This is a genomic window from Paenibacillus septentrionalis (genome assembly GCF_042659865.1).
Taxonomy (GTDB): domain Bacteria; phylum Bacillota; class Bacilli; order Paenibacillales; family Paenibacillaceae; genus Pristimantibacillus; species Pristimantibacillus septentrionalis.
In genome coordinates this window covers 160,732-218,402 of the sequence record NZ_JBHSTE010000005.1, presented here as the reverse complement: position 1 = coordinate 218,402, position 57,671 = coordinate 160,732, and the positions used below count along the sequence as shown (strand labels likewise).

Genomic DNA, 57,671 nt, shown 5'->3' with positions numbered 1-57,671 from the left:
ATCTAAAATGATTGCAGAAGGTGTACGCGCTAATCCGAAGGCAGAGCTTGTCCTGATGGAAAAGCATGGCCTTGTTACTTGGGGCGATACGTCAGAAGCTTGCTATGCGCAAACGATCAACATTATTAATGAAGCAGAGCAATATATTGAAGCAAAAGTAAATGAGGCAGCCTTATTTGGCGGGCAAAAGCATGCTCCACTTGGTGCAGAAGCTCGCAAGCAAATTGCTGCACTTGTTATGCCGCTTATTCGTGGTTCGGTGAGCGATGAGAAGAAAATGATCGTAACATTTGACGATGAGGACGATGTGCTTACATTTGTAGGTGGCAGCAACTCTGCAGCGCTATCGCAAATAGGCGCAGCTTGTCCTGACCATCTTGTGCATACGAAGGTGACTCCGCTATTTATTGATTGGGTGCCAAATGAACAGGATATTGACGGCTTGAAGCAGAAGCTCGCTGAAGGTCTTGCGAGCTATAAGGAAGGGTATAAGGCATATTTTGAACGCAACAGCAAGCTTGGCGAAGTGATGTTCGAGGCAGCGCCGCGTGTTATTCTTGTGCCAGGTATCGGGATGTTCAACACAGGCAAGAGCTGGTCGATGTCCAAGGTAAGCGGTGCTCTATATCATCGCGCGATTGCGGTTATGCGAGGTGCGACATCACTAGGAAACTTCGTGTCACTTAGTGAGAATGAATCCTTCCATGTAGAATATTGGCCGCTTGAGCTTTACAAGCTAACGCTTGCCCCAGCAGAGATGGAGTTTTCACGTCAGATTGCCTTTATTACAGGCGGCGCGGGCGGTATCGGCAGTGTAACGGCGAAGCGATTAGTATCCGAGGGCGCACATGTTGTGCTGGCAGATTTGAATCATGAAGGTGCACAGAAGGTGGCCGATGAGCTGAATGCACAGTATGGAGAAAGCCGAGCGATTGCGGTCAAGATGGATGTAACAAAGGAAGAAGAAGTGCAGGCAGCTTATGAGCAAACCGCACTAACCTACGGCGGGGTCGACATTATCGTCAACAACGCTGGGCTGGCAACTTCAAGTCCATTTGACGAAACCTCACTGAAGGAATGGAATCTGAATATTAACGTACTCGGCACTGGTTATTTCCTGGTAGCTAGAGAGGCATTCAAGGTTATGAAACAGCAAGCAATCGGTGGCAGCATGGTGTTTGTCGGCTCGAAAAACTCTGTGTATGCGGGTAAAAACGCTTCTGCTTACAGCTCTGCTAAAGCACTTGAAGCGCATTTGGCACGCTGCATTGCAGCAGAGGGCGGGGAGTTTGGCATTCGCGTCAACACCGTATTGCCAGATGCGATTCTTCAGGGCTCGGCTATCTGGAACTCGAACTGGCGCAATGAGCGCGCAGCAGCATACGGCATCGAGCCAGATCAGCTCGAAGAATACTATCGCAAGCGCACAACGCTGCTTGTCAACATTTATCCGCAGGATATCGCCGAAGGCATTGCCTTTTTTGCTTCGTCAAAAGCAAGCAAGACAACAGGCTGCATGCTGACAATTGACGGTGGTGTACCAGCCGCATTTACGAGATAAACAGCTCGATCAGACCATCACGATTGACTTGAAGCAGAGCAATTCAGCATCATTCCTTTGCCGGTCTGGCCTTATACGTTATAATTTGTTCTAGATGAAACGAGCGGACGTTTCAATAAAAACGTGTGAAAAGAGGATGCGAATGCTGGTTGTAGAACGTTATGAAAAAATAGTTCAGCTTGTCAATGAAAGAGGTAGCATTCGAGTTTCAGAATTAAGCGAGCTATGCGAGGTAACAGAGGAAACGATTCGAAGAGATCTCGATAAGCTCGAGCAGGCGGGGCGACTGAAGCGCTCGCACGGAGGTGCGGTTAGTGTCAAGGATGCTCAGCAGGAGGTGCCTTATAGTGAACGAGAGGTTACGCGTTCGCAGGAGAAAAGGCGTATTGCGGAGCAAGCCGTAAAGCTGATTGAGCCTCATGATCGAATTTTGCTTGATGCAAGCACCTCAGCATGGTATATGGCGAAAATTATGCCTGATTTGCCTATGACCGTATTGACCAACTCGGTCAAGGTTGTAACGGAGCTAAGCTCCAAAGAGAAGATAGAGGTTATTTCGTTAGGCGGGCGCTTATCGCCGCGTTCGCTTTCCTTTGTTGGGCCGATTGCAGAACAGGCGCTGGAAGCCTTTCACGTCAATAAGCTGTTTTTCTCAAGCAAGGGCGTGCATTTTGAGCGCGGCATCAGTGAATCCGGTGAGCTGCAGGCACGCTTGAAGCAGCAGATGATCGGAGCAGCCGATCAAGCGATTCTACTTGCAGATTCTAGCAAATTTGGCATTCAAGCCTTTACGCATGTGGCTGAGCTGTCAGCGGTCAACAAAGTGATAAGCGATAGCGATCTTGGCAGCGAGCTGCGAGCAGCGCTTGAGGCAGAAGGAATAACCGTCACAATCGCATAAGCGATTAACTGCGATGGCATCGATAGGCTGAATAGACCGTATATATGTTTGTTTGGCTTATCGTGCATACGTCGTTCAATTCGAGGTGAAAGATGGTGTAACCGATGAAAGTATCATTGTTCATTACTTGTTTGAGTGATGCTGTCTATCCCAGGGTTGGAGAAACAATGATGCGACTACTGGCGAGATACGGGATTTTACTGGAGTTTCCGAATGTGCAAACCTGCTGCGGACAGCCCGCCTACAATAGTGGTTATTGGAATGAAGCGAGAGCTGCAGCCAAGACGATCATCTCTGCGTTTGAGGACAGTGATTTCGTGGTGACGCCGTCGGGCTCATGCGCTCATATGGTGCATCATTATCCTGAATTGTTCAAGGATGTGCCAGAGTGGCATGAAAAGGCGAAGCAGCTGCAGAACAAAGTGTTTGAATTTTCTAATTTTTTAGTAAAGGTGCTTGGCATTACTGACCTGGGAGCGCGCTTCCCGCATAAGGTCACGTATCATCCGTCCTGTCACGGCAGCAGGCTGTTAGGGGTAAAGGATGAGCCGATGGAGCTGCTGAAGCATATTGAAGGCTTGCAGTTTGTGCCGTTGCCATTTGCAGAGGACTGCTGCGGCTTTGGCGGAACCTTTGCGATAAAAATGTCTGATATATCGGGTGCAATGGTAGCAGAGAAGGCTAGTCATGTGATGGAGACGGAGGCTGAGGTGCTGGTTGGTCTTGATATGGGCTGCATGATGAATATTTCGGGTCATTTGCGGTATCGTAATCAGCCTGTTCGAGTGATGCATTTGGCGGAGCTTCTGTACGAGGGGGTGCAAAACCGCGATGAGCAGCAAGCAGCAAACGGTTAAGGAACGTGAGAAGCGGAATGTAGCAGGTTCGGCCGCACATTATCATGCTGCTGGCGGAGAGCATGAGTCAGGTCATGAAAAGACGGTAAAGGCTAGAGCGCAGCTCGCGCTCAATAATGATTTCTTGCGGCAGGCCGTGCGCTTCACAACAGAGAGATTGCGCAGCGGCAGATTGAAGGCTGCAGGTGAGCAGGGCAATTGGGAGGAATGGAGAGAGCGGGGACGAAATATTAGGCTTCATACGATCGCGCATCTCGACTATTATTTGCATCAGTTTGCAGAGCAAGCACGCAAGAGTGGTGCTTATATTCATTTTGCTGATACAGCGCAGGAGGCCGTTGAGCTGTCGCTCCAGATCGCAAAATCGAAGAATGCAAGCTCGGCAGTTAAGTCCAAATCAATGGTCAGCGAGGAAATTCATCTTAATGCCGCTTTCGAATCAATCGGCGTCGAAGCGATTGAAACGGATTTGGGAGAGTACATTATTCAAAAGGCGAATGAGACGCCTTCGCATATTATTATTCCTGCTATTCATAAAAATCGTTATCAAATTGCTGAGCTATTATCGGAGGACGCAGGAGAAGAGCTTCCTCCTGAAACCTCAATACTTGCGGGTTATGTAAGGAAAAAGCTCCGCGAGAAATTTCTTCATGCCGACATCGGGGTTACTGGCTGTAATTTTGCGATTGCTGAAACAGGCTCGATGGTGCTGTTCGAGAATGAAGGCAATGCGCGTATGGTATCCACACTTCCCAAGACGCAGATTACCTTTATGGGGATGGAGCGGATTATCCCATCATGGACTGATCTGGAAGTAATGGCAACATTGCTGCCACGTTCGGCAACAGGTCAAAAGCTGACGGTCTATATGTCGGGCATCTCAGGTCCGAAGCGTGACGAGGATGGCGATGGACCAGAGGAAATGCATATTATCATCATTGATAATGGGCGTTCGCTGCAGCTTGGCGACCCCGAATTTCAAGAGCTGCTGAATTGCATTCGCTGTGGAGCATGTCTGAATGCATGTCCAGTGTATCGTCATATTGGTGGTCATGCGTATGGCGGCACGTACAGTGGTCCAATTGGAGCAGTCCTGACACCTGCCCTTAAGAAAAATGTTGCGGAGTGGGATGATATTGCGGGTGCATCAAGTCTATGTGGAGCGTGCTATGAGGCTTGTCCCGTGAAAATACCGCTGCATGACATGCTGGTCTCCCTGCGCAGACGCAAGGTGGAAGCGGGCTATGGCGATGGACTGGAGTCAGTTGGCATGAAGGGCTTCGGCAGCGTCATGTCCAGCGCCAAAATCTATCACGGCGCACTAAAGCTAGGTAAGCTTGGACAGAAGCTTGTTGTGAAGGACGGCGGCATTCGCGCTAAAATCGGACCACTCAAGGGCTGGAACTCACATCGCGTTGCGCCAAGCATCGCGAACGAGCTGTTTCGCGAGCGCTACAGCTCGCTGAAGGAGGAGCTAAAGCCGCAACCGAATCCAGATATATTAGAGCGGCTTCAACAGTATCAGACGCGTCAGCAGGAAGGAGGACGGAGCGATGAGTAATACGCATGAACAGCTACTAAAGCAGCTGGAGGAGCAATCGAAGCAGAAGCAAGAGCAGTTTCTTAATCATATTGCAGATAAGCTACAGCGTCCACGCGTGATGAATCGTCCCTCCCATCCCTTTCGCGGCGCACCTGCATTTTGGCAGCAATATGAGCTGGATGAGCAGGAAAGGCTGATGCAGTTTACACAAAACTTCGAGGCAGCAGGCGGCTACGTATCTAAGGTTCAGTCACTGCAGCAAGCAAGTGCCTTCATAACGGAAAAGGCTTTAGAGATGAAAGCGAAATATGTTATGCGTCAGGACGTCTCTCTTCTGGAGCAGCTTGGCTTGGAGCAGGAGCTGCCGCAGCTTACTGTGACACGCTGGAATGAGGATCGCGAGCAGGATTGGAAATCTCGCGCAGCAGAGACGGATATCGGCGTGGTGCTGGCTGATTATGCGGTAGCGCACACAGGCTCGATCGTGCTGATGTCGAGCAAGGAGAAAGGACGCTCGGTTAGTCTACTGCCTACGCTGCTCGTTGCAATTATACCACGCTCCGTAGTCGTGACTAAGCTTGGCGAGGTACTGGGCAAGGTTGACGAGATGGGACGCGAAGCACTGCCCGCGGGCATTCATTTCGTATCGGGTCCTAGCCGTTCTGCTGATATTGAGAATGACCTTACAATCGGCGTTCATGGGCCGGGTCTTGTATATGCGGTAATCGTTGATGAGCTATGAGACGAGAGCAGTTATTTTTCGAATAAGGAGAACGAATTATGATCAATCATATTGCGGTTGATATTGGCGCTTCAAGCGGCCGTCTAGTGCTCGGAAGGCTTGAGCATGGCGTAATGCAGCTGACGGAGCTGCATCGTTTTCCCAATCAGTTTCAGCGCAAGGGCAATCATCTTTATTGGGATATTGATCAGTTGTTCAAGGAGTTAATTATTGGTTTAAGCAAGGCGAAGCAGGCTGGAATCGAGCAGTGCACGCTTGGCATTGATACATGGGCAGTTGATTATGTGTTGCTGGATGCGCAAGGGGAGCGGCTGCACGATGTATACGCCTATCGCGATGCGCGCACGAATGGTGCGCCAGACTCGCTGCATCAGCATATATCAAGGGCTGACGTATATCGCAAAACAGGCATTCAGGAGCTGCCGTTCAATACGCTTTATCAGCTATATGTCCATGATAAGGAGCAGCTCAGTCAAACAGATTGCCTCCTGTTTGTACCCGATTATTTGTACTACCGTCTGACTGGCAAGAGGATCAATGAAGTGACGAATGCCTCGACTAGCCAGCTTATTAATTTGACAAATGGGCAGTATGATGAACAGCTGCTAGAGCTATTAAAGCTGAGCCGAGAGCAGTTTGCCGAGCTTGTCGAACCGGGAACTGTGCTTGGCCCGATTAAGGAAAGCCTGCGTCAAGAGCATCAGCTCCCACAGTGTGAGTGCATAGTTGTGCCAACTCATGACACGGCATCTGCCGTTGTTGGTGTCCCGGCAACAGGTGAACGGCCTTGGGCCTTTATCAGCAGCGGAACGTGGTCATTGCTTGGTATGGAGCTACGGCAGCCGATTCATGGCGCTGAGGCGCTCGCTGCTAACTATACGAATGAGCGCGGAGCATTTGACACGTATCGCTTTTTGAAAAACATTATGGGGCTTTGGATGCTGCAGGAGGTTCGCAGGCTTGACCCTGCTGGATACGGGTTTGCCGAGCTGGTTGAGCTTGCAGCACAGGAGCAGCCATTTGTTAGCCTAGTACGCTGCAACGATGATCGGTTTTTGAATCCTGAGCACATGATAGAGGAAATTCAAAGCTTTTGCAAAGAAACCAAGCAGCCTGTGCCGTACACATCAGGAGAAATTGCACGTTGCATATTCGATAGCTTGGCGTTAACGTATTACGATTATATGAAGGAGCTGCAGCAGCTGACAGGTGTGAAGCCTGAGGTGCTGCATATTGTCGGCGGCGGCGCCAACAATGGGCTGCTTAATCAGCTGACGGCCGACCTGCTGGAGATCGAGGTTCAGGCAGGACCTTCGGAATCGACTGCAACGGGTAATCTCATCGTGCAGATGATGACAAGCGGAGAAATTGACCAGCTGTCTACTGCGCGAGATATTTTGGAGAAGTCGTTCGATGTTGTCAGCTATTATCCTCGTCATATTGAGGGCAAGCAGGAGCTGCTAACACGTTGGGCACAGCTCTAGGATAAAGCATGCATGAACAAAAATAACGATAGAAATGAGGGTGGAATGATGGATAAATCCGTTTTGGACGGCTATGTACACGCTAAGGAGCTTTATGCAAAGCATGGCATTGATGTGGACGCGGTGCTAGAGAAGCTGGCTCAAATTAAAATTTCCATTCATTGCTGGCAAGGTGATGACGTACAGGGCTTCTTGTTTCGAGACAAATCGTTAAGCGGAGGCATCGCGGTGACGGGCAGCTACCCGGGACGTGCTTCTACACCATCAGAGCTTCGTCAGGATCTGGATCAGGCCTTGTCACTTATTCCTGGTAAGCATAAAATCAATCTTCATGCGATTTACGCGGATACAGAGGAACAGGTTGAACTAAATGAGCTGGAGCCGAAGCATTTTGAACGCTGGGTGGAGTGGGCAAAGGAGCAAGGGCTAGGGCTCGACTTTAACCCGACCTGTTTTTCACATCCAAAAGCAGACGATGGCTTTACGTTAAGCCATTCCGATGAAAGCGTTCGCAAGTTTTGGATTGAGCATGGAATCGCATCACGTAAAATCGGGGAGTACTTCGGAAAGGAGCTGGGACAGCCTTGTGTTACGAATTTCTGGCTGCCAGATGGCTATAAGGATACACCTGTTGATCGCTTGGCACCTCGTCAGCGATTGCAGGCATCATTGGACGAAATTTTCGCTGCTCCAGTAGATTCTCGCTACAATATTGATGCGGTTGAGAGCAAGCTGTTCGGAATTGGGTCGGAGAGCTATGTGGTGGGCTCGCATGAGTTTTACTTAGGCTATGCGATTAAAAATGGCAAGGCGCTATGTCTCGATTCTGGGCACTTCCATCCAACAGAGGTTATTTCTAATAAAATCTCATCGGTACTCATGTATGTGGATCAGCTGCTTCTTCACGTTAGCCGTCCTGTTCGCTGGGATAGCGACCATGTCGTTACGATGGATGACGAGCTGCTGGATATTGCACGTGAGCTTGTTCGTGGAGACTTTCTGGGAAGAACGCATATCGGATTGGATTTCTTCGACGGCAGCATTAACCATGTAGCCGCTTGGGTCATCGGAACGCGCAACACCATTAAAGCACTGCTGCGCGCCATGCTGGAGCCAATTGATCAGCTGCGTGAGGCTGAGCTGAATAAGGACTATACAACAAGATTAGCGCTTTTTGAAGAGCTGAAATCATATCCGTATGGCGCAGTATGGGATTACTATTGTGCAACAGCTGGCGTTCCTGTACGTGAGGCTTGGCTCGATCAAGTGAAGTCATATGAGCAGGATGTATTGCTGAAGCGGGTGTAGTAATCTATAACGCTGTAATTCTGCAATTGTGTTGCAATAAGACGTTAACGATTAAATAGCAACGTTAACTGCGAATAGCCGTTTCTTGGTATGAAGGGAGTATAAATCTACTTTCATCTACAAGAAATGGCTTTCTTTGTATGGTGAAACAACGATAACAGCTTTAAGCTTGTTCAATTTTGATAATGTTCTTTCGTATGCAAATAGAGCTTGCAAGATTGCTCACGCAATGTATAATAAGTGCGCTCCACAGTGTGCCTTGCTCGATTGTCAAAAATCCTGTTAGTAGGCTCATTATGAATAGATAGATTAACAGATAAGGTTGACCTTCATACTGACCCTTATAATGTAAGGCGATAAAAACAAGAGAGATTAGTACGACAGCTAGCCAGGACGGCATAAAGCCTGAAAGTAGCAACAATAAAACCCCGCGAAAAAACAGCTCTTCCCCTATCACCGCAACTATACTGATAACATAAAGGCTGGAGCTTGAGCTCTGAAGTAGATGAACTAAGTCATTAACCCCTTTAGTATTAGGAAGATTCGTTTTTCTTAGTGCGATAAAACCAAGCAAAATGAGTAGTAAAACGATCGATCCAATTACTCCATAGCCTACATCCTGTACGATCTTCTCCAAAGAAAAAAGCCCTGCTAAAAAGTCCATCATCTCGCCTTGCTGCCATAAATACAGAATTATTGCGCTTAAGACAACTAAAATTAAACTGCTAAGCGCAAGTATTTTACTTGAAAGTGGCGGTGATTCCATAAACGATATCATTCCTTTTTCGAGATAGTATCTAACTATTATAAATTAATTTATCTATAAATTGGAAGGGGGATCTCTATGAGAGAACTCTCTTAATACGAGTGTACAACTATGATATAAAAACCATTATATAGGACATTTATACTATATTGGTACCAAATCTTGTTATAGTATGATTGGCGATCTCTATATTAGTAGTGATTGGGACATAATTTATTTAGAAAGGGGTTAAGGTTAGGGATGGCTTTAGTCTTTGAACTAGAAAAAGAGAAGGTTATGCAACCGTGGAAGACATTGGACTCGTTAGATAACAAGCTGTTACAGGGTTGGGATAAACAAAGACAAGCTTCACAAGCTTATTATAAGCAATCTTGTATGAAAGAACGAATAACTAAGAGTCAATACCAACACTATTATAAAGGCAATGAATGTCTTATAAAAATCGCTTCAAAGCATTGTGAAGAAACGGTTTCGGATATGTTGAAATCCGTACTGTTCATCATTACTACGCTAGATGGAATTGTTCTAGCGGTATTAGGAAAGCAGGAATTGGTTACATCGCTGGATCAAAACTATAATTTAGGCAAAGGTTCTGTATTTACAATTGAAAATGCTGGTTTAAATGCAATTACTCTTTCAACGGAAGTAGAAGATTGGGTTTATTTAAGTGGAGCGGAGCATGATTTCCAACTTTTTAAGAAGTGGAATTGTTTTTGTAGCCCTATCCGACAACATGGTGAAATTGTCGGGTATTTGGATATGTCATTTGCAGTTGGGGATGACCATCTACTAACGGCGGCATTATTTACCTCGACTCTTAAAAGCATTGAAAGTGAACTGGATAAGCCCGATCAGCAACAAAGGATTTTTGAACAATTTCATGCCTATAGACTTTCGCCAAGAGAAAAAGAAATCGCATGTATGTGGCTTAATAATTGCAGCGCACTGAGAATTGCAAGCGAGTTAGGGATTACTGAAGGAACGGTTAGAAATGTAATTAAGAAGATTTATAGGAAGACAGAGGTCTGTGATAAAGGGCAGTTTATGAGAAAGTTTATTAGTTAAATTGCTATTAGTTATAATAATCCAGTTCAGAGTATATTAGATAATAATTAAAACTATATATATGCTGGAATAAAGAAGGGCTGTAATGCTTGCTTACTGTTGAATCTGTTAAAAATTTTTGTGATTTTTCTTTGTCTGCTGCATTGGTATTATGTTGTATTTATAAAGTTCTGAAAAAAGAAATCCTTGTAGCCGATCCTGCTAGATGACTTTTTAAATATGCCTCCGAAGTTTTATAAAAATCCGGTTAGGCGTGATTTAGGGAGACTAAATTCATGTCGTATTAACTCGAGAATCAAAAACTAGCAAGTGCTTTTACGTAAGATTACTAATCTGATTCTATTCTTGTAGTATCCATTTTGGGATATATTGTACTTTTTTTTCTTATGATATTTTAATAACTATGAAGTTAAGGTAATTGAAGTTTCAACTTATAGTAGCTAGATGTTAATTCTAATTCAAAGTTAATTTCTTAGATCAATAAATGATGGGATGATAACTTATGGAGAATGTGATAACAATTGAAACTGGGAAAAGTTTAAGCTATAAAAAAGTTGCCTCTTTCAGAAAAAAAATGCAACTGTCAGAAATGAATGAACAAGTTCTTATGTTTATCGATAAGTTAAAGGATTTGGGTTTAACAAAATTAGGTCCTATGCTTTCCACTACACATGGAATGGAGATTGTAGGACAAGAGCAAGTTCTAGACATTGAATATCTCGTTGCTATAGATAGAGAAGTTAATCTAGAGGAGCCGTATGTTTATAAGCCAGAGCTTAAGTTAGTTAATGCCCTATATGTTAGACATATTGGTAACCCCCATGAATTGCAGGATGTCTATAATCACATTGTAGAATTCATGAAAGATAATGGACTTCAACAAATATCTACAATATACAATGTAAATATAAATGACGACAGATTACAATTTGGCGAAGAACCTATTATTGATATATATCTTTCTATTAATCCAAATTCGTTTTAATTAATTGGATATTAAAACAACAATTTATTATTTTCAGATCCGGAGCTGGAAAGAGATAAATTATCTATTAAATTGTTGTATTAATATAATATTCTAGTAAAGGGGTTTCAGGAATGACGAATCAGACACTTCTGTTGAATAATGGAGCATTTACTGCCTTGACTGAACAGGAATTGTGCTATGTTGATGGAGGAGGATTCTGGAAATCAGTAGCTGTAGGGGCTGTAATCGGTGCGGCTACATTTGCTCCAACAGGAGGCATGATTGGAACAGTGACCTTCCCTGTAGTAGGTACAGTATCTGGATATGTTGTAGCTGGTGTAATTGGGGCTGTTGGAGGAGCTGTAGCAGGGGCGATTAAGGGTGCTTATTATAGTTAATCTATCAAAATGAGTGGAGGGTAATATATGAACATTGCACTAAATTCAACAAGCTTTAATGAGTTATCTCATGATGAACTTTATACTGTTGACGGAGGTGGCTGGTTAGCTGATGCAGTTGTTGGTGCTGTTGCTGGGGCAGCAGGAGGGCTAGTACGTGGAGCACTTACCGGAGCAGTTATTGGTTTTGCCGCTGCAGGTCCAGCAGGCATTTTACCAGGAGCAGCTGCATTTGCTGGAGCTTATGTGGTTAGCGGAGCTGTTACAGGGGCAGTTTCAAACGTAGCAGTAAAGGCTGTATGGTAATTATTAATTTAGATCAAATCAAGGGTAGCATTGCTACTCTTGATTTGTGAAAGGAAGAAATAGATGGAGGGAATATTCACTGAAATAATTAGACGTAATAAACAACAAACTTTATTAATTACAGTTGGCATGGTATTAATAACACTTTCAGTCTATAAGTATACAGGTTTAGTTAAAGCCTTACAATTTGCAATTGGCACAGGCCTAATTTTCGGGATGTTCGAAGCTTTATTTATAAGAAAACAGCTTACACAAGGGAGTAAAGGTATGGGAAATAACAGAAAGGCTGGAATGGCAATATACTTAGTATTGGCAACGGGTATGATTCTAGCTGTGACAGCTTTCATTGGAGTTTTTGATTTCGTTACAAATCTAATGTTTGGAGTAGGCTTAGGAATTATAGTTGCAGCAATTGATACATTGCGTAGAAAAAGCTAGAAAAGTTAGCGCTTCTAACCTAAGACATTTGTAAATGAGGAATTAGAATGATATTCCGTAAATATCACTGCATCAAACAACATGACTATAAAGATTGTGGAGCAGCCTGTCTTGCAACCATCTCTCGACAGCACGGGCTGAAATATCCAATATCTAAAATAAGAGAAATAGCAGGTACAGATAAGCAAGGCACGAATGCATACGGTTTGGTGAAGGCTGCAGAGAAACTCGGCTTTACAGCAAAAGGCGTCAAAGGTGATCAGGCAGCCTTTTTCAGCGAATTTCCTCTGCCTGCCATTGCTCATGTCATCATAGATGGTACGCTGCTTCATTATGTTGTGATTCATAAAATATCGAAAAAAGAAGTCCTTGTAGCCGATCCTGCTAAAGGACTTGTTAAATATACGCCCGACGATTTTTTTCAAATTTGGACAGGCGTGCTTATTCTTATGGTGCCCACTCCTCAATTCCGTAAAGGAAATGAGACGAAGGGGCTATTTGCACGTTTTTTTGGCCTGTTGCTGCCACAGAAACGAATGCTGTTCGGTATATTTTTGGCTTCGTTGTTATTTACGATTCTAGGTATTCTAGGTGCATTTTATTTTCAATTTCTACTTGATGAGATATTGCCGTACGGATTGGAGAAGACGCTTCATATTCTTTCAATTGGAATTATTGTGCTCTATCTTTTCAAAGTTCTGCTTAATGCGTTTCGTTCGCATCTGCTCATCTTTCTAAGCCAAAAGCTAGATATCTCCCTCATCCTAGGCTACTATCACCATGTATTAAAACTTCCCATGAGTTTTTTTGGAGCTCGAAAAACGGGTGAAATTATTTCTCGTTTAATGGATGCTTCCAAGGTTAGAGATGCAATATCTAGCGCAACCCTAACAATTATGATTGATATTTTAATGGTGATTGCCGGAGGAGCCATTCTCTATTCCCAAAGCGCGATGCTATTTGGTGTCACCATACTCCTTGTTCCAATATATATCGCATTGGTATGGGGGTTTCATAGGCCATTTGATCGCCTTAATCGTGAGCAAATGGAAAAAAATGCGCAGTTAACCTCCTATATTGTGGAGTCCATTGATGGCATTGAAACGGTCAAGGCTTATCATGCAGAGGGAAAAGCAAACTTTGAAACAGAACGGAAGTTTGTAAGCTTTCTAAAGTCAGTATTTAAATTCGGTATATTCAACAACGTGCAGGCTTCCCTGAAAGGGCTTGTACAGTCTGTAGGCGGAGTTGTTATTTTATGGGTTGGTGCCGTGCAAGTGATGAAGGGCAATATGTCTATGGGCCAGCTTATTACATACAATGCTCTGCTTGCTTATTTTCTAGACCCTATTCAAAACCTCATTAATTTACAACCAACTGTGCAGACTGCAGTCGTTGCTGCAGACAGATTGGGTGAAATATTAGATTTGGAGACGGAAAAGAGTGAGCAGGAAGATAAAAAACTGCAGCCATCCAGTTTAAAAGGTGATATCCTCCTACAAAACGTTGATTTCCGATACGGTACGAGAGCATTGACCTTGAAAGGAATCAGTATGACGATTGGCCAAGGGGAGAAAATTGCATTTGTAGGTGAAAGCGGATCTGGTAAAACAACACTAATTAAGCTGCTTATGCAATTTTATCAACATGAAAAAGGTGAAATTCTAATTCGTGATTACAATATTCGCGATATTCATTTGGATTCATTAAGAGAGAGAATTGCCTATATTCCGCAGGACACGTTCTTTTTTAGTGGAACGATAGAAGAAAATCTTAGGCTTGGCGTGGATGATTCTATCGAGCTCGAACGTATTATTGAAGCTTGCAAAATGGCACAAGCTCATGAATTTATAAATAATTTTCCGCTTCGTTACCAAACGTTACTAGAGGAGAATGCTACGAACATTTCTGGTGGGCAAAAACAGCGACTGGCCATCGCCCGGGCTATTCTTAAAAATCCCGATATTTTGATAATGGACGAGGCAACTAGTAATTTGGATTCCATTACAGAAAAAGCAGTTTCAGAGACAATTAATAATTTTGAGGATATTACGACGATTATTATTGCACACCGCCTTAGTACGATTATGCGCTGTGATCGCATTTATGTAATGGAGCAAGGCCAAATATTGGAGCAAGGTACTCATGAGCAACTTCTTGCAGCTTGAGGGAAATACTATGAGTTGTGGAAGGATCAACTGCCTGGACTTGAGAATGCTTATGCTGACACCATGAATATTCCAGTAGGGGTAGGTGGAGTGTAATGAGAGCTGTTATTAGAGAAATGTCAGAAATGACGGATAGTCGAGAAATTCTTGAAGCTCGAACACATCCAGCAATTACAACTTTTATTGCAATTTTATTGCTGTTAATTGGTGTTGGGTTAATCTGGTCATTTATTGGTGAGATCGATGAAGTAGCCAAGGCTTCAGGTATTGTGCGCCCAAATGATAAGGTCAGTAATATTCAGACTTTAGTATCTGGAACAGTTGAATCGCTACATGTACAGGAAGGGCAGTGGGTAGAAGAAGGTGACCTTCTGATTAAATTGGAACATGAAAGCTTACAACTCGATTTGTCCAGTAAACAAACTGAGCTGGCTAAGCTTGAACGAGAAAATGAGTATCTGAAGCGATATCGAGATAGCGTATATGGGCATCACAATTTATTCGTTCAAAAATTAGAAGAAGAAACAATTTATTATAGTTTAGTTGAACAGTACCTATTAGAATACAGCCAAAAGGAATTAGACTATAACGCAAGTGTGAATCAATTGGATCAAGCGAAAAATGAGTCGCTACTTACTAGAGAAGGAATAGTGCTGAATCAAAAAGCCTCTAATCAAAAAAATGAACGAACAAAAGCGGACTACAACAGGCAGATTGAGCAATTAGAAAAAGAACTTCATGCTGAAAAAATGCTCAAGCAATCGATGGAAGCGGAAAGTGACCAGTTTTCAGTACATGATCCACTAAGAATAGAGAGATTTAATCAATATATACTCTCTCTGAATAAGCTCAAAACGGATGTAAGTGAAAGTGAGAAAAAATTGGCACAATCAGTTGCTTTAGGTGAACGATTTGTTCCTAAATCACAACTTGATGAAGAACAAGCACAAATCGAGTTGGCCAAGTTGCAGCTTACGCAGTTTCAACAAGAGGCTATATTAGGGGTGCAAGCTCAGATCACCGATTATGAGAACCAATTAAAAGAAATTCGTCAACTGGCAGCTCAGCTGGAAGGCGAGGAGTCCTCAACTGCGATGGAGCAACAATCGTTTCAACTGGAGGAGGAAAAACTTAGTGATCAGTATCGTAATTTGCAGAAACAAAGTGATAGCATACAACTAAAATCTAAAATTGATTTGGACAAGTTTAGATTGGATCGTATTGTTCAAATCGAAGCTGCTATCGAAGAAAAAGAAAAGTCTTCTAAGATGCTTCTTGATCAAATTAATCAATTGCAAATTTCCATCGATAAGCAAAGTATTTATGCTCCGATTTCTGGTATGGTCCATATGATAAAAGATATGAATGTAGGGGATATTGTGCAACCAGGTGAATCTTTACTCTCCGTCATTCCGGTCAATGAATCGATGTATAAGATGAGTATCGTTGTGCCAAATCATGAAATAGGTCAAATTGATGTAGGTCAACAGGTAGATATGAATTTTCATGCCTTTCCAAAGCAAAGCTTTGGTTCGTTGATCGGTACAGTTAATTCAATTAGTTCCGACTCTATTATCCAACAAGATGGGAGAAGTTACTATACTGTGGAAGCGTCAATTGCTAATAAACCGCTTGTAAATCGTAAAGGAGAGAGTGGAGAAATAAGAGTAGGTATGACAGCAGAAGCCTATGTTATTACTGATTCTAAAAAAATCATTCATTATTTATTGGAGAAGATTAATTTGAGAGATTAGGAGGGGGCAGATGTCTATATCAACTTTTAGAACGCGAAGAGCTTTTATGTTTTTTTGCTTTGTATTACTGCTTACATCCTTGTTTTCGCCATATAAGGCTTTTGCTTCAGATAAAAAGAAACAGATTTCATTAACTCGTGAGAAAATTTTAGAGCTCTCATCCCAAAACTACTTGGCAGTACAAGAACAACATTTGCAGGTTCAGCTTGATTCAGCACAGTTGCGTTATGTTGAGGGACAACGCGAAGAATTAGGTTCTTTTAATAAGCCAGTTATAAATAAGCTCCCAACTACAATAGAGGAATTAAAACTTCTTGTACCTGAATACGACAACATGACAGATGAGGAAAGACAAGAAATAGACGGTTTATTGATGATTCAGGCCATGATCAATGCCTCCATGAATAACATGATAGAAGCTCAAGCAAATTACCAGTATACTGCTGGAATTCAGCAATGGAGTAATCAACTTGATACATTGGATCAAGAAGTTGACAACGGGAATCACAACGTGAAGATGTCTAAATTGGAAAAAGAGAAGTTGGAATTAGCGGCACAACTCTCTGCCGTTCAAAGCTACTACGAAATTATGAAACTTCAAATTGATATTCATGCCGCTCAATATGAAGTCACGTTAGCTAGAACTAAAATAAAAGATGTTGAAAGGTTATATGAGCTTGGCTTGGCAACAAGAAATGAAATCGATCAAGCTAAACAATCGCTCGCTCAACATGAGCAAAATGTCAATCGTCTTAACATGCAAGTAAATGAAAAACAAGAGCTGTTTAAACAAAGCTTAGGAATAAAAAAGGATGAATCGATTATTTTGCCTGATGTTAAAAATATGCAACCGACATATCATACTGCTGCAATCGAAGTTAACAAGCAAATTGATCATATTAAAGCAGAGGAAACGATATCTCACGTTAAAACAAGACTCGAAGCCGCTCGTGGGGATTGGTTGTTGATAGACTATCTGAATACGTTGCTCGTAGTAGAGGTTGAACGTAAAGAAATTATAGAGCAATGGTTAGATCAAAAGATATTGTTGATCAATAATGAAGAAAACATAATTACAATGCGAATCAAAGAGTTAGAAAGTCAAAAAGCCGAACAAACGATTAGACTTGAAGATTATAAGAAACTCTATTTTACAGGGCATGTATCTGCTAGGGATCATGAAGCTGTGGGTCATGACCTTGCTCGCTTAAATTTTACTCTTGAAAAAGAAAAGCTAGAGTATTTTATATGGCAAGAAAAAAAGAGAGCAGCAATATTGGGCTTTATACAATAGTGATTTATGTTTTAATAATTGAACATAAATAAATTCACAATGAAAGAGGAGAAAAAGAATGAAGAAGTTGACGTCGTTATTCATTGCACTTGTAATGGTATTTGTATTGGCTACAAGCGTTCAGGCAGAAACGACAACGAGCAGTGCAGCAACAGTTTGGCTAAACGGAAAACAAGTACAGTTTGTTGACAATCAGCCGTTTGTTGAAAAAGGGACAACCTTTGTACCGGCAAGCACTGTCTTGGAAGCACTTGGCTATGCAGTCGCATGGGATGAAGAAAACAGCGCCATTATCGCTGAAAAGTATGGGTTTTCCATTGCTGTCCAGGTTGGCAATGTTGTTGGGTATGTAAATGGTATAGAGCGCACGATGACCGTTGCTCCAAAGATTGAAAATGACACTGTATATGTACCAATAAGATTTATAGGTGAAGCAATCGGCTATGATGTCGATTGGGATGGTCAGACTCGCGCGGTATTGCTAACGAAGGAAGCTAGCAAGGGCTACATCTGGAAAGTGGAGAAGGACGGTGTTGAAGTTCATTTGCTAGGTTCTGTCCATCTTGGAGATGCAAGTATGTATCCGCTTCGTGATGAAGTAGAGGCTGCGTTCGATAACGCTGATCATCTTGTCGTTGAAGTGAATGTTGCACAAGTACCTGACAAGCAAACAGCGCAGGAAATCGCAACGCTTCAAACGTATTCGGATGGATCAACGCTTAAGGATCATGTATCGGCAGAAACATATAAACGCGTTCAAACTTTCCTGACTGATCTTGGATTGGAAATTAATGCATATGATGCCTTTAAGCCTTGGGCAGTATACTTGGATATGAGCAACTATGTAGCAGCGACTTCGGGCTATCAGGGTGGTCTTGGCATAGATAGGTATTATTTGAATAGAGCACAGGAGCAGAACAAGCCAATTTTGGAACTAGAATCCTACATTTCTCAAGTCAAAATTTTCGATAGTTACTCCAAGGAACTTCAAGAGCAACAGGTGAATGAAGTATTGGATGGTATTTATGGTGGGACGGAAACGGCAGGATCGACAGAACCCTCTATTCAAGTCTTGACTGATTTGTGGATTCAAGGAGATGATGCTGGGCTGGAGCAGTTAATTGCATCTATTCAAGAAAGCCCGGAGCTATACGAGAAGCTTCTTAAAGCTCGCCATGCTGGCATGATCGAGAAAATTGAAGGTTATTTGAATAATGACAATAAGGATTCTTACTTTATCATAACAGGTTATCTTCATATGCTTGGCGAGGATGGCTTAGTTACCTCGCTGAAGGAAAAAGGCTATACTGTAACGAGAATCTAATGGATAAGGCAAAGAGGGTACTGCCAGCAAGCGTCTTAAAGGATGCTCGTGGCAATGCCCTCTTTTTATAATGAATTTACTGTAAGAGCGATGGCATCGAATTGACAAAAGCGGGCAATGTTCTATATAGTTTAGTCAATTGATCGTGCTTGGAAAAGGAGACTGAAGATGGAACAGCAGATGGATGTGCGAGACGTTATCAATGAAATGCGTGCAGTTCAGCAGCAGTCAAAGCAGTTTATGGAACGTTTAACGGAGCATGCGCAGCTATCGTCAAATCATGTCATGCTGCTAATGGATCTGAAGCTGAACGGGAGCATGAGAATTACTGAAATATCAGAACGCTTTTCGATTACTGCTGGTGCAGCAACCTCGATGTGCGACAAGCTCGAGCAACAGCAGCTTGTAAAACGAATTCGTGAGCATCAGGATCGAAGAGTGGTCCAAGTAGCACTGACAGAGGAAGGGGAAAAGATTATTGACCTCATATTCGAGTCTTTGCCTGCAGAGAGGCTGCTAGAGATGCTACGGATTTTCAAGCAAATTCGCAACTTAATGTCAACGATTATATAAAAGGCTGATCTGCCTCTCACGGATCAGCCTTTTTTGTTGGAAAGAAATTGACAATCAGCACACATAAACTTTAAAGTATAGTTATATATTTTAATTATTAAAATATATAACTATTAAAATAAATGAGGTTGATATTGTAATGGTAAAATCAACAGTCGCAGGCAAAGGAATGAAGGATATTACTGTAAACGGTCACCAAGTGTTTGATGGTGCCGTAATCGCAGACAACATCCGAATTCATGGTAATGGTAGATTTTTGGAAGGGTTATCCTCGCAGCAGCTAAGGATCATTGGCTCTTGCAGTATTAAGGGAAACACCTCTGTAAAGCATATCTATTGTCAAGGACATGGCAAATTTCACACCCTGCAGGTGGAAATCATACAGGTTGCAGGCTCCATAGCTGCTGAGCATGTGAGCGGAGCAAACCTAATTGATATCAAAGGCAGCCTTCAGATTAAAGGCAGCTTGGAAGCAGTCAATGTTACGATTCGCCAGCAAGGCACAGCTAGTGTAAATCGCATCACAGCTGAAAAAAGTGTGGTGATTCAGGCCGATCGATTATCAATCCTACATTGGCTTTGGCCTAGAAGCAGAAGAGGAACGTATCATGTTCTAAAGGGCTATGAGGTTAAGGTTGACCATATTCAATCATCGCTTATCGTGGGCGGATATGTCGAGATCGGACCTAATTGTGCGATACACAAGGTCATCTATTCCGAGTATTTATCCGTCGCACCAGGAGCTAAGGTGGCTGAAGTGATCCATCTTTCCCAGCACCCACAGATTTGGAGGTCGGAGCTATGTTAATTAGAAAATTACTTGGTGGACTGCTGGCAATGTTTGCATTTCCTACACTAAGCATATTAATGGTGGCTCTGGCAGGCAGTGCAGTGTTCGTTGTTATCGCGAGCGTTTTAAGAACGCTGGGCGTACATATTGCGATGAATATTGCACTGCTTGAGGTACCACGTCTATTAAGCATACCTGTAGGTCTTTTGTTCGGAGCACTTTTTTTCTATTTGGCAAGACAAAGCTGGAGGCTGCTCCAGATCAGCTATCAAACGGTTAAGGCTGCATTTATTATAAAATAGTGAACAGGTCTTCCCTTGTTGTAAGCTTAAAGCTATTCATAAAATAAAACAAAGGCGTGTCGCTCTAGAACCCAGAGCTCACATGCCTTTGTTAATGAGTAAAGAAAAAAATTATTGATCGCGAAACTCCTGCGGTGTAACGCCGTAGCGTTCCTTGAATACCTTGATAAAATAGCTCGTTTTTGAGTAGCCAACCTTGCTTGATATCTCATAGATTTTTTCTGATGTCGTTCGCAGCATATGGGCAGCTGTTTCAAGACGGAGCCGCGATACGTACTCGCTTATCCCTTCACCAGTTTCCAGCTTGTATACCTTCGATAAATAAGATGCATTCAGAAATACATGATCGGCAATCGACTGTAGCGATGCATCGGCAAGATGCTGAGCTGCATATTCCTGCACCTTCTGTACAATACCCGTTCTTGATACTTGTGTACGCGACGTGATGGCTTGACGATATGCTTTCAGTGCATCACTTACCCATGTGCGAAGCTGTACGATCGTATGAAAGGATGGTCCAGCAAGCATCTGGTTGAAATCGGAGCCTAAACATTCCGTCATGCTGAGCTTATTTTTATGAATGGCATAGCTAAGCGCGCTTACAATCGCATAATACGCTTCAAGAATATGCTCATAAGAATCTCCGCGTTTTTCTTCCAGCTCCTCATAGATCATGAGGAGCTTACTTTCGATAGCTTCCCACTGGCCGACCTCAAGCAAATGGTTCAGCTGTGGCGGTGTATACAGCTGAGTAAGGGAATCCGATTCTAGCTGGCTCATCGGTTGAGATTTCCTTAATGTGAGCAGGAAATCTCGCTCGCTGCCTATGCGTTGACGAATGCTGCCAAGCAGCTGTTCGTAGCAGTCTGTCACATAGTTGGGGAAGGATAGCTGCTGGCCTAATACAAGCGAGATAGTTCCCTTCAAGTACAGCTTGACGTAATGCTGCAGCTGAGCAGCTTTCTGCTCAATCGCATCTGGTTGGAGCATGCCGTTTGCAGCTGATTTGGCAGGCAAAATGAGAAATACGTAGTAGCCGTAGTTATCCTTCACAACCCATAGCTTAGCGCAATCCGAAAACAGCTCCTCAGCCATATTGCATATGGCATATTCGAGCAAAGAGCTATCTGCATCGCTTTGCTCGTAAAAATAATCCTCCATACGCAGCAGCATCATATAGCAGGGCGTATCCCATTCTATTGTTAGTTCGACCATGGTTAGTTGCTTTTGCAGCTGCTCTTGCGGGAGAGGCTTTTGCAGCAGCTCCTTTAGCAAATGTGAGCGTAATATCGGCAAATTCGCCTTGATGGATTCAAGTGCATTTTGGTGCGAGCTAATTTCCCGCCAATGCTGCTCAAGCTCGGTTATAGCTTTTTTTACAGCAGACAATAGCTCGCTATCCTCTACAGGCTTCAGCAAATAATCACTTGCTTGCACATGCAGCGCACGTTGAGCATATTCAAAATCGTTGTAGCCCGACAACAGAATACACTTCACGTGATTCCATGATTTGCGGATCGATTCGATCAGATCAAGGCCCGATGTTCCTGGCATTCGAATATCGGTAATCAAAATATCAATTTGCGTCATATTCATTACATCCAGCGCCTCTGATGCAGAGTAGGCTTGATAGACATTGCTGATTCCGATACTGTTCCAAGCAATATTTGTAGCAAGATCTTCGACAAGATCAGGCTGATCGTCTACAATAAGCAGTTGATACATACGTAGCATCTCCTTTTGGGCCTATTATTTCATCGCAAAAAAAGCTATTCAAACGCTAGAAAATTAAAACTTTCAACTATTGATTTTGTTCGTCTCGCTGTCGCCAAGACAGCGTAACAGCCATCCCGCCCTCCTTGCGAATTGCAAAGCTTAACGAGGCAGTTGGACCGAATTGCAGCAGCATTCGCTGCTTAATATTCCATAACGCACAGCCTGTAAGATCATCCGGTACATGCAATAGTTCGTTCTCCAGCTTTTGCAGCTCCTTTTCACTCATGCCAACGCCATTGTCCGCTACCGTAATACTGTGCCAGTCATGATTGCTTTGCCCTGTAATCATGATTAGGCCATCGCCATCGTACTGTTCAATACCATGGATGACGGCATTTTCAACGATAGGTTGGAGCAGTAGACGAGGCAGCTCAAGCTGCTGCATATGCGCAGGTACATCGATAACATAATTCATATGCTGAATGTGGAAGCGTTGAATTTCCAAGTAGCTTTCGAGCAGCTGCAGTTCTTCCTTCAGCGTAGCGGTCAGCTTTTCTACTCTTGTCGTATAACGATAGTATTTCGCCAGATGCATTGACATCATCATGACCGATTCTTTTTTATCGAGCCTTGCAAGACTGCGAATCAAGGCAAAGCAATTGTACAGAAAATGAGGGTTGATTTGCGATTGCAGCTGCTTGACATTCGCTTCGCGGCGGCGCAGCTCCTCTACATAGACCTTTTCAATAAGCCGTTCAGTCTCGGCAGCCATATCGTTAAATCTAGCAAATAGATAAGAAAATTCATTTTTCGGATTAACCGTTATACGAGTAGAATAATTACCCTCTTGCAGGCGCTTCACATTGCGAATTAATAGACTAATAGGACGCTGTACATTGCGATATAACAGGTAGCCAGCCAGCACACTCATAATAAGCAGGAGCAGTACGGACACATAAAACAACATCTGCGTTTTAATAATAGGTTGAAGCATGGCCTCAATCGGCACATAGTCTACTAGATACCAATCAAGCGTAGAAATATGGGCGAATGTCACCAGGTACTTTTTCCCTGCAATGCTCACTGGCATGTTTCTGCTACCAGGTGCGAGCACGCCATCGCCAACGAGCTGATGAATATTTGCGATCATCTCCTGATTGGACGTTTTATTGCGAATCGTTTCTCCTTGTAGATGATAGAGAAACGGGTCGCCTTTTCCTGTTTCCTTAAAGGTATCGAGATCTTTAATAATATACTCCTCTGGAAAAGATATTTCGACAATAATACCCGCACGATCAAGATCGATCAGCTTGCTTTTAGGCTTTACAATATGCCGAACAAAGCGCTGCTGCTTGATGTTTTGTGTGACCATTTCTTGATAGGTCCAAACTGGTGCCAGCAATTCTTTAACAGCTTCCAGGTCATACGACAAATATGTGTTGGTGGATACGAATTCCTGATTGGCTGGAGCAAGAATGCTGTACTGCGTATCCCAGCGCTGGGACACATTGAGCAGTCGCAGTCGCTCCATAATGCGCAGCCGCTCATCGTTGCGTTCGTAAGCGCTTTCTATCAAGTGCAAAGTTTGCAGCTTCTGAATATGAATATCCTCACTTAGCAGAAAACCAAGAGAAGTCAGCGTCGTTACGCTTTTGTTGAATTCGTCAGCCAAAAACGTAATATCCTTCTGCTGCAGCGTATGAACCTCTTCTTCAATCACCTTCATGCTTGTTTGCATACTTAATGTATACAGCAAAATAATTGGAATTAATAACAGCACTATGAGGGTAATAATTTTGGCGAACGTATTTTCACGCAACCGCATAGATAGAACCCCACTCTCCAAAGTAATGTGAAATAGGAGACAAAAAAATTGGCATCGTTCCAAAAATCGTGGTCTGTAGGTTGAAAAATCATGCTGTTAGAATGTTAGTACGGGAGAGACAAATTATATCGCAAAAATTGGAAGGGGGCAATACAGTGGATGATGTGATGCGTGCACCGCAGAAACATGAGCAGCAAGCAACGATCCAAACGCACAATAAGGATAAGGAAAAGCTAAGCCGCACATGGCCACTGCATCTTATGCTGCTGCCAGCAGCAATAATAACGTTTATTTTTGCTTATTTGCCAATGGGCGGTCTCGTCATGGCATTTCAAGATTTCAAACCGTATGACGGCATTTTCGGTTCAAAATTCGTCGGGTGGAAGCATTTTCAATTTATGTTTCAATATCCAGATAGTAAGGAAGTTATCTGGAATACGCTTGTCATTTCAGGTATGAAAATTATATTTGGCTTAATCGTCCCATTTGTTTTTGCGATCTTGCTTAATGAAATCCGCAAGATCGCGTTTAAGCGTACCGTTCAGACGCTAGTATATTTGCCGCATTTTATTTCGTGGGTTATTTTAGGCGCTATTTTAACGGATATGCTCAGCAGTAAAGGGATCGTCAACAGCACATTGAACGCGCTTGGCTTCGAATCAGTCCCTTGGCTATCCAACGGAAACTGGTTCCGCTTCACTGTAATTGTAAGCGATATCTGGCAAAACTTTGGGTTCAATACCATTGTGTTCTTGGCATCGTTAGCGGGAGTCAATCCAGCTCTCTATGAAGCAGCTGAGGTCGATGGAGCGAATCGTTGGAAGCAGACGCTGCATATTACAATTCCAGCGATGATTCCTATCGCGGTTGTAGTTGGAACGCTATCGCTAGGCAATATTCTTAACGGCGGATTTGACCAAATTTTCAACTTATACAATACACTCGTCTACGATAAAGGCGATATTATCGATACATTTGTTTATCGTACCGCGATTTTGAACGGTCAGTACAGCTTCGGTACAGCAGTGGGACTCTTTAAATCGGCAATTGGTTTAGTGCTCATTGTGATTGCCTATCGCTTGGCTTATAAATTTGCCGGGTACCGAATCTTTTAGGAAAAGGATGAGAGAGCATGTACTATAAATCAACAAGTTACAAGGCGTTTTCGATTTTCAACTATACACTACTCACGATTATATGCTTGTCCTGTATACTGCCGCTCATTCATATTTTAGCGGTTAGCTTCAGCGCAAGTGCACCAGCCAACTCTAATCTTGTAGGCTTATGGCCAATAGGTTTTAATTTTGATGCCTATGAGAAAACATTAAACAATCCCAATTTTCACAATGCACTGCGAGTTGGTTTAGAGCGTACTGTGCTAGGCACTGTGATTGGGATGCTAATCATGACACTTGCAGGCTATGCCCTATCGAAGGATGGCGGTAATTTCAAAAGTCGTCCCATCTATATGTGGTACTTTCTGTTCACGATGCTATTTAGCGGCGGGATCGTTCCAAGCTACATGTTGATTCGTGAGCTTAATTTGATGAATACGATGTGGGCACTCGTTTTGCCAGTGGCGATTAACGTTTTCAACATGGTGCTGCTTATGAACTTCTTCAGAGCTGTGCCAAAGGAGCTGGAGGATGCATCGCTAATCGATGGAGCAGGTCATTTCCGAACATTGGTAAGTATATATTTGCCTGTCTCGATGCCAGCGATTGCAACGATTTCACTATTTACGATGGTGATGCACTGGAACTCCTGGTTTGACGGATTATTGTATATATCAGACTATCGAAAATATCCGCTGTCTACCTTTTTGCAGACGGTTATTGTTCAGCAGGACTTCAACAAAATTAATCCTGACGTCAATGAGCTGAAAAACATCTCTCAGCGTACCGTGAAATCTGCACAAATTTTTATTGGCACGTTGCCCATATTGCTCGTCTATCCATTCCTGCAGCGATATTTTGTAAAGGGGATTATACTAGGGGCAGTTAAGGAGTAACAAAGAAAATGGCATGAACCTAAAAAATGTGGTCTTTAACAAAATGGATGAAGAAGTAATATGAAAATATAGCAAATAATGCTATATAGTCAAAAAATATTTACGAATTAGGGGGAATGAAGATGAAGAGATGGTTATCATTACTGCTTATTATTTCATTAACGGCAGTGCTTGCTGCTTGTGCAGGAAATAATAACGGTGGCAACACGCCAGGAAACAATCAAGGCAACTCGGGCAATACACCAAAAGAAAATAGTTCAAATGAGGAAGGCACATCTAATTTTGTTGATGGTAAATACCAGGAGCCTATTACATTAACAACGATATGGGGAATCAATGAGAACGGTTCGGTGTTCAAGGAAGGCGAGAGCATTGAAGACAACGTTCATACTCGCCTTATCAAAGAGCGACTTGGCATTGATATTAAATATAACTGGGTTGTAACGAATACGAACGATGCTTATAAAACAAAGCTTCGCCTCATGCTTTCTTCGGGCGAAAAAATGCCTGACGTGGTAACGTACCGCGGCGATTTGGAAACGGTTAATATGCTGATTGACTCTGGACAATTTATGCCAGTTGGCGATCTAGTTGAGCAATACGCGAACGAAACGTATAAGGAAGGCCTTGCGCTAGACCCTGCGATCTGGCTTCCAATCACACGTGATGGTGAGAAAATGGCGCTGCCAATTCTTGATTACGCGTATAATGATGACCATGTTATGTGGATCCGCCAAGACTGGTTGGATAAGTTGAATCTTCAAGCGCCTACTACAATTGAAGAGCTTGAAGCGGTAATGGACGCTTTTGTGAATCAGGACCCTGATGGCAACAATAAAAAGGATACGCTTGGTCTTGCAACTGGATTCAAAAATGGCTTTAGCACATGGATGACGGATATCGGTTTCGTGTTTGGTGCTTACGGCACAATGCCAGGTCAATGGAATTTGACTGAAGACGGCAAGCTTGAGAACGGTTCAATTAATCCAAATGCGAAAACAGCACTAGCTAAGCTTAAGGAATGGATGGATAAAGGTTATATTTCACAGGACTCTGCGTTGTATGATGAGAATGCAGGATCTGAATTGTTTACAAGCGGTGAAGCGGGTATCATCTTCGGACGTAACTGGCTTCCAGCATGGCCATTCCCGGATTTGCTAGCTAACGTACCGGGTGCATCCTATAAGGCTTACCCAATTCCAGCTGGCCCAGATGGCAAAATCGGATCAGCAGGCGGTAACCCTCCAGTAAACGGTTATATTTTCATTAATAAGGATAGCGAAAATCCAGAAGCGATTCTTCATTACTATAACTGGTTCTTCGATAATCTTGCGAATCCACAGCCAGGAAGCGAATTTGAAAATGGATTTGCAGAAGGCTACGATTACGCGATTCTTCCAGACGGTTCCATTACAACGGATGCAGCCTCTTATCCTGAGCTGTTCCCTGGACTGAAGGGTCAAATTGCTCCAGCCTTGTACTACACGCTAACGTATGAGGGAGCTCGCATTCCTAGCCTATATGGTGATACACACTTGAAGCTTGCTAATGGTGAAGAGCCAGTGACTCCATACGAAAAAACGGAATTTGCAAGCCGTACGAAAGAAAATATTGAAGCGATGAAAATTGTTGTCGAGCAAAAAGATATTCGTATGAAGAACTACTATATGGGACCACTTACAGAAACGATGCAGGATAAAAACGAGCTGCTTAACAAGCTTGTTAATGAAACCTACAGCAAAATTATTTACGGTCAACAGCCGCTTGACAGCTTTGACACGATGGTAGACAACTGGCTGAAATCAGGCGGTGAGCAAATTACGCAAGAAGTAAACGAATGGTATGAAAATGCAAAATAAACATTAGATACAACTTTAGCGACTTGCTTCTAGAGAATGATGAACACTTTCTAGCGGCAAGTCGTTTTTTTTCTGTCTTGTTAGCGCTATCAATTTTTGCAGCGATTTGAAAGGAGACGACAATCATGAAACGAAGAACAATCGCCATATGGCTGCTCGTGATATCGATGCTTGTCCCGAATTTGGCTTTTGGCGCAGAAGCATCTGAGGATACACATTGGGGTATTGAGCGAATGAAGAAATGGCAAGACAAAGGTCTGATAAACGGTTATCCAGATGGTAGCTTGCGGCCTGACGAAGGGATAACGCGAGCACAATTTGCACGTATGCTGCGTTCCGTCTTTCAATATGCAGTACCTCAATCCACAGTAGAGCAAAAGTCATTTACAGATGTAGAAGCGGGGGGATGGTATAGCAAGGATGTGGCAGCAGCGGCAGCGGCGGGCATTATTAATGGTTACCCGGACGGAAGCTTTAGGCCAAATGAACTCGTAAAGCGTCAGGATGCAGCGACTATGCTGGCTGCCGCCTATAAATTGAAAGAACAAGCATCGCTGGCAGCATTTAAAGATGCGGGCCAAGTGAGCAGCTATGCCCAGCAACCGGTGCAGCAGCTCGTACATGCAGGAGTGCTGAAGGGGTATAGTGATGGAACAATTAGACCGATGAACACGATGACAAGAGCGGAGGCGATCGCATTGCTTGATGGCTTGACGGGAGAGTTGATTCAGGATAAAGGAACGGTCAGCAACCGTACGATAGAAGGCAATCTGGTCGTACAATCTCCAGATGTTAAACTTGAAGGCGTCAATGTAACGGGTAGTGTGTATGTTGCTCCTGGTGTTGGCGATGGAGACCTTCATCTTAAGGATGTCCATATTGATGGAACGCTACATATTAATGGTGGCGGTGTGGACAGCATTTATATTGACAATTCAACGGCTAATACCATTGTCGTGAACAGACTGGAAGGCAAGGTGCGTATCGTCATAACAAATGAATCGAATATTGGTTCATTATATGTTGAGCGCGATGCGATCATCGAGCTGGATCAGAGCTCTATAATTAAACTGCTGTCATTCCTTGAAGGGTCGAAAGGTAGTCAATTGAAGGCAGACGGCAAGATTGAGCAGCTGTTGAATGCAGCAGGTGTTGAACTGCCAGGTCAACCGGGTAGCGGTACAGATTCAGGCTCTGATGGGGGTTATACACCGACTCCACAGCCAACAAGACCGCCAGTGGATGAATGGAAGCTTGTGTGGAGCGATGAGTTTGATCGTTCAGGTGAAAATCTCGATGATAATGGAGTTGATCTGGATAAATGGGGCTACCAGCTTGGTACTGGCTCACAGTACGGCTTGGATGGCTGGGGTAATGATGAGCAGCAATATTATCGTGCCGAAAATATTAAAGTTGAGGACGGCTTGTTGAAGATCACGGCTCAACATGAGCAATTTGAAGACAAACCGTATACATCTGGACGCATATTTACAGAGCCAACCTTCTCACAAACGTATGGGAAATTCGAGGCGAGAATGAAGCTGCCTGCAGGTCAGGGGCTGTGGCCGGCGTTCTGGATGATGCCTGTTGATAGCGTTTATGGGACATGGGCTGCTTCAGGTGAGATCGATATTATGGAAGCAAAAGGCCGCTTGCTGAATGAAATCGGTGGAGCAATCCATTACGGAAGAAATTGGCCGAACAATAAATTCACAGCAGAAACATATCATTTCCCTGAGGGTCGGGATATTACTGATTTCAACGTTTATGGACTAGAGTGGGAACCAGGCGAGCTTCGGTGGTATGTGAATGGTCAGCTCTATCAAAAATTGAACAATTGGGACAGCTGGGGGGATGGACAGCCGGCAAAATACGCTTTCCCTGCACCATTCGATCAGCCGTTCTACATGATTCTGAATCTGGCTGTTGGTGGTAACTACGATGGTGGCAGATTGCCGCAGGAATCAGATTTGCCAGCTGAAATGCTCGTTGATTATGTTCGCGTCTATGAGTTAGCAGGACGTCCTTATCGTGAGGCGACTGAGCCATCTATCGAAGTGGAGCCGATTGAAGCACCATATAAAGAAGCGGTAAATGGCAGCTATGTCTACGATCCTCAGTATGAACAGGAAGTGACGACTGTAACGAAAGGCGATCAATCACTAGACGAAATGAATTGGAACTTTGTCTATCTCGATCAGTTTGGCGGAGCAGCTAAGCTAGACATCGAAGAGCTGGACGGTACTAAGTTAGCCAAAACGTCGATTCAGCAGCCTGGCTATGAGACACATGCCGTTCAATTGATTCAGCATGTCACCCTTGGCAAAGGTCGATGGTATAAGTTAAGCTTTGATGCTCGTTCTGATGCTAATCGTTCCATGGCAGTGAAACTTGGCGGCGGTGAAAGTCGCGGCTGGTCAGTGTATTCTGACAATTACGATATTCAGCTAACGAATTCGCTGCAGCGATTTGAACGTGTATTCCAAATGAGCGCTGACACGGATAAATTAGCACGTTTGGAGTTTAATATGGGAGTCCATGCAAGTCCGGTCTGGATTGGAAATGTGAAGCTTGAGGAGATTGAAGCGCTAGATCCGTTCCAGGAGTTTGCTGATAAGGAGCCGCTTGCAAATGGCAACCACATTTATAATGGAAGCTTTGATCTGGGCCGTATGGATCGCTTGACGTACTGGAGCTCTGAACTTGCAGAAGAGACCGAAGCAGCCTTCTCAGTAGATGTAGTGAAGCGTGAGCTGCATGTCAACATTGTGAAGGGCGGCGAAGCAGCGAGTGATGTTGTTTTCCAACAGCAAGGGGTTCAAGCAGTTGGCGGCAACGACTACGAGTTGAGCTTCAATGCTCGAGCAGATCAGCCAAGGACGATTCAGGTAGCCTTGTTAAAAGAGGACGGAACTATAAACAGCGAGCCTCAAAGTGTAAGCTTGGCTGAGGAGAACGAGCGCTACAGCGTCACCTTTAGCATTGAGGGTGAAGGTGCAGTTAGCTACGGAAAGCTAGCATTCTGGCTGGGCGGAGAAGCCGTTGATGTCTATCTGGATGATATTGTATTGCTTCGTACAACGGATAACTTTATTGGTGAGCTGCCTCTAGAGCATCAGTTTCCGCTAAAAAATGGCGATTTTTCAAACGAAACAGAAAATTGGAATGAGCATGTACAAGGACGCTATGACGGCTGGGATCTGCAATCTGGCTATTCTGTAGAGGATGATGTGCTGCGCTTCAAGGTGTCCAGTACAGGAAATGAACCTTGGGATGTAATGCTAGCACAAGCCGGTCTGGACTTGAAGAACAATCAAACTTATATCATATCGCTTGATGCAAAAGCCTCGCATGAAAGAGAAGTAGAGTTGATATTGGAAACGTCCAACTATGCTCGTCACCTGGAGGAGCGACTTGCGCTAACCGAGGATTGGAAAACATACAGCTTTGAGCTTCCGATGACTCAGGATGCCCTATTAGACTTTAAGCTGCTGCTAGGCAAGCTGAAGGATGCTGCGGAGCTTCCAGAGCACGATGTATGGATTGATAATGTGCGTGTAGAAGTGAAGGATGCGAGAAGCAAGGCATTCTTTGCAGTAAATGGCTACTTCGATCATGGATTAGATGGTTGGGCACAGCATGTGCAAGGGGTCTATGACGGACCGTCCCGTGCAAATATTAAAGTAGAGGATGGCGCATTGCGTGCTTCTATCGAGCATAGCGGAGCAAAACCATGGGATATTGTTTTGTTCCAAGAAGCTGCTGTGTCGTTGAAAAAAGGCGAGACGTATGTCGTTTCCTTCGTCGCTCGTGCAAGTGAGGAACGAACCATTGATGCAATCGTGGAGAACAGCACATACATGCGTTCATTGAATCAACCCGTGAAACTGACTAAGGACGCACAGCGATACAGCTATGAATTTACAATGGAGCGCGATGAGCTTGTGCAGCTGAAGTTCTTGTTTGGTCATCAGGACGAAGTTGCGGGTGAAATTGGAAGCGATGTGGCTCATATTGTAGAAATCGACAACGTACTGTTTGAGCGAAAAGGTGCTAGAGAGGCTGCAGGTGAGCTGGCAAGAGAGCAGCATGAATTGCATAACGGTTAAGAAGATTTCATTAACTATAGGTAGTATAAAAAGGAACAACGATGCAAGGAGATGGCTTCTGATCTGATCAGGAGTCATCTTTTTTGTATAAGAAAACCCCCAGTTCGACTGGGGGTTCAGGAAAGCTTATAGCTATGAGTAAAAATCCCTTGACCTTCATGATAAAATGATAGCTGGTCTGCCAACCGCATCAACATAATCAAGGAGGAAAAGGGAATGGATAAGAGCAGTTTAGCACATACAAAGTGGAACTGCAAATATCATATTGTATTTGCACCAAAGTATAGAAGACAAGTGATTTATGGAAAATTGAAACGAGAAATAGGAAAAATCATTCGCGAGTTGTGTGAACGAAAAGGTGTGGAAATTTTGGAAGCGGAGGCCTGGGTAGATCATATTCACATGTTGGTAAGCATTCCGCCAAAATTGAGCGTATCTGAGTTCATGGGTTACCTGAAAGGGAAAAGTTCGCTGATGATCTTCGATAAATTTGCGAATCTCAAGTATCGTTATGGGAATCGCCAGTTTTGGTGTAGAGGTTACTATGTGGATACGGTGGGACGCAACAAGAAAGTGATCGCCGAATACATTCGTAATCAGCTAACAGAAGATAAGCAGTACGAACAACTCACAATGAAAGAACTGTTCGACCCGTTTACGGGTGAGTCGGTAGGAAAGGGCAAATAAAGAAGTCCCTTTAAGGGGCAAGCCCGGGGCCGCTCGCGGTTGGCAGACTTTCAGTGCGCCTTATAGGCGCTGGCTAGTACCATGCCCTTATAGGGCCGATGGAAGCCACCGGCTAAGCCGGTGGTTATGACTAATGTCAATTAGTGTGAAGTGATTACGTTGGCAATATGCTACCAGTTGAACAGTTTTACGTATGAGATAATGACCAGAAAAAATTAAAAAACGTCATAATCATCCCCCATAATGAGAGTAGAAGGTCTGTAAAGTTGCAACTACTTATTCAGGAGGTGTTTTTAAATGCCAAAACAAGAAGTGAGCGATCGATATTTGCGTTCATTGGAGTATTACATTTGGATCAGTGAGTTGAGTCCTGAAAGGAAACAGGAATTGTACGCAGAGTACAAAATGCGAATTGAAGAAAAATCTAATTCTAATGTCTCCTTGCAAGAACTGCGAAGTTTTTTAGTGGAATCAGGCAATCCAAAGGATATTGTGAAAAAGGAAATGAAGGGAATCGAAAGCTCTCTAGCACCAACGGCCGGGACATTTAAACGAAGCATGGGGTTTATGCCTTTTATTTTTACTATCGGCTGGACTTTAAATAGTGACTTGTATCAGCAATTGGGTGCCGGAGAGTTGCAACCATCTTTTTGGCTCCACAGCAGTATTATTTTATTGTTGCTTATTGGAACCGTTGTAAGCTTTTATAAGTATCGTTTCGATCAGTCTTTTTTTAAGGAAGTTGCCATTTCAAATTTTGTTGTCTATTTGCCGATTTCCTTTATTTTTTGTTACATGCTCCTAGATCAGTTTACTATGTCCGCGCTTTTGATTCCATTTATACTGATTGTTGTGACCACTGGAGTAGCTCTGTATTTTGATTGGAAAAACTCAAGCTACTTGAGAAAATTATTTATTCCTTAACCGTATTTGTTTAGGAATCAGTACGCCCACGATTCCATACCTCAGACTCCGCCTCCAAATGATCGTGGATGTTGTTCCTCATGAGCCCATATCACTGACGAAGAGTTAGATCTGACACGACAACCTTCTGGTTTAGATTCGATTCTCTGGTACATTGATAGCTGGACTGTTGTTTCTGCTCTTGCATAATGATTCTCTTTTTCGTCGTTTATATACACGTTTAACATTTATGTTCAGTGATGACCTGGATGCTCGCTATCAAGCGATGCGTTCAATTGAAGCGGTTATACCCTCAGCTTAATGAAATACAAGCTGAGGGTATTTTGATTGGATGTGCCAGACTAACGTTTCCTTAAGCGCATGCTTGCTGAATGCTGCTCTTTCAATACAGGTACAGTAGTCAGAGCATTCCCTAAACCATAAGGTGGCATATTAACGTAGATTGACTCATACTGCCCCGCCTTCACGAAGTACGTTTCATGATAAACAGCAACGGCATCATTATTTCTGGTTAACTGATTGAACTTTTGCCAAGCTTTTAGATGCTTATCTGCTTTTGCATACGCGATTAGCTGCTCTGTAGATTGCCAGTATTGGATCATCACGGTTGTTCGCAGACCTAGATAGCTTTCCAGCGACATAAAGCCTAGCTTTTGTTTATTCATATATAGCTCCCGAATCATCCCTGGCATTGCGAAAAACACGGGAAGCCATTTGTGCAAAGCCCATCGTTTGTTAATGCGCATCCCGATTAAGAATACAACAATGTCCTTATCATTGAGGGCCGTAAACCGTCCCTTTTGTACAGCTGCTGACATTATGTTAACTCCTCTCCTTAAATTCGAATTGCTGTAATGCGTGTTCGCACCATTCGATTGCAGCGACTGTTGTGCGCTTGCCATAGTCTAGAGTGAGAAGCCAATACTCCGCATCTTTCTCCTCGTCTGTTGCATGTTCGAGTATGGAATTCTCAATGCTTACATAGGTCTCATAGCGCTGAGCAAGCTTCTGTTTGTAATCCTGCAAAATGTACACGGTTTGCTGCTTGGATTGATGACTGCCGAAGAAAAGCTTTAGCAGAACTTCATTGCGCTCAACGGAAAGCTGCTCAATCGGCTGCTCAAGCCACTCACGAAGTACGGTTTTCCCTTTGTCGGTTAATTCATATTCATGACGATCAGGCTTTCCTTGCTGCGAAGAGGTCTGGATAACGGCCAAGCCTTCTTCTGTTATTAGCTTAAGTGTCGGATAAATTTGACCGTAGCTTATTTTCCAAAAATGATTAAGGCTTCGATCAATAAATTGCTTGATGGCATAGCCTGAACGGCAGGACGTTGTTAGAATACCGAGGATCGCATAGGTGGTATGGTTATAGCTGCTTATCGTAATCACCCTATCTATTTGATATATATCATTTAGATATATTATAACAGCAAACGGTTAATTATGGAAGTGTTTTCATGGTATGTCTGAGAACTTTGAAAGAAGTATTGTGCAGGCATACCGGGTACGTCAAACAAGTGAAACGAAGCAAGGGTCGAAAAGGAGGTAAAAGCACCATATTTAGACACGCCCTGATCGCATGAAATGATAATTGGCTGGGCATGTTAGGGGAAGATCGAAATTCGTGAAGGAGGCTTCTCCTAGTGGGCAGAAGAAGAAGACAGTATGCTGTGCCAAATGTCGAGCAATCCATGAAGCAATTCAAGGCACAAGTGATGAAAAATGAAGGGTATGCAGTCGACCCGACACGCCCTGACGATGTAAAGTACGAAGTGGCGAAGGAGCTAGGCGTACCGCTGCAACCCTCTGGCAATGGTGAGTTGACAACAGAGGAAGCAGGGCATATCGGAGGGAAAATTGGAGGCTCCATGGTTAAAGAAATGATTCGTATGGCACAAGAAAGACTTGCTAACAATCAACAAAAGCAATAGTACCTCTTTACGTCGGGGTAAGCATGAAAAGGATAGCTGTAAGCAATGTTGCTCACAGCTATCCTTTTCATGCTTACCACACACATTTTGGCACATTACTGGGCAGCTTGCTCATCCATGTAAAACACTTCCCAGATATGACCATCGAGGTCTTGAAAACTCCAGCTGTACATAAAACCGTAGTCTTTGTTGCTTCCTATAGAGCTTCCCCCAGCGTTAACCGCAGCGTTTACAATCTCATCGACCTTTTCGCGGCTTTCTACTAAAAATGCAATTAAAACTTCTGTTGATTGCTTTGCATCTACAATCTCTTTAGGTGTAAAGGTTTGAAAGTGAGGTTTAACAAGTAGCATCGCAAAGGTGGAATCATTAATAATCATACTCGTTGCATTTTCATCGGTAAATTGGGGGTTAAAGGCGAATCCGAGCTTCGTAAAAAAAGCTACTGCTTGATCTAAATCACTAACGGGAAGATTGATAAAAGTTTTACTAGGTTGAAAACTCATTAAAATCACCTCGCGATTTGTTTACTTAACACTTGTTAAGTTACACAAAGATAGTATTTTATAACTTTACAGCTGTCAAGTTATACTTTAAAGACAGTCTAAATACATTGACTTCAACCACTAATGACACTACGATAGACTAAATGACAACGTGGATGGTGAAGCAAATGGGTGAAATACGTAATGCTGAACGTACGCGCAAAGCAATAGTTGAAGCAGCCCGAGAAGAATTTTTTGAGAAGGGCTATTCCGGTACACGTATTGAATCGATAGCACGACGAGCTGGTGTCAACAAACAGTTGATCTATCATTACTTCAAAGGAAAAGAGCATCTCATCCAAGAGACCATTGATAGCTTTGTCACTTCTTTGCCGACAGGGAAAATTACTTTGCCAGATAATCCTGCAGATATTGCTGCTTTTCGTCTGAAAGTTAACCTTGACCATTTGCGCGAATTTCTCAAGTTCACAGCCTGGGAGGCAGTTGAGTCAATTCCCGAAAATTCTCGGGGAGAGAAAGCCAGGAAGAAGGTGCTTGAATCCTATAATGAGCATATGAAAAAACAACAAGTAGAAGGAAAAGTTCCGGGGGAGCTTGACCCGGCGCTAATTACGCTGATGATGTCAAGCTTAACGATCTATCCGCTTCTATATCCGAATGTGACACGCATGATTACAGGGCGTACGCTTGATGAGCCGGAATTTCAGGAACAATGGGCACAATATCTCCAGCGTATTTGTGAACGAATCTTTAGACAAGAAGACAATCCAGTGTAAAAAAGTTAGTTGAAAAATCCAAAATAAGCAAGATTAGGTGCGTCATTTCCTGATCTTGCTTATTTTTGAACAGATTAAAAGCACATTTCACCACAATAAAAAATGTATAATAGAATTGAATCAAGTTTATATGTTTTTTGCTCGTATAAGGTAGACAATTTTTATGTAATGTGTGAAAATTTTAAATAGTGTATTTTTACGTGTATTTATTATAGTGATAGTGGTTATGCGATTAGAGCTGATATATAGATTTTTTAGATGAATCTGTTGGTCGGCGAACGCTCGAGCTTTTAGTATAATCACATACTGTTTTAATCGTTGCCATACGTTACCCTGCTTCTTTTCTTAGCCGTCATGATGAGTAACAGGCTAGTTCGTAATTATGAATAATAAAGGTGATATTTTGAAGTCATGGGTTGAGCAATTCACTGAAGCCTTTCTAGAAGGTAACATCCTGAATGCCAAGGAGTTGCTGGATGTTTATTTGAACGACAATGAAACTACAACTATGGATGTGCATCAATTATTAACAGCAGTAATGACATATATTGGAGACTTATGGGAACAGAACATTATAACCGTTGCCCAGGAGCACATTGCAACCAACGTATGCAAATATGTGCTTCATTACTACCACTTGGAAGTATCAATGCCCGGGAGCTTAATAGATTCCCCGAATAAGAAGGGGATGTTTTACTGTATTGAGGATGAACAGCATGATATAGGGATTGACATGATTAGCAACATTTTTAAAGAAGCGGGCTGGACGACCAAGCTGCTAGGGGCAAATATGCCTATAGATGCTGCCTGTCAATTGGCACTAGATTGGAAACCAGATATAATCGGGATTTCAATTAGCATTCCTTACCATTTACCCAAACTGATTAAACATATACAAGTGCTTAATGAATTACCACATCAACCATTAGTTATCGTAGGTGGCAGATTAGTCTATATATACGACCTATCTCTATATTGTCCGGCTTCGACAATCATTGTTAAGGATTTGTCAGAGCTAGATAAGCTTACGGGAATAGAATTTATAGGAGAAGTTCACATATGAATAGTGTATCGTTAAAGCCAAGCATGCTGCCATTTCCCTATTTTTTAGTAGATCAAGAGCTTAATATTAAAATGGCTGCCGATGCGCAGGAATGTTTCCCGAATGCTGACAATTTTTTGCAATTGGTAGATATAGGAAGTAGAAGAAAGGCAATAAGATTTATACTAGAAACACCATCAATCAATCAAATTGAATTGAATTTACATACGAAGCAAAAGAAATTTTCATTATACGATGTGTATATGATGGCTGAATCTCCGGACAACATACATCTTTTTTGCATAGATAAAGAAAATCAGATTGAGCATATTCGAGCTCTTGTATCAGAGCTGGAATATAAGCTAATGAATGTTACCTATTCGTTGCTCGAAGAAAAGGTAAGTCTGGAGCAATCGATCGAGCAAATCCAAAAATCTGCATTGGAGCACGATCATTTGGCGACAGTCGGTAAGCTTGCAGCTAGTATTGCTCATGAAATACGAAATCCGTTGACCAGTGTAAGAGGATTTGTCCAATTGCTTCGCCCTTACTTGATTGAAATCGGTAAGGAGCACTACGCCGACGTCGCGATTTCCGAGCTAGATCGTGCGAATGATATTATTTATGAATTTCTGAATACATCAAAGCCGTCAAAGCCATCGCTAGAGCAGGTCAGCATTGTCACAGTAATTGAAGAAGTGATGCTATTATGCCAAAGTGAATCGTTACTCAATGACTGTACGTTCGAATACCGCAAACCGAATATCGATGTTCTGCTGATGGTGGATGTAAAGCAATTCAAGCAGGTTATGCTGAATCTAATTAAAAATGCGATGGATGCCATCAAGGAAAGTGAAAATCACAAAAATGGCATTATTCATATCGATGTCAAACATGCAATGAATCAAGTTGAAATTATCGTAAGAGACAATGGAAACGGCATTGAAGAAAGCAAAATGAAAGAGATCTTCACACCATTTTTTACAACGAAAGCTAAGGGCACAGGAGTTGGACTTGCTGTATGCCAACGAATTATTGCGGAGCATAGTGGTAAAATCGAGGTGGAAAGCCAGTTAGGTGTGGGCACTACATTCAAGATTATATTGCCGCTTAAGCAGGAAGGAAGTATGTAATGTATATCGTGCATTCAATGTTCCTAGTGCCCGTACAAAAGGTAGATGAAGTAATCGAGATATACAAGAACCGTTCTCGCTTGGTGGATCATGCGGAAGGGTTTATTACATTCAGATTGCTGCAGAACGAGACAAAGCCTGGAGAGCTGACTGTATATATGGAGTGGGAAACGAAGGAGGCTTTTTTGGCCTGGGTATCAAGCGATGAGTATAAACGCATTCATGAGCTTGAGAAAAAGTACCCTGATCAAGAGCTGGCATCCATAGTTCCTGCAATTACAAGATATAAGGTTGTGGCTTTATGAAACCAATGGGGCATGTTCACGGCATTATTGAAGTGGTTGTTGAAGATTTATATGATCGGTATCCTGAACTACTGGAGAGATACGGAGAGCGCGGCAGGCAGAAGTGCTTTGAAGACAATGAGCACCATTTCCGTTACCTGGAAACAAGCTATAGCCTGAATAATGTAACATTATTTACAGATTACGCGCTATGGCTGAACGGAATATTGAATAGGCACGGAATGGATAACAAGCATTTAATTGAAAATTTTGATGCGATATCCAGAGCAATAAAAGGCAAGCTGGATAAAAACACGACTGAAGCTTATCTATACTACTTGCAAGAAGGGAAAAGAGCGCTTCAGCAATAGAGGAGAAGAGGAAAAGGTAAAGCCCTGTGTATTCAGGGCTTTTTGTGACTAATCGCAAAACGATATATCGATTAATTGAATGAATTGCTTAGCTGCACGTGATAGCGAAACATGTTTGGAGTAGCAGATGCCGATGCTGCGTCCAGGAATCGGTTCAAGCAAGGGAAGCTCGTGCACAAGCCCATTATCGATGTAATGCTGAGCAAACTGCTTCGTTACACAGGCAACCCCCAGATTGATTCTGGCAAAGTCAAGCAGCAGGTCATGGGAGCCAAGCTCAAATACTGGCGAAAGCGATAAACCCTTCTCTTTAAAATAACGATCAACATAGATGCGTGAGTTGGCTGTCTTCTCTAAACAAATGAGCGGAAGCTCTATCAGCTGTTGCAATGAGATTGGCTTATTAGCCAGGCTGCGGTAGTTCGCCCCTCCAACAAAAATATCTTGTACCTCCATGCTTGGAAAAGATTGAATGCTTCTGTCACCGATTGGCAGGTTGCACAGTCCCAGATCGGCCTTCCCTGCTTTAATGAATTCAAGTATTTCAGTTGTCGTGCCATTTAATATTTTCAACTTGATACCGGGATAGTGATTATAAAACTGCTCCAAATAGGGCAGCAAATAATAGCGAGAAATTGTATCGCCAACACCAATGTGAAGCTCCCCAATCATTAAGTTTTTGAACTCCAGCATTTTCTCTTCTCCAAGATGAAGCAGATTCAATGCAGCTCGTACATGCTCGTGCAGCAGCTTTCCTTCGGCTGTCAACGTCACGCCTCTTGCAGTTCGGTTAAATAGCTGGACATCAAGCTCGTTCTCCAGCCTTTGAATCGATTGACTTACCGCTGATTGTGTCATAAACAGCTCCTGAGCGGCCTTCGATATGCTAGACTGCTTACTGACAACTTCAAAAACATAGTACAAATCCAGGCTCTTCTTCATATTAACCACCCTAATACCAGCTATTATACCTATTAATTTTACTTATGATTTGCACAATTGTATAGTTAATTTGTAGTTATTAACATATCGACCCAGGTCGATTAAAGGAGAGTTTAACGTGCAAAGAGTAGTTGGTACAGTAGTAAGAGGGCTCCGTGGTCCGATTATTAATCAAGGAGACGATATTGAACAAATCGTAGTTGATACTGTATTAAACGCAGCAAAAGTAGAAGGCTTCAAAATCGAAGATCATGATATCGTGACCATTACGGAATCGATTGTAGCTCGCGCACAAGGCAATTATGCATCAATAGACGATATTGCAGCGGATGTAAGTGACAAGTTCGGTAATGATACAGTGGGAGTTATATTCCCAATATTGAGCCGCAATCGCTTTGCAAACTGTCTGAGAGGGATTGCGAAAGGCGTTAAAAAGATTATCCTTATGCTCAGCTATCCAGCAGACGAAGTGGGCAACCATCTTGTAAGTCAGGATGAGCTTGATGAGCAAGGAATTAACCCGTGGACAGATGTGCTGACCGAAACAGAATTCCGCAAACATTTTGGTTATAAGAAGCATCCATTTACGGGCGTCGATTATATTGAGTATTATAAGTCGCTAATTGAGGCGGAAGGCGCATCAGTTGAAGTTATCTTCTCGAATCAGCCGAAAACGATCGTTAGCTATACGAAGAGTGTATTAACATGCGATATTCATACGCGCAAGCGCAGTAAGCGTATTCTGTTGTCTAACGGAGCAGAGAAGGTATATGGACTTGATGATATTCTTGCTCGACCTGTTAACGGCAGCGGTTATAATGAGGCATACGGCTTGCTTGGCTCTAATAAAGCAACAGAGGATCGCGTCAAGCTGTTCCCGAACAATTGTCAGCCGCTAGTTGAAGCGATTCAAGCCAAGCTGAAGGAGCAAACAGGAAAAACAGTCGAGGTTATGGTGTACGGAGATGGAGCGTTTAAGGACCCTGTCGGACAAATTTGGGAGCTTGCCGATCCTGTTGTTTCTCCAGCATTTACAGCGGGGCTGGCCGGGACACCTAATGAAATTAAGCTGAAGTATTTGGCGGACAACAATTTCTCGCATCTTCGCGGTGAAGAGCTGCAGCAGGCAATTAATCAATATATACAAAATAAGAATAAAGATCTAGTTGGAGCTATGGAGGCGCAAGGAACCACGCCTCGCCGCTTGACTGATCTGATCGGTTCGCTTTCTGATTTGACATCAGGCAGCGGTGATAAAGGGACGCCTATGATATATATTCAAGGCTACTTTGATAATTACACGGTGTAAGACTGCACGAATGCGTATGCAACGAATATAGCTGAAACGAGCAAGCCTGCATCCCATATGAGGGAGGCAGGCTTGTAATGTTCTATAGAAGCTGTGGTCGTATATGTATCATGGAGCGATGCGTTTCATTGGCAGCAAGCTGCTGAACGCCTTTGTTTACATTCATGCCGTTGACAGGAGCCATCCAAGGCTCAATGCAGATAAACGGCTTGCCTTCAAGCGCCCATAGCACAATATATTGATAGACATCATCATACTCAATCGTTACACGCAATGATCTGGCATGATCGATCATGGTACAGCTGTTTGCTTGAAGCTCGTTATAAATGACATTGGCCTCGGCCAGCTGTAAATTAAACTGTTCTCCATTCATACTGCCCGCAATCATCTCATGGTAGGTGGATGAAGGCACAGATAACTCCAGCTTCTCTTTATCCTCTACAAAAAAATAAGGATGATAGCCAAGATAAAATGGCATCGTTTTGTTGTCCTTATTCGTAACTTCAGCCTGAACGGTTAGCCCATCCTGATTGAGCGTATACGTCATCACAAGGCGGTATTGAAACGGATAGCGCTCAAGTGTTTGCTCATCATTCGTCAATTCGAGCGTAATCGATGTTTCTTGCTCACTGGCATGCGCTGCTATAACTCTGCCCGCCTGCGTACGAGCAAACCCATGCTGCTTTAACTGATAAGCTTCGCCTTCGTATACATAGGTATCTTGCTCAAGATAGCTGCTGATCGGAAATAAAATCGGATTGCCCCCGCGAATATTTTTACTCGTATCTTCCAGCGTAGCTTGATCGAGGTAGAACACCTCCTTGCCGCGGTATACATATTTGCTAATGATGCATCCGCGCTCAGGCACGACTTCAATATAGCTTTCATTTGACTTGTCCTCAAGCACATACGTTTCGAATCGCTCTTGCTTCGTGTAATAGGAATACATTGAATCCACCCCTTCTGTGTATATATGATCACTGGTTTTGCCGTATAGGCGCTCAGCTTCTTATTGTGCTTATACCATAGTACTCAATTCGCTTTTCTCAAGCAAATAGATGATTCAAGATGAGCATGCTATAGTCATATCTGTCAGCGGGCTCTATACTTATGGTAGCGTTATCAAATGAGATGGGTGGTGGATAAGATGAAAATAGCGATTGCTGGCGGTAGCGGCTTTATCGGGAAAGCGATGTGCAGCGCATTTATAGCACAGCAGTACGAGGTTTATATTTTGACGCGTCAGCCTGAGCAGCTTCACAAGGAGGCAGGTGCCACCTATGTAAGATGGTTGCATGAGGGAGATCATCCAGAAAACGAACTTGAAGGAGTGGATGCGATCATTAATCTGGCTGGGCTGTCATTAAGCAGCGGACGCTGGACCGCTGCACGCAAAGCTCGCATATTGGAAAGCAGATCAACGACCACGCAAGAAATTATTCGAATCATCAACGCCATGAAGCAGAAGCCGACTGTTCTGCTTAACGCCAGCGCGGTGGGCTATTACGGAATTTCGCGCGATCATCAATTTACAGAGCAGGATATTGTTCCGCCTTCAGATTTTCTTGCTACCGTCGTGAACAGCTGGGAGCAGGAAGCGTTAAAAAGCGGAATACGGACGGTGCTAATGCGCCTAGGTGTTGTACTGGGGGCAGGTGAGGGGGCTTTTGCCAAAATGCTGCTGCCATATAAGTTGTATGTAGGCGGAAGGCTTGGCAATGGAGATCAGCCGCTTCCGTGGATTCATATTGACGATGTTGTGCAAGCAGCACAGTATTGTATGGAGACGCCTGAGATAGAGGGTGCTGTGAACTTCGTTGCGCCACAGCTTGTAACGATGGAGCAATTTGGCCGTGTCGTGGCCAAGCAGCTGAACAGACCTCACTATTTTCCTGTTCCATCCATGCTGCTTCGGCTGATGCTTGGCGAAATGAGCATGTTGCTTCTGGAAGGCCAGCAAGTAGTACCCCAGAAGCTGCAAGATCATCGGTATACCTTTCGATATCCGGAGCTAACGGATGCAATCAAGTCCATTATTGCACGCTAACATAGATGATTAGTCCTGAAACATCAGAGAGGTACTTACGTCCGTTGTTGCATCATAGTCAGGATCAATCATTCAACCTTATCCCGGTCTGTATTAGGTTTGAATTGGAGATCTGTTTGCCTTGCTTCAAGCAACAATTAATTGAAAACGGCATTATTGGATTAAATAAAACTAGAAATAGACTCATGTAGAGCATGATAAATATAAATGCTTATCCCTAAAAATTAGCCAAAGTGGGTGGTCATATGCTGATTCGTACTTACAGTCCGCAAATGCCTTTATCTATGTTTGTCGATTACTTTTGGTATATGGAAGCTTACAATCCTTCTCATTCGAGAGAACTGACTTTGCCGGACGGTTCTGTGGAAATGATTATCGATCTTGGGGAGGATGTGATTCGGCTGTTTGATCGCAACAATCGCGAGTTGGTTTTTGGCCATGCCATTGTCTGCGGTCCGCATTCGGAATATTTTGTGATCAATTCGACATGTGAGTCAAGGGTGATCGGCATCCATTTCAAGCCGGGCGGTATTCACCCGTTTCTGAAAGAACGGCTTGATGAGATTCATAATACACATCTTCCGTTACATGCATTATGGGGATCAAAAATAAGTGGGCTTCGTGATGTATTGCTAGATTCCTTAGTACCAGAAAAGATGTTCCACGTTCTTGAACGAAGATTGCTGTCGCTTGCGATAAAGGATTTAGAAAGGCATCCGGCAGTACAATATGTGCTGAACAACCTTCATGGGCATCGGATAGGCGAGGTCATTGAACAGGTCGGCATCAGTCATCGAAGATTCAATCAACTATTCAAGGAAGAAGTGGGCATGACGCCAAAGCGATTAAATCGAATTTATCGGTTTCAGGAAGTACTGCGCAATCTTCATTCCGGGGAATCTCGTTCATGGACAGACATTGCCTTGGAATGCGGTTATTACGATCAGGCACATTTCATTAAAGATTTCCAATCATTCTCCGGGCTTAATCCAAGCGAATATAAGCCCATATCAGGAAGGCATTATAATCACGCTGCGATTTTCACCTAAGGTCAAAAATTTACAATAAAGCCTCATGGTTACAGGCTATAATAAATCTAACAAGGTGTATACATTCATGGAATCAAGGTTGTCTTGAAGAAGGTTTTTTCGAAATGAAGGAGGGATGCATAAGTGGCTAAAAAAATCGCACCGCATGGTTATCACACCGTAACACCGCACTTTACAGTAAGAGATGCAAATCAGTTGATTGAGTTTCTGAAAAAGGTGTTTGAAGCAGAAGAGTTAAACCGGGGAACAAGTGAAGGTGGAGCCATCACTCATGCAGAAGTACGAATTGGCGACACGATCGTTGAATTGTCAGAAGGGAATGAGAGGTTCCCGCCGAGAACGAATACGATTCATCTGTTTGTAGCGGATTCAGATGAATGTTATTCACGAGCAATAGCTGCTGGTGCAACATCACTGTACGAGCCGGCGGATATGCCCTATGGAGAACGCAGTGGAGGAGTGGAAGATCCTTTCGGAAACCATTGGTACATAGCGACCTTTACTGGGAGAGAAGGCCATGGTTACTATTGATCAGGTTCGACAATTGGCGCTATCCTTACCGGAAACGGAAGAAGTAGAGCATTGGGGAAAGCCTTCCTTTCGTGTGCGAAACAAAATATTTGCAGTGATCCAATTGGACGGTGTGTCACTGGTCATCAAAACGACAAAGGACGACCTGCTGGCTTACACGACAATGGCACCCGAGGTTTATCGCATACCAGACAGTTTTAGCAATCTGGCTTTCATGATCGTTCGCATGGATCGCGTAGACTCTGGAGAATTCCGCGATTTACTTATGCTGGCATGGAGTCTCGTGTCTCCTAAAAAAGTAGTGAAGGCTTACTATGCAGCAATACAAGGAAGAAAATGAACGATAAAGGAGACATAATAATGGCAAAAGTTTTGATTCATGCTACAACGACACTTGATGGATTTATGGCCGATAAAGACGGTGGTATCGATTGGATGTTTGATTTTGAAGCTGTGGAACAAGATTATGCAGTAGTCAATAAAGTTATGGCGGAAATAGGTGCTATAGTGGGCGGCGCCAACAAAACGAACACAATTGAAGAAGGGGAGATACCGTATGGTGGCATGTTGAAAGTCCCAATATACCTGATGACGCACGAAGCCCATGAACCGATTGAAAAAGATGGTATCACGTACAATTTCGTCGTTAACGATATTAAGCAGGCTGTTGAGGCTGCCAAAGTAAGCGCTGGCGATAGAAGTGTCGCGCTTTTGGGGGGAAGCATCTCCAGGCAATGTCTTAAACTCGGTCTAGTGGATGAAATTGTCTTAGATGTAGTGCCTCTGCTATTGGGTGAAGGCATTTCATTGTTTGGTGGGCTCGGAGAGCGTATTAAGTTGGAGCGGATAGAAACTTCGGCCTTTGTGAGTGAAACTCACCTGCGATACCGGGTTGTGAGGTAACGTATTCTTACTATACATAGTTATACTAACGTCAGCTTTCCGCATGGTATGCAGCGATCAGTGTTGATTCGGTCATTCGTGTAATACGCTGCTTCTGCTTTTGTTTAAGTTTATACTTCATATTGAGCGCCTCTTTCGTATGTGGGATTTGTTCTTTGAGCGGAACATTTTCTCAGTACACAAGAGGCGCTTTTTACATGCAAAGGATGATGTCTAGTAAACCACTGATAACTGATGTAAATATGAGTGTAGATTGATTCTCCATTTGGAATTATACTGGAAAGAACGAAAAGGCGATGCAAGGTGACACTGAGCGGGTTTTCAGACACGCCCTAAAGTTATTGGAGTATTCTAAATTGTGATATACGCCGGATATATACATTTTATACATAACATATAACAGATGAACGTCAAGAACAGGAGTGAATTAATTGAATAATGAAACGTTAGGGATTCCGTTGCCAGGATTTGCTGAGTTCAGTCGAGAGGTAGCTGCACAAGGTGCAGTGCTAATTAAAAATAATAATCATGCATTGCCGCTTAAGAAAGGCGAAAATATCGCGATATTTGGTAGAATTCAAGTGAACTATTATCGCAGCGGGACGGGTTCGGGCGGTAGTGTTCACGTTACGCATACAACCAATTTGCTCGATGGCCTGCGTGCCAAGTCGAATATTCAAGTCAATGAGAAGCTTGCAAGCATCTATGAGCAATGGATCGAAGAAAATCCATTCGATAATGGTGGCGGTGGCTGGGCTGCTGAGCCTTGGCACCAGAAGGAAATGCCGCTTACAGATGAGCTTGTTGCTGAGGCGCGCGGACAATCGGATAAAGCAATAGTAGTCATTGGTCGTACAGCGGGCGAGGATCAGGATAATGCCGATGCGCCCGGCAGTTACCGCCTGACTGATGATGAGCAAGCGATGCTTAAGGCTGTAACGAATCATTTTGAGCACACGATTGTCGTGCTTAATGTATCCAATATTATCGATATGAGCTGGCTGAATGCGAATTACGTGCATCCGATCACTGCTGTTGTTTATGCATGGCACGGAGGCATGGAGGGCGGCAACGCAATTGCGGATGTGCTGGTTGGGGACGTCACACCTAGCGGCAAGCTGACGGATACGATTGCCTACTCGATTAGCGATTATCCGTCCACTAAAAATTATGGCGGTGAAATTGAAAGCATTTATGAAGAGGACATCTATGTAGGCTATCGATATTTTGAAACGTTTTGCCCGGAGAAGGTGCAATTCGAATTTGGCTACGGCTTGTCCTATACAGCATTCAGAGTAAGCACCGAGGATGCGAAACGCGTAGTCGTGGATGGCAGAGACTATATTGAGGTATCAGCTCACGTAACGAATATCGGGGACACGTATAGTGGCAAAGAGGTTGTGCAAGTGTATTACAGCGCACCGCAGGGCAAGCTTGGACAGCCGGTGAAGGTTCTTGCTGGCTTTGCTAAAACACAAGAGCTTCAGCCTGGGCAAACGGAAACGCTAGTTATCCGTTTTCCTATTGATGCGATGGCCTCCTACGATGATGGCGGCGTTACGGGCAAGCGCTCTGCGTATGTACTTGAAGCGGGAGAATATGTGTTTTACGCTGGCAACAGTGTGAAAAACGTACAGAAGCTTGGCTTTGAAGGGGCTGATGCTTATGTGCTGGATGAGCTTCGTGTTGTTGAGCAGTTAAGTGAAGCGCTAGCTCCAACGACAAACTTCAAGCGGATGAAGCCAGGTGCACGACAGGAAGATGGAACCTATGAGCTGGTATATGTTGATGTGCCTACAGGACAGATTTCCTTGCAGGAGCGTATTGAAAGTCGTTTGCCAGAGAGCATTCCGCAAACGGGCGACCAAGGCTATAAGCTGAGAGATGTAAAAGAGAATCGCGTAAGCATGGAGCAGTTTATTGCGCAGCTGAGCGACGATGATCTGGCAATTATTGTGCGTGGGGAAGGTATGAGCAGTCCGCTTGTAACGCCGGGTACAGCATCTGCATTCGGTGGTGTAAGCGATGCGCTGTACAATTACGGCATTCCTGTTGCATGTACAGCTGACGGTCCTTCTGGCATCCGCATGGACAGTGGTCATAAAGCTACTCAAGTAGCAATCGGTACACTGCTTGCAGCCACTTGGGATCTGAAGCTTGTTGAAAAGCTGTATGTAATGGAAGGTCAGGAGCTTGTTAGTAATCAGATCGACACGCTGCTTGGACCAGGCATGAACATCCGCCGCAGTCCGCTTAATGGACGGAACTTTGAATACTTCTCTGAGGACCCGATTGTTACAGGAGCGTTTGCAGCAGCTTGTGTTCGTGGCATTCAGCAAGGCGGCTCCACGGCAACGTTGAAGCATTTTGCTTGCAACAATCAAGAGAAGTATCGGACTAAGGTCAATGCAATCGTATCCGAGCGGGCTTTGCGTGAAATTTACTTGAAGGGCTTCGAGATTGCGGTGAAGGATGCGGGAGCCAATTCCATCATGACCTCCTATAACCCAATTAACGGACACTGGGCTGCGTCCAATTATGATCTTAACACAACCATTCTTCGTGGAGAGTGGGGCTTTACAGGCATTGTGATGACGGACTGGTGGGCCTTGATGAATGATGTTGTACACGGTGGACCGGCTGATGCACGCAATACGAACTTTATGGTTCGCGCGCAAAACGATCTGTATATGGTCGTTAATAATTATGGTGCAGAAATTAATTCGCATGATGACAACACAATCGCCTCGCTTGCAGGTGGTACACTCACACGCGGCGAGCTGCAACGAAGCGCCATGAACATCTGCAGCTTTATTATGAATGCACTTGTGTTTGACAGAAAGCTGGAGGCTCTTGAAAGTGTTGCAGCATTAAAGGCTGACAAAACGCTTACTGATGCTGATACGCACAAGATCAACGACAATGCTCAGGTCAAGCCTGTTGTAGATGGCTCGGTCGTGATGGAGGTCGCAGAAAGCGGTCATTACCGCATCATCGTTCATATTATGTCGCCACATACGAATGTAGCACAAAGCGCATGCAACGTATGGCTAAGCGGTCAGCTTGCTACAACGATTCAGACAAATGGAACAGATGGCAAATGGATCAAGCAAAAGCTGGTCAAGCTTGAACTGGAAGCGGGTCTATATGATCTGAAGCTGGAGTTTACGAAGCCAGGTCTTGTTGTGGACTGGATTGAATTCAAGAAAGTATAAAAAACGCTACGTACCAGAGAGCAAATGAAACTTAAGGGACGTGAACAAAAATTAGTCGTTATCTACTTTTTGTTCACGTCCTTTTTGACTTGTATTGCGATCGGCGAGCACGTAATGACATTGGCCCAGCCTTTTCTGAATATATGTAACATATATAACGGAGAAGGGCGGAGTATACAAGATGGGTTATTTTGTTGAGGTGGAAAAAGGCGTTAAGCTGTTTATTCATGACCTTAATCCTGCTGGTAAAACAACGATCGTATTTATTCATGGCTGGCCATTGAGCCATAAGCAGTTCGAGTATCAATTCAATGTTCTTCCTCAGTATGGTGTTAGGTGTATAGGGCTTGATTGGAGAGGATTCGGCAAATCCGACAAGCCGTATTTTGGCTACGATTTCGATCGATTGGCTGACGATTTGCGAGTCGTTATCGATCAGCTAGGATTGCGTAATGTTATTCTGCTTGGACACTCTACAGGTGGGGCTATAGCGGTTCGTTATATGAGTCGTCATCAAGGCCAAGGGGTATCTGGACTGGTGCTGGTTGATGCGGCAGTTCCAACAGGCATTCCGCCTGAAACGGCAAATTCAATCATTGATCAGACGTTGAATGATCGACCCAACATGCTGATTGATCTAACGAATCAATTTTTCTTTCAATATGCGACTAGGGCGTTTCAGCAATGGTTTGTTGACTTGGGACTGGAGGCTTCCGGGTGGTCAACGGCTGCTATTATGAAGCTGCTGAGTGAAGCTGATTTACATGCTGACTTATCTTCCATTACTGTGCCTACACTTATCCTGCACGGCATTCATGATCAAGTTATACCGTTTTCTCAAGCAGAGGCACTGCAGAAGCAGCTGCCAACCTCACAGCTCATTCCTTTGTTATATAGCGGCCATGGCGGGTTCTGGGAGGAACGGGAAAGATTTAATCGGGTTGTGCTGGAGTGGCTTGGACTTGTTCAACAAGAATAGATGCTCAGATAGAATCTGAAAATAGGAGCTGCCTGCTAGTCATTAGTAGCGGGTTGCTCCTTTTTTGTTATTAACATTAATATAATAGTTATTGATTAACATTAATGTTGTCAATATTGAGTTGGTATAGTAATATGTTTGTTAATGAATAACGGTTTTATTAATAAATTATCAGGGGGCAATTCTATGATAAAGAGAAAGCAAGTACAACAAAATGTAGACGCTTACATATCAGCCGAAGAAGCTATTGTACGCCCTAAAATTTCATCATTTTTTCAAACGCTAGGCGCAAAGCTATTTTTGTTTTTTGTCGTTAGTATGGTTGTGACGGTTATTACGGTTGGCTTAGTCTCTTATTATGTCTCCAGCTCTGCAATGGAGAAAAAGGTATCGGAAGTTGCGACACAAAGCTTGCAGCAAACTTCAGAAAAGCTGGATTATCTGCTGAACTTTTATGAGAATATATCGATCCAGCTAGCGTTGGACCAAAGCTTTATGGGAGATCTCGCCTATCGCTTGAATCTCATCGATGTTGGAGCCTCTGAGAACCAGAGTCGAATGAATGTAGAAGGAAGAATCATGGATAAGCTTAAGCATACGGCAACAACAAACAAGGTATATATTCAGCTGTTTGATGAGCATATCTATACACAGGTGGATACGGGCAGAGATTATGTATCGGCGTTGTTCTCCTCTAACAACGGGACAGCGGCAATTAGCTTTTATCAACCATATTTTCAATCGGTCATTGAAGGTAATGGCAAGGCGGTCTGGCTTGGGGCAATTCCGAAGGGAGCAATAGGCTCTGAAACGGTCTATATCTCAATGGGCAAGCTGCTTAAAACAAATAGTGGAAATTACTTGCTGTTTATTGAATTTAAAGAAGAGGTTATAGCCGAGGCGCTAGCAAATTTGGAATTAAGCGGCGGTCAACTGCCTGAGCTAATTACGGCTTCAGGTGAGCTCGTTTACACGGATAATCGTTATGAGGAGACATCCAGTTCACTTGATAAGCAAGTGGATTCGACAAATGATCAGAAGTCAATACATGAACAATCTTCTTTGCAAGCAACTGTCTCGGAAGCAGCTGATGTCGATATCGCAAGTGAAGCGACTGCTGATGAAACGGCGCCCCTTCAACGAAGAACGCATGGGATCTATCTGCTTCCAGAACAAGCGGAACAAAGCGGCTCATATATTCAAGACGAGAAGCTAGTTGTTTACAGCACTTCCGAGCGGACAGGCTGGAGTCTAATTCAAGGTATGCCACTTCGAGAGCTTACTCAGGGAATCGACAACATCTTGACCGTTACGTTGGTGTTAATAGGTGGAGCCATTGTTGTCGCGGTCTTGTTAGGAGGCGCAATTGCACGCTTGATCAGTATTCCGATACAAGAGATATCCTCTCTAATGAAACAGGTTGAGCAGGGTAATTTGTCTGTACGCATGCAGAGCAGGCGAAAGGATGAGATTGGGTTGCTGGGACAAAGTTTTAATCAGATGGCAGAGAATATTAGTGGATTAATTTCTCGAACAAGCGGGGCGCTGGATTATGTGCTTGCCACGGCACAAAAACTTCAGCATGTATCACGGCAAATGGATACCTCAGCGAAAGAAATTGCAGCAGCGACAGATGAAATCGCCCGTGGTGCGGATGTATTGTCCTCTCAATCCGAAGAGGGCAGCGTTCATGCCGCCTCTATTCAGGATGAAATGTCTACGCTGATGGAAAACAATCTAATCATGCAGCAGCATGCCATAAATGTAAAGGAAGAAAGCCATCAGGGTATTGTACAGATGAAGAGGCTGCTTGATAAAACAACGAAAGGCGAGCTGCTGACGCGCCATACGATGGAAAGTGCGCAGCAGTTATCGGCTCGTGCAAGAGAAATCGGAAAAATACTAGAGCTTCTGGATAATATCGCAAAGCACACCAATCTGTTATCGCTTAATGCAGCGATTGAGGCATCGCGAGCAGGCGAGAACGGACGCGGATTTATGGTAGTTGCCAAAGAAATTCGTCAGCTTGCGGATCAATCACGCGAATCCATCGTTGTTGTGAACCAAATTATTGGCACGATAGTCGAAGAAATTGAACGTACGGTGCAGGCATTAGATGACAGCTATCCGATCTATCAGGAACAAATGCTTGTGTCGAAGCAGGTTGATTCGGTGTTTAGAGATGTCGATGCTCGAATGAATGATTTTGTTGAGAAAATCAATGAAACAGCAGGATCAGCTAATAAGCTGCATCTTGCGCAATCAACCTTGTCGGAGATGATCCTGCATGTCAGTGCAACAGCTGAGCAATCAACAGCGATATCTGAAGAGGTGGCGTCAACCTCAACGAATCAATTAACGATCAGCTCTGAGCTGGTACAGGTATCTGAGCAGCTTCATCAGCTGTCGAAGGAATTGAAGGAAATGCTGGCACAATTTCAAGTGAAATCAGATTAGTTAGCTAATCAATGAATCACCTTCTGATTGGATCATTATGACTCCCATAATGTGGTACATGGCAGGAGTATGCTATAGTTAGAAATAAGAATACTAACAAGAAGACGATAAGAAGGAAGGTCAATGTAATATGGAGGAACGTTCAACCGCATTCGGCTGGAATTGGGATAACAGCTACGCGCGTTTGCCCGAGTCATTGTTCAGCATGCAGCAGCCTACACCAGTATCTTATCCGCAATTTGCTGTATTCAATGAGTCATTGGCTAAAACGCTGGGCTTGAATATAGATGCGCTTGATTCGGAGGAAGGAGCAGAGATCCTTGGCGGCAATGCGCTTGCTGTAGGGTCGCAGCCGCTTGCGCAGGCATATGCGGGCCATCAATTTGGACATTTTACAATGCTTGGAGACGGTCGGGCCTTGCTGCTCGGCGAGCATATTACGCCAAACGGGCAACGGGTAGATATTCAGCTCAAAGGAGCTGGACGAACGCCTTATTCTCGAGGGGGAGATGGTCGAGCCGCTTTAGGACCAATGCTAAGAGAATATATTATAAGCGAAGCGCTATTTGGTCTTGGTATTCCTACAACACGCAGCTTGGCAGTTGTAGAAACAGGAGAAGAAGTACAGCGTGAAACAAGACTGCCAGGCGCGATCCTAACCCGAGTGGCAGACAGTCATTTACGTGTCGGAACATTCCAGTATGCCGCTAACTGGGCTGGGCCGGAAGTACTGCAGCAGCTTGTAGATTATACAATTACTCGTCACTACCCGGCGATCGCGATGGATGAGCAGCGCACGCTAGAGCTGCTGAAAGCCGTTGTTAAGCGTCAAGCTAAGCTTATATCGCAATGGCAGCTGGTCGGTTTTATTCATGGTGTTATGAACACAGACAATATGTCTATAAGCGGACAGTCGATAGACTTCGGACCGTGTGCCTTTATGAACGCTTACGATCCAGATACGGTGTTTAGCTCGATTGATAGACAAGGACGATATGCATACGGCAATCAACCACAAATCGCGGGCTGGAATTTGGCGCGATTTGCAGAAGCGCTGCTCCCGGTCCTGCATGCCGATTCATCTATAGCTTTAGAGCAGGCTCAAGATGCAGTGATGGAGTTCAGCGCGCACTATGAGCAGTACTGGCTGCAAGGCATGCGTGCAAAGCTCGGGCTTATGAATGAACAAGAAGATGATAAACAGCTTGCCTTTGACTTGCTGGCCATGATGCAGCATGTAAAGGCCGATTACACGAACACCTTCCGCGACATGACGCTTCAGCAATGGAGCAGCTTAGCCATAGCCAAGCATCAAAATTGGCAGCAATGGTTTGATCGCTGGCAGCAGCGTATAGAGGGCCAGTCTGAAGACAAGCAGCAGTCAAGCAACCAGATGCGCAGCAGTAATCCAGTTGTTATCCCGCGCAATCATCTCGTAGAGGAAGCGTTGGAAGCAGCGGTTAACGAAGGGGATTATGAGAAGCTGGAACGGTTTGTCTCCGTATTGCAAAATCCTTATCGTTATGATGAGCAGCACGGCATCTACAGCGAGCCTCCGTCTGAACAGCTGGATTGCAGCTATGTGACGTATTGCGGGACGTAATACGAAATAAAAAAGCAAGCCATAAGAACAATAAGCAGGCAGGACTTTCGCCACGAAAAGTCCTGCTTTAATTTTTGTTTCGATTGCTTCAAAATATGTTCATGTGTTAAGCTGCAACATTTTTACGAGTTGTACGTATTTGACTCCAAGACCCTTTTTTAGGGTCAACTCATCTACTGAAGGAGTGAGCCGTTTATGGAGCAGCGTGCAGCGTATGTTGGAGTCGTATACAGTACACAACGAATTGGAAATCAACGAAGCATTCAACTGGATGGTGCTGATAAATTCGGTTTGATCGTGCATTGTGATGAACATACTGAACTGTATGGTATGCATGGTGAAGAGATTACCTTCGATAAGCTTGAGGTTGGCATGACTGTACAGATCAAGCATCGTGAAGCTATGACGATGAGTATTCCCCCGCATACCTATGCGTATCAAGTCAACGTATTATAAGAGAATTTGAATAGAGCTAGAAGGACATGTGATGATTGGAAAAGGTTTTATCAGATTTCGAGATATTATAGAACGTATGCCTCCGATTAAGTCACTTACGAAAGAGCAGTTGCTTACTGAGGATCTGCTGATGGAGCGAATTGAACCTTTGGACATTTACTACGCTCCACATAATGAAGTCATCATGGAGCATGCCAAGCTTATGATTGTAGGCTTAACACCGGGCTTTCACCAAATGAAGCTGGCACTAGCAGAAGCACAGGCAGCGATTCTTGAAGGAGACAGTGACGAGCAAGCGTGCATGCGGGCCAAGCAAACAGCTCGATTCGCTGGAGTGATGCGAGTTAATCTTATTACGATGCTTGATCAGCTAGGCATAGACAATTGGCTAGGCTTAAACAGCTGTGAAGATTTGTTTGCACAGCATGCTTACTGGCTCAATTCCACCTCTGTTATTCCATACCCAGCATTTTTGCATGGTCGCAACTATACAGGGTCGCAGCCTCATTTACTGAAGCATAAAATGCTGACTGCGTATGCCAAGCTGCATATGCATGACCAGCTTGAAAAGGTTCCGTCCATTCCTGTGATCCCACTTGGCAAGCAGGTGGAGGGCTTGCTGCGATTGCTCGTAGAGGATCAAGTAATTGATCAGCAGCGTATATTATGGGGATTTCCACATCCTTCTGGGGCAAATGGACATAGGTTGCGGCAATTTGCAGAACACTTGCCTAGTATGAGTAGACAAGTAACGGAGTGGGCGAATCAATCGTAGGACAAGCAGAAAAGGAGTGAAATTGGAGACAAATTCTGCTTCTTTTCTAATATCTATCTAATGAAACAGAGCCAATTTAAACACCGTTTTATGATATAGTATGTTTAATTGAATTCAAAGGAGCGCATAATGCGTCAATGTCACTTAAGCTTAAATATTTAATACTAGCCGTTGCTATGTTATCTATTCTTCTTACATTTTTCAGCAGTACCTTATCCGGCTACCGGATGAACAAACAGAACTTGATTGAAAGTACAATTGAGACTAACCGGGTTTATGCTCAAAAATTATCCAATACGACGAATATGTTTTTCTCGATGACGATGCAGACCCTGCAATACAGCTCAGAGATGCTGGCCCCTTTAATTAAGGATGGACGAGATTCAGCGCTGCTATTAACAGAAGCGAATCGTTTGAAGTACCAGACAGATACGCTTAATTCCATTATCATTGCTGCTGCTGATGGGGAAATACTAGCGGCTTCACCGCAAACATTGGATCTTGTAGGCAAAATGATTGATTCTAAAGAGGGCAAGCAGGCGTTGAGTGAGCAGCGGCCTTTTATATCTAACCCTTACCAATCGATGACAGGCCGTTTCATCATATTTATATCGCATCCGATTTTTGACGACGAAGGAACGTATATGGGAATCGTTGGCGGGTCGATTATTTAATGGAAGACAACATTTTGTATGATTTGCTTGGTGAGCATTTTTATCAGGACGACTCCTATGTTTATGTCGTGGATAAAGAAGGCAGAATTATTTATCATCAGGACACTGAGCGTATAAATGATGTGGTTAATGAAAATCTCGTTGTGCAGAAGCTGATGAACAAGGAAAGCGGTGCAGAGCGGATTGTGAACAGCCGCGAGGTCGATATGCTCGCAGGATATGCCTATGTTCCAGAGACGGGCTGGGGAATTGTCGCGCAGCGGCCTACAGAGATCGCGCTCAAACCTAACCATGCAATGATACGACAGATGATTATTAATTCGCTGCCGTCACTGCTGCTGTCTATTGTGCTTGTCTTTTTTATAGCAAAGCTCATTGCTATGCCATTGCAAAAGATGGCGCTGCTAACGGAAGACAGTACGCAGCAGAATCCGAGCAACCAGCTTCGAAAAGTAAATGCATGGTATTATGAAGCCATTCGATTAAAGCGTGCTTTAACGTCAAGCTTGGGCTTCTTGCATGATAAGGTAGATCATATTACGCATGAATCACAAACAGATGCGCTTACTCAGTTGACGAATCGGCGAACGTTAGACAGTCTGCTTAGACTATGGGTGGGTGAGCAAACTCGGTTTGCACTAATCGTGATCGATATTGATCATTTCAAACGCATTAATGATACGTATGGTCATGCAGTTGGCGATCAGGTGCTCGTGTATTTGGCGAATACGATGAAAGCTGCGGCGGGAGAACATGCAGTGTGCTGTAGATACGGTGGTGAGGAATTTGTTGTTTTGCTGCCTGATAAAGGCTTGGCAGAGGCTTGGGAAATTGCAGAACGCGTACGGCTAGCAGTATGTGCGGAAGCAAGTCCATGCGGCGAAAAGATCACCATATCCGCAGGTGTAGCGGCCTTTCCTGAACAGGCAGATAATACGGTGGATCTATTTCATTTAGCTGACCAGCGCTTGTATGAAGCGAAAAGAAACGGGCGAAATCGAACGGCAACTGGT

General features: G+C 43.7%; 53 protein-coding genes (2 of these 53 only partly in view). 45 read left to right on the top strand and 8 right to left on the bottom strand.

Annotated elements, in window-relative coordinates:
* From ACFP56_RS15875 to rhaA, 7 genes are all read left to right on the top strand, one after another.
* Nucleotides 1–1,561 carry the 3' portion of a bifunctional aldolase/short-chain dehydrogenase gene (locus ACFP56_RS15875; RefSeq protein WP_379236288.1) on the top strand. It extends 509 nt beyond the left edge of the window, so only the last 1,561 of its 2,070 coding nucleotides appear in the window; its start codon lies off the left edge, out of view; the stop codon is at nt 1,559–1,561.
* 142 nt (nt 1,562–1,703) lie between these two features.
* Nucleotides 1,704–2,462, top strand: a complete 759-nt coding sequence (locus ACFP56_RS15870) for a DeoR/GlpR family DNA-binding transcription regulator (protein ID WP_379236286.1) — start codon at nt 1,704–1,706, stop codon at nt 2,460–2,462.
* Nucleotides 2,463–2,566: 104 nt separating this feature from the next.
* Nucleotides 2,567–3,319, top strand: a complete 753-nt coding sequence (locus ACFP56_RS15865; RefSeq protein WP_379236284.1) for a (Fe-S)-binding protein — start codon at nt 2,567–2,569, stop codon at nt 3,317–3,319.
* Complete coding sequence (locus tag ACFP56_RS15860) at nt 3,294–4,880, top strand: LutB/LldF family L-lactate oxidation iron-sulfur protein (protein WP_379236282.1); 1,587 nt, start codon at nt 3,294–3,296, stop codon at nt 4,878–4,880. Before ACFP56_RS15865 ends, ACFP56_RS15860 begins: the two co-directional genes overlap by 26 nt.
* Entirely contained in the window at nt 4,873–5,604 is a 732-nt protein-coding gene (locus ACFP56_RS15855; RefSeq protein WP_379236280.1) for a LutC/YkgG family protein, read from the top strand. Before ACFP56_RS15860 ends, ACFP56_RS15855 begins: the two co-directional genes overlap by 8 nt.
* Nucleotides 5,605–5,642: 38 nt before the next feature.
* Nucleotides 5,643–7,088 (top strand): rhamnulokinase, encoded by a 1,446-nt coding sequence (gene rhaB, locus ACFP56_RS15850; RefSeq protein WP_379236278.1) that lies wholly within the window; start codon nt 5,643–5,645, stop codon nt 7,086–7,088.
* Between the two features lie 48 nt (nt 7,089–7,136).
* Complete coding sequence (gene rhaA, locus ACFP56_RS15845; protein ID WP_379236776.1) at nt 7,137–8,396, top strand: L-rhamnose isomerase; 1,260 nt, start codon at nt 7,137–7,139, stop codon at nt 8,394–8,396.
* A gap of 163 nt (nt 8,397–8,559) precedes the next feature.
* Here rhaA and ACFP56_RS15840 read toward each other — a convergent pair whose 3' ends face one another.
* Nucleotides 8,560–9,162 carry a CPBP family intramembrane glutamic endopeptidase gene (locus ACFP56_RS15840; RefSeq protein ID WP_379236276.1) on the bottom strand — a complete coding sequence of 201 codons (603 nt, stop codon included), beginning with the start codon at nt 9,160–9,162 and terminating at the stop codon, nt 8,560–8,562.
* A 240-nt stretch (nt 9,163–9,402) separates the two neighbouring features.
* On the opposite strand from ACFP56_RS15840, the gene ACFP56_RS15835 reads away from it, so the two are divergent.
* The 12 genes from ACFP56_RS15835 (at nt 9,403) to ACFP56_RS15780 (ending at nt 20,541) form a co-directional block, all read left to right on the top strand.
* Nucleotides 9,403–10,227 carry a LuxR C-terminal-related transcriptional regulator gene (locus tag ACFP56_RS15835; RefSeq protein ID WP_379236274.1) on the top strand — a complete coding sequence of 275 codons (825 nt, stop codon included), beginning with the start codon at nt 9,403–9,405 and terminating at the stop codon, nt 10,225–10,227.
* A gap of 502 nt (nt 10,228–10,729) precedes the next feature.
* Nucleotides 10,730–11,212, top strand: a complete 483-nt coding sequence (locus ACFP56_RS15830) for a hypothetical protein (protein ID WP_379236272.1) — start codon at nt 10,730–10,732, stop codon at nt 11,210–11,212.
* A 113-nt stretch (nt 11,213–11,325) separates the two neighbouring features.
* A complete protein-coding gene (locus ACFP56_RS15825; RefSeq protein ID WP_379236270.1) occupies nt 11,326–11,592 on the top strand; it encodes a hypothetical protein in 267 nt (88 codons plus the stop codon).
* Between the two features lie 27 nt (nt 11,593–11,619).
* Nucleotides 11,620–11,898 (top strand): hypothetical protein, encoded by a 279-nt coding sequence (locus tag ACFP56_RS15820; protein WP_379236268.1) that lies wholly within the window; start codon nt 11,620–11,622, stop codon nt 11,896–11,898.
* Between the two features lie 63 nt (nt 11,899–11,961).
* A complete protein-coding gene (locus tag ACFP56_RS15815; RefSeq protein ID WP_379236266.1) occupies nt 11,962–12,336 on the top strand; it encodes a hypothetical protein in 375 nt (124 codons plus the stop codon).
* 47 nt (nt 12,337–12,383) lie between these two features.
* Nucleotides 12,384–14,504, top strand: a complete 2,121-nt coding sequence (locus ACFP56_RS15810; protein WP_379236264.1) for a peptidase domain-containing ABC transporter — start codon at nt 12,384–12,386, stop codon at nt 14,502–14,504.
* A gap of 95 nt (nt 14,505–14,599) precedes the next feature.
* Nucleotides 14,600–16,258, top strand: coding sequence for an HlyD family efflux transporter periplasmic adaptor subunit (locus ACFP56_RS15805; RefSeq protein ID WP_379236262.1), 1,659 nt, complete (start codon nt 14,600–14,602; stop codon nt 16,256–16,258).
* 10 nt (nt 16,259–16,268) lie between these two features.
* Nucleotides 16,269–17,552, top strand: a complete 1,284-nt coding sequence (locus tag ACFP56_RS15800) for a hypothetical protein (protein WP_379236260.1) — start codon at nt 16,269–16,271, stop codon at nt 17,550–17,552.
* 58 nt (nt 17,553–17,610) lie between these two features.
* Nucleotides 17,611–18,876 (top strand): TraB/GumN family protein, encoded by a 1,266-nt coding sequence (locus ACFP56_RS15795; protein ID WP_379236258.1) that lies wholly within the window; start codon nt 17,611–17,613, stop codon nt 18,874–18,876.
* Nucleotides 18,877–19,044: 168 nt separating this feature from the next.
* Nucleotides 19,045–19,449 (top strand): MarR family winged helix-turn-helix transcriptional regulator, encoded by a 405-nt coding sequence (locus ACFP56_RS15790; protein ID WP_379236256.1) that lies wholly within the window; start codon nt 19,045–19,047, stop codon nt 19,447–19,449.
* 139 nt (nt 19,450–19,588) lie between these two features.
* Nucleotides 19,589–20,257: a hypothetical protein gene (locus tag ACFP56_RS15785; RefSeq protein ID WP_379236254.1), complete on the top strand. Its 669-nt coding sequence runs from the start codon at nt 19,589–19,591 to the stop codon at nt 20,255–20,257.
* The gene (locus tag ACFP56_RS15780; RefSeq protein WP_379236252.1) at nt 20,251–20,541 is read left to right on the top strand and encodes a hypothetical protein; all 291 of its coding nucleotides are present in this window, start codon (nt 20,251–20,253) and stop codon (nt 20,539–20,541) included. The genes ACFP56_RS15785 and ACFP56_RS15780 overlap by 7 nt, the downstream gene beginning before the upstream one ends.
* Nucleotides 20,542–20,652: 111 nt before the next feature.
* Here the strand turns inward: ACFP56_RS15780 and ACFP56_RS15775 are convergent, their stop codons facing one another.
* Complete coding sequence (locus tag ACFP56_RS15775) at nt 20,653–22,266, bottom strand: response regulator transcription factor (protein WP_379236250.1); 1,614 nt, start codon at nt 22,264–22,266, stop codon at nt 20,653–20,655.
* A 76-nt stretch (nt 22,267–22,342) separates the two neighbouring features.
* Nucleotides 22,343–24,082 (bottom strand): sensor histidine kinase, encoded by a 1,740-nt coding sequence (locus ACFP56_RS15770; protein ID WP_379236248.1) that lies wholly within the window; start codon nt 24,080–24,082, stop codon nt 22,343–22,345.
* Between the two features lie 260 nt (nt 24,083–24,342).
* Between ACFP56_RS15770 and ACFP56_RS15765 the strand changes: the two genes are divergently transcribed.
* From ACFP56_RS15765 to ACFP56_RS15740, 6 genes are all read left to right on the top strand, one after another.
* Complete coding sequence (locus ACFP56_RS15765) at nt 24,343–25,197, top strand: ABC transporter permease (RefSeq protein ID WP_379236774.1); 855 nt, start codon at nt 24,343–24,345, stop codon at nt 25,195–25,197.
* A gap of 17 nt (nt 25,198–25,214) precedes the next feature.
* On the top strand, nt 25,215–26,093 hold the full coding sequence (locus ACFP56_RS15760) for a carbohydrate ABC transporter permease (protein ID WP_379236246.1): 879 nt from the start codon (nt 25,215–25,217) through the stop codon (nt 26,091–26,093).
* A 122-nt stretch (nt 26,094–26,215) separates the two neighbouring features.
* Entirely contained in the window at nt 26,216–27,952 is a 1,737-nt protein-coding gene (locus ACFP56_RS15755) for an extracellular solute-binding protein (RefSeq protein ID WP_379236244.1), read from the top strand.
* Between the two features lie 125 nt (nt 27,953–28,077).
* Entirely contained in the window at nt 28,078–32,061 is a 3,984-nt protein-coding gene (locus ACFP56_RS15750) for a carbohydrate binding domain-containing protein (protein WP_379236242.1), read from the top strand.
* A 216-nt stretch (nt 32,062–32,277) separates the two neighbouring features.
* Nucleotides 32,278–32,748: an IS200/IS605 family transposase gene (tnpA, locus tag ACFP56_RS15745; RefSeq protein WP_379236240.1), complete on the top strand. Its 471-nt coding sequence runs from the start codon at nt 32,278–32,280 to the stop codon at nt 32,746–32,748.
* Between the two features lie 297 nt (nt 32,749–33,045).
* A complete protein-coding gene (locus ACFP56_RS15740) occupies nt 33,046–33,672 on the top strand; it encodes a hypothetical protein (protein WP_379236238.1) in 627 nt (208 codons plus the stop codon).
* Between the two features lie 341 nt (nt 33,673–34,013).
* Here ACFP56_RS15740 and ACFP56_RS15735 read toward each other — a convergent pair whose 3' ends face one another.
* The gene (locus tag ACFP56_RS15735) at nt 34,014–34,490 is read right to left on the bottom strand and encodes a DUF4188 domain-containing protein (protein WP_379236236.1); all 477 of its coding nucleotides are present in this window, start codon (nt 34,488–34,490) and stop codon (nt 34,014–34,016) included.
* 4 nt (nt 34,491–34,494) lie between these two features.
* Nucleotides 34,495–35,055: a PadR family transcriptional regulator gene (locus ACFP56_RS15730; protein WP_379236771.1), complete on the bottom strand. Its 561-nt coding sequence runs from the start codon at nt 35,053–35,055 to the stop codon at nt 34,495–34,497.
* A 263-nt stretch (nt 35,056–35,318) separates the two neighbouring features.
* On the opposite strand from ACFP56_RS15730, the gene ACFP56_RS15725 reads away from it, so the two are divergent.
* On the top strand, nt 35,319–35,606 hold the full coding sequence (locus tag ACFP56_RS15725) for an alpha/beta-type small acid-soluble spore protein (RefSeq protein ID WP_379236234.1): 288 nt from the start codon (nt 35,319–35,321) through the stop codon (nt 35,604–35,606).
* Between the two features lie 95 nt (nt 35,607–35,701).
* On the opposite strand, the gene ACFP56_RS15720 is transcribed toward ACFP56_RS15725, so the two are convergent.
* A complete protein-coding gene (locus ACFP56_RS15720) occupies nt 35,702–36,112 on the bottom strand; it encodes a VOC family protein (RefSeq protein ID WP_379236232.1) in 411 nt (136 codons plus the stop codon).
* A 143-nt stretch (nt 36,113–36,255) separates the two neighbouring features.
* On the opposite strand from ACFP56_RS15720, the gene ACFP56_RS15715 reads away from it, so the two are divergent.
* The 5 genes from ACFP56_RS15715 to ACFP56_RS15695 all read left to right on the top strand — a co-directional run bounded on the left by ACFP56_RS15715 (nt 36,256) and on the right by ACFP56_RS15695 (nt 39,718).
* Nucleotides 36,256–36,888, top strand: a complete 633-nt coding sequence (locus ACFP56_RS15715) for a TetR/AcrR family transcriptional regulator (RefSeq protein ID WP_379236230.1) — start codon at nt 36,256–36,258, stop codon at nt 36,886–36,888.
* A gap of 382 nt (nt 36,889–37,270) precedes the next feature.
* Nucleotides 37,271–37,951 (top strand): cobalamin B12-binding domain-containing protein, encoded by a 681-nt coding sequence (locus ACFP56_RS15710; RefSeq protein WP_379236228.1) that lies wholly within the window; start codon nt 37,271–37,273, stop codon nt 37,949–37,951.
* The gene (locus ACFP56_RS15705) at nt 37,948–39,063 is read left to right on the top strand and encodes a two-component system sensor histidine kinase NtrB (protein ID WP_379236226.1); all 1,116 of its coding nucleotides are present in this window, start codon (nt 37,948–37,950) and stop codon (nt 39,061–39,063) included. Before ACFP56_RS15710 ends, ACFP56_RS15705 begins: the two co-directional genes overlap by 4 nt.
* Entirely contained in the window at nt 39,063–39,368 is a 306-nt protein-coding gene (locus ACFP56_RS15700; RefSeq protein ID WP_379236224.1) for an antibiotic biosynthesis monooxygenase family protein, read from the top strand. Before ACFP56_RS15705 ends, ACFP56_RS15700 begins: the two co-directional genes overlap by 1 nt.
* On the top strand, nt 39,365–39,718 hold the full coding sequence (locus tag ACFP56_RS15695) for a hypothetical protein (protein WP_379236222.1): 354 nt from the start codon (nt 39,365–39,367) through the stop codon (nt 39,716–39,718). The genes ACFP56_RS15700 and ACFP56_RS15695 overlap by 4 nt, the downstream gene beginning before the upstream one ends.
* A gap of 48 nt (nt 39,719–39,766) precedes the next feature.
* Here the strand turns inward: ACFP56_RS15695 and ACFP56_RS15690 are convergent, their stop codons facing one another.
* Entirely contained in the window at nt 39,767–40,660 is an 894-nt protein-coding gene (locus ACFP56_RS15690) for a LysR family transcriptional regulator (protein WP_379236220.1), read from the bottom strand.
* A gap of 118 nt (nt 40,661–40,778) precedes the next feature.
* Here ACFP56_RS15690 and ACFP56_RS15685 point away from each other — a divergent pair, with 118 nt between their 5' ends.
* Nucleotides 40,779–41,969: a coenzyme F420-0:L-glutamate ligase gene (locus tag ACFP56_RS15685; RefSeq protein ID WP_379236218.1), complete on the top strand. Its 1,191-nt coding sequence runs from the start codon at nt 40,779–40,781 to the stop codon at nt 41,967–41,969.
* Nucleotides 41,970–42,051: 82 nt separating this feature from the next.
* Here the strand turns inward: ACFP56_RS15685 and ACFP56_RS15680 are convergent, their stop codons facing one another.
* Nucleotides 42,052–42,918 (bottom strand): aldose epimerase family protein, encoded by an 867-nt coding sequence (locus tag ACFP56_RS15680; protein WP_379236216.1) that lies wholly within the window; start codon nt 42,916–42,918, stop codon nt 42,052–42,054.
* A gap of 198 nt (nt 42,919–43,116) precedes the next feature.
* On the opposite strand from ACFP56_RS15680, the gene ACFP56_RS15675 reads away from it, so the two are divergent.
* The 13 genes from ACFP56_RS15675 to ACFP56_RS15615 form a co-directional block, all read left to right on the top strand.
* Nucleotides 43,117–44,016: a TIGR01777 family oxidoreductase gene (locus tag ACFP56_RS15675; protein ID WP_379236214.1), complete on the top strand. Its 900-nt coding sequence runs from the start codon at nt 43,117–43,119 to the stop codon at nt 44,014–44,016.
* Nucleotides 44,017–44,261: 245 nt separating this feature from the next.
* Nucleotides 44,262–45,065 carry a DUF6597 domain-containing transcriptional factor gene (locus tag ACFP56_RS15670; protein WP_379236212.1) on the top strand — a complete coding sequence of 268 codons (804 nt, stop codon included), beginning with the start codon at nt 44,262–44,264 and terminating at the stop codon, nt 45,063–45,065.
* A 123-nt stretch (nt 45,066–45,188) separates the two neighbouring features.
* Nucleotides 45,189–45,596, top strand: coding sequence for a VOC family protein (locus ACFP56_RS15665; RefSeq protein WP_011246263.1), 408 nt, complete (start codon nt 45,189–45,191; stop codon nt 45,594–45,596).
* Nucleotides 45,583–45,936, top strand: a complete 354-nt coding sequence (locus tag ACFP56_RS15660; protein ID WP_011246262.1) for an MmcQ/YjbR family DNA-binding protein — start codon at nt 45,583–45,585, stop codon at nt 45,934–45,936. Before ACFP56_RS15665 ends, ACFP56_RS15660 begins: the two co-directional genes overlap by 14 nt.
* Nucleotides 45,937–45,956: 20 nt before the next feature.
* Complete coding sequence (locus ACFP56_RS15655; protein ID WP_379236209.1) at nt 45,957–46,499, top strand: dihydrofolate reductase family protein; 543 nt, start codon at nt 45,957–45,959, stop codon at nt 46,497–46,499.
* 431 nt (nt 46,500–46,930) lie between these two features.
* Entirely contained in the window at nt 46,931–49,714 is a 2,784-nt protein-coding gene (locus ACFP56_RS15650; RefSeq protein WP_379236207.1) for a glycoside hydrolase family 3 C-terminal domain-containing protein, read from the top strand.
* A 181-nt stretch (nt 49,715–49,895) separates the two neighbouring features.
* A complete protein-coding gene (locus ACFP56_RS15645; protein WP_379236205.1) occupies nt 49,896–50,693 on the top strand; it encodes an alpha/beta fold hydrolase in 798 nt (265 codons plus the stop codon).
* Nucleotides 50,694–50,879: 186 nt separating this feature from the next.
* Nucleotides 50,880–53,150, top strand: coding sequence for a methyl-accepting chemotaxis protein (locus ACFP56_RS15640; protein WP_379236203.1), 2,271 nt, complete (start codon nt 50,880–50,882; stop codon nt 53,148–53,150).
* A gap of 130 nt (nt 53,151–53,280) precedes the next feature.
* The gene (locus ACFP56_RS15635) at nt 53,281–54,753 is read left to right on the top strand and encodes a protein adenylyltransferase SelO (RefSeq protein WP_379236201.1); all 1,473 of its coding nucleotides are present in this window, start codon (nt 53,281–53,283) and stop codon (nt 54,751–54,753) included.
* Nucleotides 54,754–54,948: 195 nt separating this feature from the next.
* A complete protein-coding gene (locus ACFP56_RS15630; RefSeq protein WP_379236199.1) occupies nt 54,949–55,209 on the top strand; it encodes a hypothetical protein in 261 nt (86 codons plus the stop codon).
* Nucleotides 55,210–55,240: 31 nt separating this feature from the next.
* Entirely contained in the window at nt 55,241–55,984 is a 744-nt protein-coding gene (locus ACFP56_RS15625; RefSeq protein WP_379236197.1) for a hypothetical protein, read from the top strand.
* 137 nt (nt 55,985–56,121) lie between these two features.
* A complete protein-coding gene (locus ACFP56_RS15620; protein WP_379236195.1) occupies nt 56,122–56,658 on the top strand; it encodes a PDC sensor domain-containing protein in 537 nt (178 codons plus the stop codon).
* On the top strand, nt 56,658–57,671 hold the 5' portion of the coding sequence (locus tag ACFP56_RS15615; RefSeq protein ID WP_379236193.1) for a diguanylate cyclase. It continues 21 nt past the right edge of the window; the window shows 1,014 of its 1,035 coding nt (coding positions 1–1,014); its start codon is at nt 56,658–56,660; its stop codon lies beyond the right edge, outside the window. The genes ACFP56_RS15620 and ACFP56_RS15615 overlap by 1 nt, the downstream gene beginning before the upstream one ends.

Excerpts from the sequence above, each read along its gene's own strand:
- ACFP56_RS15870 (WP_379236286.1), top strand. The coding sequence starts at position 1,704 with ATGCTGGTTGTAGAACGTTATGAAAAAATAGTTCAGCTTGTCAATGAA.
- ACFP56_RS15865 (WP_379236284.1), top strand. The coding sequence starts at position 2,567 with ATGAAAGTATCATTGTTCATTACTTGTTTGAGTGATGCTGTCTATCCC.
- ACFP56_RS15860 (WP_379236282.1), top strand. The coding sequence starts at position 3,294 with ATGAGCAGCAAGCAGCAAACGGTTAAGGAACGTGAGAAGCGGAATGTA.
- ACFP56_RS15855 (WP_379236280.1), top strand. The coding sequence starts at position 4,873 with ATGAGTAATACGCATGAACAGCTACTAAAGCAGCTGGAGGAGCAATCG.
- rhaB (WP_379236278.1), top strand. The coding sequence starts at position 5,643 with ATGATCAATCATATTGCGGTTGATATTGGCGCTTCAAGCGGCCGTCTA.
- rhaA (WP_379236776.1), top strand. The coding sequence starts at position 7,137 with ATGGATAAATCCGTTTTGGACGGCTATGTACACGCTAAGGAGCTTTAT.
- ACFP56_RS15840 (WP_379236276.1), bottom strand. The coding sequence starts at position 9,162 with ATGGAATCACCGCCACTTTCAAGTAAAATACTTGCGCTTAGCAGTTTA.
- ACFP56_RS15835 (WP_379236274.1), top strand. The coding sequence starts at position 9,403 with ATGGCTTTAGTCTTTGAACTAGAAAAAGAGAAGGTTATGCAACCGTGG.
- ACFP56_RS15830 (WP_379236272.1), top strand. The coding sequence starts at position 10,730 with ATGGAGAATGTGATAACAATTGAAACTGGGAAAAGTTTAAGCTATAAA.
- ACFP56_RS15825 (WP_379236270.1), top strand. The coding sequence starts at position 11,326 with ATGACGAATCAGACACTTCTGTTGAATAATGGAGCATTTACTGCCTTG.
- ACFP56_RS15820 (WP_379236268.1), top strand. The coding sequence starts at position 11,620 with ATGAACATTGCACTAAATTCAACAAGCTTTAATGAGTTATCTCATGAT.
- ACFP56_RS15815 (WP_379236266.1), top strand. The coding sequence starts at position 11,962 with ATGGAGGGAATATTCACTGAAATAATTAGACGTAATAAACAACAAACT.
- ACFP56_RS15810 (WP_379236264.1), top strand. The coding sequence starts at position 12,384 with ATGATATTCCGTAAATATCACTGCATCAAACAACATGACTATAAAGAT.
- ACFP56_RS15805 (WP_379236262.1), top strand. The coding sequence starts at position 14,600 with ATGAGAGCTGTTATTAGAGAAATGTCAGAAATGACGGATAGTCGAGAA.
- ACFP56_RS15800 (WP_379236260.1), top strand. The coding sequence starts at position 16,269 with ATGTCTATATCAACTTTTAGAACGCGAAGAGCTTTTATGTTTTTTTGC.
- ACFP56_RS15795 (WP_379236258.1), top strand. The coding sequence starts at position 17,611 with ATGAAGAAGTTGACGTCGTTATTCATTGCACTTGTAATGGTATTTGTA.
- ACFP56_RS15790 (WP_379236256.1), top strand. The coding sequence starts at position 19,045 with ATGGAACAGCAGATGGATGTGCGAGACGTTATCAATGAAATGCGTGCA.
- ACFP56_RS15785 (WP_379236254.1), top strand. The coding sequence starts at position 19,589 with ATGGTAAAATCAACAGTCGCAGGCAAAGGAATGAAGGATATTACTGTA.
- ACFP56_RS15780 (WP_379236252.1), top strand. The coding sequence starts at position 20,251 with ATGTTAATTAGAAAATTACTTGGTGGACTGCTGGCAATGTTTGCATTT.
- ACFP56_RS15775 (WP_379236250.1), bottom strand. The coding sequence starts at position 22,266 with ATGTATCAACTGCTTATTGTAGACGATCAGCCTGATCTTGTCGAAGAT.
- ACFP56_RS15770 (WP_379236248.1), bottom strand. The coding sequence starts at position 24,082 with ATGCGGTTGCGTGAAAATACGTTCGCCAAAATTATTACCCTCATAGTG.
- ACFP56_RS15765 (WP_379236774.1), top strand. The coding sequence starts at position 24,343 with ATGCTGCTGCCAGCAGCAATAATAACGTTTATTTTTGCTTATTTGCCA.
- ACFP56_RS15760 (WP_379236246.1), top strand. The coding sequence starts at position 25,215 with ATGTACTATAAATCAACAAGTTACAAGGCGTTTTCGATTTTCAACTAT.
- ACFP56_RS15755 (WP_379236244.1), top strand. The coding sequence starts at position 26,216 with ATGAAGAGATGGTTATCATTACTGCTTATTATTTCATTAACGGCAGTG.
- ACFP56_RS15750 (WP_379236242.1), top strand. The coding sequence starts at position 28,078 with ATGAAACGAAGAACAATCGCCATATGGCTGCTCGTGATATCGATGCTT.
- tnpA (WP_379236240.1), top strand. The coding sequence starts at position 32,278 with ATGGATAAGAGCAGTTTAGCACATACAAAGTGGAACTGCAAATATCAT.
- ACFP56_RS15740 (WP_379236238.1), top strand. The coding sequence starts at position 33,046 with ATGCCAAAACAAGAAGTGAGCGATCGATATTTGCGTTCATTGGAGTAT.
- ACFP56_RS15735 (WP_379236236.1), bottom strand. The coding sequence starts at position 34,490 with ATGTCAGCAGCTGTACAAAAGGGACGGTTTACGGCCCTCAATGATAAG.
- ACFP56_RS15720 (WP_379236232.1), bottom strand. The coding sequence starts at position 36,112 with ATGAGTTTTCAACCTAGTAAAACTTTTATCAATCTTCCCGTTAGTGAT.
- ACFP56_RS15715 (WP_379236230.1), top strand. The coding sequence starts at position 36,256 with ATGACAACGTGGATGGTGAAGCAAATGGGTGAAATACGTAATGCTGAA.
- ACFP56_RS15710 (WP_379236228.1), top strand. The coding sequence starts at position 37,271 with ATGAATAATAAAGGTGATATTTTGAAGTCATGGGTTGAGCAATTCACT.
- ACFP56_RS15705 (WP_379236226.1), top strand. The coding sequence starts at position 37,948 with ATGAATAGTGTATCGTTAAAGCCAAGCATGCTGCCATTTCCCTATTTT.
- ACFP56_RS15700 (WP_379236224.1), top strand. The coding sequence starts at position 39,063 with ATGTATATCGTGCATTCAATGTTCCTAGTGCCCGTACAAAAGGTAGAT.
- ACFP56_RS15695 (WP_379236222.1), top strand. The coding sequence starts at position 39,365 with ATGAAACCAATGGGGCATGTTCACGGCATTATTGAAGTGGTTGTTGAA.
- ACFP56_RS15690 (WP_379236220.1), bottom strand. The coding sequence starts at position 40,660 with ATGAAGAAGAGCCTGGATTTGTACTATGTTTTTGAAGTTGTCAGTAAG.
- ACFP56_RS15680 (WP_379236216.1), bottom strand. The coding sequence starts at position 42,918 with ATGTATTCCTATTACACGAAGCAAGAGCGATTCGAAACGTATGTGCTT.
- ACFP56_RS15675 (WP_379236214.1), top strand. The coding sequence starts at position 43,117 with ATGAAAATAGCGATTGCTGGCGGTAGCGGCTTTATCGGGAAAGCGATG.
- ACFP56_RS15670 (WP_379236212.1), top strand. The coding sequence starts at position 44,262 with ATGCTGATTCGTACTTACAGTCCGCAAATGCCTTTATCTATGTTTGTC.
- ACFP56_RS15660 (WP_011246262.1), top strand. The coding sequence starts at position 45,583 with ATGGTTACTATTGATCAGGTTCGACAATTGGCGCTATCCTTACCGGAA.
- ACFP56_RS15655 (WP_379236209.1), top strand. The coding sequence starts at position 45,957 with ATGGCAAAAGTTTTGATTCATGCTACAACGACACTTGATGGATTTATG.
- ACFP56_RS15645 (WP_379236205.1), top strand. The coding sequence starts at position 49,896 with ATGGGTTATTTTGTTGAGGTGGAAAAAGGCGTTAAGCTGTTTATTCAT.
- ACFP56_RS15640 (WP_379236203.1), top strand. The coding sequence starts at position 50,880 with ATGATAAAGAGAAAGCAAGTACAACAAAATGTAGACGCTTACATATCA.
- ACFP56_RS15635 (WP_379236201.1), top strand. The coding sequence starts at position 53,281 with ATGGAGGAACGTTCAACCGCATTCGGCTGGAATTGGGATAACAGCTAC.
- ACFP56_RS15630 (WP_379236199.1), top strand. The coding sequence starts at position 54,949 with ATGGAGCAGCGTGCAGCGTATGTTGGAGTCGTATACAGTACACAACGA.
- ACFP56_RS15625 (WP_379236197.1), top strand. The coding sequence starts at position 55,241 with ATGATTGGAAAAGGTTTTATCAGATTTCGAGATATTATAGAACGTATG.
- ACFP56_RS15620 (WP_379236195.1), top strand. The coding sequence starts at position 56,122 with ATGTCACTTAAGCTTAAATATTTAATACTAGCCGTTGCTATGTTATCT.